General features: G+C 50.0%; 51 protein-coding genes and 5 pseudogenes (2 of these 56 cut by a window edge). 30 read left to right on the plus strand and 26 right to left on the minus strand.

The genetic code is table 11. From position 1 onward, the window contains the following. The 3 genes in view from FCN45_RS23220 to FCN45_RS23230 are tightly spaced (each overlapping or abutting the next) and all read left to right on the plus strand, a layout consistent with a single transcriptional unit that may run on beyond the window. Positions 1-381, plus strand: the 3' portion of a protein-coding gene (locus FCN45_RS23220) for a hypothetical protein (RefSeq protein ID WP_137387493.1). It extends 195 nt beyond the left edge of the window; only the last 381 of its 576 coding nucleotides appear in the window; its start codon lies beyond the left edge, outside the window; its stop codon occupies positions 379-381. Further along, entirely contained in the window at positions 363-833 is a 471-nt protein-coding gene (locus tag FCN45_RS23225) for a hypothetical protein (RefSeq protein WP_137387494.1), read from the plus strand. Before FCN45_RS23220 ends, FCN45_RS23225 begins: the two co-directional genes overlap by 19 nt. Beyond that, on the plus strand, positions 833-1,219 hold the full coding sequence (locus tag FCN45_RS23230; RefSeq protein WP_137387495.1) for a thioesterase family protein: 387 nt from the start codon (positions 833-835) through the stop codon (positions 1,217-1,219). The genes FCN45_RS23225 and FCN45_RS23230 overlap by 1 nt, the downstream gene beginning before the upstream one ends. Positions 1,220-1,250: 31 nt before the next feature. On the opposite strand, the gene FCN45_RS23235 is transcribed toward FCN45_RS23230, so the two are convergent. The 14 genes from FCN45_RS23235 to FCN45_RS23915 all read right to left on the minus strand — a co-directional run bounded on the left by FCN45_RS23235 (position 1,251) and on the right by FCN45_RS23915 (position 14,045). Further along, the gene (locus FCN45_RS23235) at positions 1,251-2,915 is read right to left on the minus strand and encodes a TraI domain-containing protein (protein WP_137387496.1); all 1,665 of its coding nucleotides are present in this window, start codon (positions 2,913-2,915) and stop codon (positions 1,251-1,253) included. Next, positions 2,905-4,422: a UvrD-helicase domain-containing protein gene (locus tag FCN45_RS23240; RefSeq protein ID WP_137387497.1), complete on the minus strand. Its 1,518-nt coding sequence runs from the start codon at positions 4,420-4,422 to the stop codon at positions 2,905-2,907. The genes FCN45_RS23235 and FCN45_RS23240 overlap by 11 nt, the downstream gene beginning before the upstream one ends. Positions 4,423-4,550: 128 nt before the next feature. Then, positions 4,551-5,219 carry an N-6 DNA methylase gene (locus FCN45_RS23245; RefSeq protein WP_137387498.1) on the minus strand — a complete coding sequence of 223 codons (669 nt, stop codon included), beginning with the start codon at positions 5,217-5,219 and terminating at the stop codon, positions 4,551-4,553. A gap of 88 nt (positions 5,220-5,307) precedes the next feature. Further along, positions 5,308-5,619 (minus strand): DUF5983 family protein, encoded by a 312-nt coding sequence (locus FCN45_RS23250; protein ID WP_137387499.1) that lies wholly within the window; start codon positions 5,617-5,619, stop codon positions 5,308-5,310. After that, positions 5,616-6,554, minus strand: coding sequence for a DUF1281 domain-containing protein (locus FCN45_RS23255; RefSeq protein ID WP_137387500.1), 939 nt, complete (start codon positions 6,552-6,554; stop codon positions 5,616-5,618). The genes FCN45_RS23250 and FCN45_RS23255 overlap by 4 nt, the downstream gene beginning before the upstream one ends. Before the next feature lie 103 nt (positions 6,555-6,657). Next, positions 6,658-7,644, minus strand: a complete 987-nt coding sequence (locus FCN45_RS23260; RefSeq protein WP_137387501.1) for an ArdC family protein — start codon at positions 7,642-7,644, stop codon at positions 6,658-6,660. Positions 7,645-7,718: 74 nt separating this feature from the next. After that, a complete protein-coding gene (locus FCN45_RS23265; RefSeq protein WP_137387502.1) occupies positions 7,719-8,315 on the minus strand; it encodes a hypothetical protein in 597 nt (198 codons plus the stop codon). A gap of 71 nt (positions 8,316-8,386) precedes the next feature. After that, positions 8,387-8,998 (minus strand): hypothetical protein, encoded by a 612-nt coding sequence (locus FCN45_RS23270; protein ID WP_137387503.1) that lies wholly within the window; start codon positions 8,996-8,998, stop codon positions 8,387-8,389. Between the two features lie 72 nt (positions 8,999-9,070). Continuing rightward, on the minus strand, positions 9,071-9,679 hold the full coding sequence (locus FCN45_RS23275) for a hypothetical protein (protein ID WP_137387504.1): 609 nt from the start codon (positions 9,677-9,679) through the stop codon (positions 9,071-9,073). Positions 9,680-9,810: 131 nt separating this feature from the next. Next, a complete protein-coding gene (locus FCN45_RS23280; RefSeq protein ID WP_137387505.1) occupies positions 9,811-10,152 on the minus strand; it encodes a hypothetical protein in 342 nt (113 codons plus the stop codon). A 98-nt stretch (positions 10,153-10,250) separates the two neighbouring features. After that, positions 10,251-10,598: a hypothetical protein gene (locus FCN45_RS23285; protein ID WP_137387506.1), complete on the minus strand. Its 348-nt coding sequence runs from the start codon at positions 10,596-10,598 to the stop codon at positions 10,251-10,253. A gap of 308 nt (positions 10,599-10,906) precedes the next feature. Further along, the gene (locus FCN45_RS23290) at positions 10,907-11,800 is read right to left on the minus strand and encodes an integrase domain-containing protein (protein ID WP_137387507.1); all 894 of its coding nucleotides are present in this window, start codon (positions 11,798-11,800) and stop codon (positions 10,907-10,909) included. A gap of 1,063 nt (positions 11,801-12,863) precedes the next feature. Then, positions 12,864-13,286 carry a hypothetical protein gene (locus FCN45_RS23295; protein WP_137387508.1) on the minus strand — a complete coding sequence of 141 codons (423 nt, stop codon included), beginning with the start codon at positions 13,284-13,286 and terminating at the stop codon, positions 12,864-12,866. A gap of 603 nt (positions 13,287-13,889) precedes the next feature. After that, the gene (locus tag FCN45_RS23915) at positions 13,890-14,045 is read right to left on the minus strand and encodes a conjugation system SOS inhibitor PsiB family protein (RefSeq protein ID WP_371419619.1); all 156 of its coding nucleotides are present in this window, start codon (positions 14,043-14,045) and stop codon (positions 13,890-13,892) included. A 727-nt stretch (positions 14,046-14,772) separates the two neighbouring features. On the opposite strand from FCN45_RS23915, the gene umuD (FCN45_RS23300) reads away from it, so the two are divergent. The 7 genes and pseudogenes from umuD (FCN45_RS23300) (at position 14,773) to arsC (ending at position 20,981) form a co-directional block, all read left to right on the plus strand. Further along, positions 14,773-15,195, plus strand: a complete 423-nt coding sequence (gene umuD, locus FCN45_RS23300) for a translesion error-prone DNA polymerase V autoproteolytic subunit (RefSeq protein WP_246862595.1) — start codon at positions 14,773-14,775, stop codon at positions 15,193-15,195. Positions 15,196-15,203: 8 nt separating this feature from the next. Beyond that, a pseudogene (locus tag FCN45_RS23305) lies at positions 15,204-15,431 on the plus strand (DNA polymerase V subunit UmuC); the annotation flags it as partial. A 73-nt stretch (positions 15,432-15,504) separates the two neighbouring features. Continuing rightward, positions 15,505-16,488, plus strand: a complete 984-nt coding sequence (locus FCN45_RS23310) for a tyrosine-type recombinase/integrase (protein ID WP_137387510.1) — start codon at positions 15,505-15,507, stop codon at positions 16,486-16,488. Position 16,489: 1 nt separating this feature from the next. Next, positions 16,490-18,613, plus strand: coding sequence for a tyrosine-type recombinase/integrase (locus FCN45_RS23315; RefSeq protein WP_137387511.1), 2,124 nt, complete (start codon positions 16,490-16,492; stop codon positions 18,611-18,613). 183 nt (positions 18,614-18,796) lie between these two features. Then, a complete protein-coding gene (locus FCN45_RS23320; RefSeq protein ID WP_137387512.1) occupies positions 18,797-19,150 on the plus strand; it encodes a metalloregulator ArsR/SmtB family transcription factor in 354 nt (117 codons plus the stop codon). A 71-nt stretch (positions 19,151-19,221) separates the two neighbouring features. Next, positions 19,222-20,505, plus strand: coding sequence for an arsenic transporter (locus FCN45_RS23325; protein ID WP_137387513.1), 1,284 nt, complete (start codon positions 19,222-19,224; stop codon positions 20,503-20,505). A 47-nt stretch (positions 20,506-20,552) separates the two neighbouring features. Continuing rightward, positions 20,553-20,981 (plus strand): glutaredoxin-dependent arsenate reductase, encoded by a 429-nt coding sequence (gene arsC, locus FCN45_RS23330; RefSeq protein ID WP_137387514.1) that lies wholly within the window; start codon positions 20,553-20,555, stop codon positions 20,979-20,981. 42 nt (positions 20,982-21,023) lie between these two features. Here the strand turns inward: arsC and arsH are convergent, their stop codons facing one another. Continuing rightward, positions 21,024-21,746, minus strand: coding sequence for an arsenical resistance protein ArsH (gene arsH, locus FCN45_RS23335; protein WP_137387515.1), 723 nt, complete (start codon positions 21,744-21,746; stop codon positions 21,024-21,026). Then, the gene (locus FCN45_RS23340; RefSeq protein ID WP_137387516.1) at positions 21,743-22,078 is read right to left on the minus strand and encodes a helix-turn-helix transcriptional regulator; all 336 of its coding nucleotides are present in this window, start codon (positions 22,076-22,078) and stop codon (positions 21,743-21,745) included. The genes arsH and FCN45_RS23340 overlap by 4 nt, the downstream gene beginning before the upstream one ends. Positions 22,079-23,461: 1,383 nt before the next feature. Between FCN45_RS23340 and umuD (FCN45_RS23345) the strand changes: the two genes are divergently transcribed. From umuD (FCN45_RS23345) to umuC (FCN45_RS23355), 3 genes and pseudogenes are all read left to right on the plus strand, one after another. Next, a complete protein-coding gene (gene umuD, locus FCN45_RS23345; RefSeq protein WP_137387517.1) occupies positions 23,462-23,911 on the plus strand; it encodes a translesion error-prone DNA polymerase V autoproteolytic subunit in 450 nt (149 codons plus the stop codon). An 8-nt stretch (positions 23,912-23,919) separates the two neighbouring features. After that, positions 23,920-25,194 (plus strand): translesion error-prone DNA polymerase V subunit UmuC, encoded by a 1,275-nt coding sequence (umuC, locus tag FCN45_RS23350; protein WP_137387561.1) that lies wholly within the window; start codon positions 23,920-23,922, stop codon positions 25,192-25,194. Between the two features lie 59 nt (positions 25,195-25,253). Then, positions 25,254-26,297 (plus strand): annotated as a pseudogene (umuC, locus tag FCN45_RS23355) (translesion error-prone DNA polymerase V subunit UmuC); the annotation flags it as partial. Positions 26,298-27,297: 1,000 nt separating this feature from the next. Here umuC (FCN45_RS23355) and FCN45_RS23360 read toward each other — a convergent pair. Together FCN45_RS23360 and sopA are read right to left on the minus strand one after the other, a co-directional pair. Next, positions 27,298-28,254 (minus strand): ParB/RepB/Spo0J family plasmid partition protein, encoded by a 957-nt coding sequence (locus FCN45_RS23360; RefSeq protein ID WP_137387519.1) that lies wholly within the window; start codon positions 28,252-28,254, stop codon positions 27,298-27,300. Beyond that, the gene (gene sopA, locus FCN45_RS23365; protein WP_137387520.1) at positions 28,254-29,420 is read right to left on the minus strand and encodes a plasmid-partitioning protein SopA; all 1,167 of its coding nucleotides are present in this window, start codon (positions 29,418-29,420) and stop codon (positions 28,254-28,256) included. Before sopA ends, FCN45_RS23360 begins: the two co-directional genes overlap by 1 nt. Positions 29,421-30,535: 1,115 nt before the next feature. On the opposite strand from sopA, the gene FCN45_RS23370 reads away from it, so the two are divergent. Continuing rightward, positions 30,536-31,261 (plus strand): hypothetical protein, encoded by a 726-nt coding sequence (locus FCN45_RS23370; RefSeq protein ID WP_137387521.1) that lies wholly within the window; start codon positions 30,536-30,538, stop codon positions 31,259-31,261. A gap of 62 nt (positions 31,262-31,323) precedes the next feature. Then, the gene (locus FCN45_RS23375) at positions 31,324-32,190 is read left to right on the plus strand and encodes a hypothetical protein (protein WP_137387522.1); all 867 of its coding nucleotides are present in this window, start codon (positions 31,324-31,326) and stop codon (positions 32,188-32,190) included. Positions 32,191-32,424: 234 nt separating this feature from the next. Here the strand turns inward: FCN45_RS23375 and FCN45_RS23380 are convergent, their stop codons facing one another. Further along, positions 32,425-35,730: a hypothetical protein gene (locus FCN45_RS23380; RefSeq protein ID WP_137387523.1), complete on the minus strand. Its 3,306-nt coding sequence runs from the start codon at positions 35,728-35,730 to the stop codon at positions 32,425-32,427. 3 nt (positions 35,731-35,733) lie between these two features. Then, entirely contained in the window at positions 35,734-36,057 is a 324-nt protein-coding gene (locus FCN45_RS23385) for a hypothetical protein (protein ID WP_137387524.1), read from the minus strand. A 575-nt stretch (positions 36,058-36,632) separates the two neighbouring features. Here FCN45_RS23385 and FCN45_RS23390 point away from each other — a divergent pair. Further along, positions 36,633-37,370: a tyrosine-type recombinase/integrase gene (locus FCN45_RS23390; RefSeq protein ID WP_137387525.1), complete on the plus strand. Its 738-nt coding sequence runs from the start codon at positions 36,633-36,635 to the stop codon at positions 37,368-37,370. 29 nt (positions 37,371-37,399) lie between these two features. Further along, complete coding sequence (locus FCN45_RS23395; protein ID WP_137387526.1) at positions 37,400-38,077, plus strand: hypothetical protein; 678 nt, start codon at positions 37,400-37,402, stop codon at positions 38,075-38,077. Between the two features lie 724 nt (positions 38,078-38,801). Here FCN45_RS23395 and FCN45_RS23400 read toward each other — a convergent pair. Beyond that, positions 38,802-39,686, minus strand: a complete 885-nt coding sequence (locus FCN45_RS23400) for a RepB family plasmid replication initiator protein (RefSeq protein WP_137387527.1) — start codon at positions 39,684-39,686, stop codon at positions 38,802-38,804. A 543-nt stretch (positions 39,687-40,229) separates the two neighbouring features. Here FCN45_RS23400 and FCN45_RS23410 point away from each other — a divergent pair. The 10 genes and pseudogenes from FCN45_RS23410 to FCN45_RS23455 all read left to right on the plus strand — a co-directional run bounded on the left by FCN45_RS23410 (position 40,230) and on the right by FCN45_RS23455 (position 50,941). Beyond that, positions 40,230-41,227: pseudogene (locus FCN45_RS23410) on the plus strand (integrase core domain-containing protein). Between the two features lie 142 nt (positions 41,228-41,369). Further along, entirely contained in the window at positions 41,370-42,257 is an 888-nt protein-coding gene (locus FCN45_RS23415; RefSeq protein ID WP_137387528.1) for an SMP-30/gluconolactonase/LRE family protein, read from the plus strand. 48 nt (positions 42,258-42,305) lie between these two features. Continuing rightward, complete coding sequence (locus tag FCN45_RS23420) at positions 42,306-43,472, plus strand: mandelate racemase/muconate lactonizing enzyme family protein (RefSeq protein ID WP_137387529.1); 1,167 nt, start codon at positions 42,306-42,308, stop codon at positions 43,470-43,472. An 11-nt stretch (positions 43,473-43,483) separates the two neighbouring features. Next, entirely contained in the window at positions 43,484-44,260 is a 777-nt protein-coding gene (locus FCN45_RS23425; RefSeq protein ID WP_137387530.1) for an SDR family NAD(P)-dependent oxidoreductase, read from the plus strand. A 46-nt stretch (positions 44,261-44,306) separates the two neighbouring features. Beyond that, positions 44,307-45,311 (plus strand): ABC transporter substrate-binding protein, encoded by a 1,005-nt coding sequence (locus tag FCN45_RS23430; RefSeq protein WP_137387531.1) that lies wholly within the window; start codon positions 44,307-44,309, stop codon positions 45,309-45,311. A gap of 68 nt (positions 45,312-45,379) precedes the next feature. Continuing rightward, complete coding sequence (locus FCN45_RS23435; RefSeq protein ID WP_137387532.1) at positions 45,380-46,897, plus strand: sugar ABC transporter ATP-binding protein; 1,518 nt, start codon at positions 45,380-45,382, stop codon at positions 46,895-46,897. Further along, positions 46,894-47,874, plus strand: a complete 981-nt coding sequence (locus tag FCN45_RS23440; RefSeq protein WP_137387533.1) for an ABC transporter permease — start codon at positions 46,894-46,896, stop codon at positions 47,872-47,874. The genes FCN45_RS23435 and FCN45_RS23440 overlap by 4 nt, the downstream gene beginning before the upstream one ends. Before the next feature lie 9 nt (positions 47,875-47,883). Next, positions 47,884-48,888: an ABC transporter permease gene (locus tag FCN45_RS23445; RefSeq protein ID WP_168197492.1), complete on the plus strand. Its 1,005-nt coding sequence runs from the start codon at positions 47,884-47,886 to the stop codon at positions 48,886-48,888. Positions 48,889-48,997: 109 nt separating this feature from the next. Next, positions 48,998-49,684 carry a GntR family transcriptional regulator gene (locus FCN45_RS23450; RefSeq protein WP_168197493.1) on the plus strand — a complete coding sequence of 229 codons (687 nt, stop codon included), beginning with the start codon at positions 48,998-49,000 and terminating at the stop codon, positions 49,682-49,684. A 123-nt stretch (positions 49,685-49,807) separates the two neighbouring features. Beyond that, the gene (locus FCN45_RS23455) at positions 49,808-50,941 is read left to right on the plus strand and encodes an SMP-30/gluconolactonase/LRE family protein (protein WP_137387536.1); all 1,134 of its coding nucleotides are present in this window, start codon (positions 49,808-49,810) and stop codon (positions 50,939-50,941) included. A gap of 183 nt (positions 50,942-51,124) precedes the next feature. Here the strand turns inward: FCN45_RS23455 and FCN45_RS23460 are convergent, their stop codons facing one another. Further along, entirely contained in the window at positions 51,125-51,811 is a 687-nt protein-coding gene (locus tag FCN45_RS23460; protein ID WP_168197494.1) for a FadR/GntR family transcriptional regulator, read from the minus strand. A gap of 138 nt (positions 51,812-51,949) precedes the next feature. On the opposite strand from FCN45_RS23460, the gene FCN45_RS23920 reads away from it, so the two are divergent. The 3 genes and pseudogenes from FCN45_RS23920 (at position 51,950) to FCN45_RS23470 (ending at position 54,356) form a co-directional block, all read left to right on the plus strand. Next, entirely contained in the window at positions 51,950-52,360 is a 411-nt protein-coding gene (locus tag FCN45_RS23920; protein ID WP_371419620.1) for a hypothetical protein, read from the plus strand. A gap of 96 nt (positions 52,361-52,456) precedes the next feature. Further along, positions 52,457-53,083, plus strand: a pseudogene (locus FCN45_RS23925) (mandelate racemase/muconate lactonizing enzyme family protein); the annotation flags it as partial. 2 nt (positions 53,084-53,085) lie between these two features. Then, positions 53,086-54,356 (plus strand): annotated as a pseudogene (locus FCN45_RS23470) (MFS transporter). Positions 54,357-54,439: 83 nt separating this feature from the next. On the opposite strand, the gene FCN45_RS23475 reads toward FCN45_RS23470, so the two are convergent. The 4 genes from FCN45_RS23475 to FCN45_RS23490 all read right to left on the minus strand — a co-directional run. After that, positions 54,440-55,075 carry a GntR family transcriptional regulator gene (locus FCN45_RS23475; protein ID WP_137387538.1) on the minus strand — a complete coding sequence of 212 codons (636 nt, stop codon included), beginning with the start codon at positions 55,073-55,075 and terminating at the stop codon, positions 54,440-54,442. Between the two features lie 124 nt (positions 55,076-55,199). Continuing rightward, entirely contained in the window at positions 55,200-56,132 is a 933-nt protein-coding gene (locus FCN45_RS23480; protein WP_137387539.1) for a sugar kinase, read from the minus strand. Between the two features lie 57 nt (positions 56,133-56,189). Beyond that, a complete protein-coding gene (locus tag FCN45_RS23485) occupies positions 56,190-56,846 on the minus strand; it encodes an RraA family protein (protein WP_137387540.1) in 657 nt (218 codons plus the stop codon). A gap of 24 nt (positions 56,847-56,870) precedes the next feature. Beyond that, on the minus strand, positions 56,871-57,671 hold the 3' portion of the coding sequence (locus FCN45_RS23490) for a C-terminal binding protein (RefSeq protein WP_137387541.1). Its footprint extends 159 nt past the window's final position; 801 of the gene's 960 nt are visible here — the last part of the coding sequence; its start codon lies beyond the right edge, outside the window; its stop codon occupies positions 56,871-56,873.

Genomic DNA, 57,671 nt, shown 5'->3' on the forward strand with positions numbered 1-57,671 from the left:
AGCGGCCTTAAAGTTGAAGGCAACTGGATAATGACAGGCGAAGGATTTCCGCCACAGTTCACTGAATACACAAAGCTGGATGAAGATACCCTCTTTATACTGGCCAGTCGCCAGTTGCCCGACGTGGAACTTATCCAGGTAGGTGGGACCTATGGTGAACCTTATATCAGTTTCGGAGAATTCTGTATTGTATCGAACGAGCGAACTCTGGACCCTAATAATAACAAGCTATGCCATGTAAGGCATAAGAATGGCTTGATTATAGGGGTGGTCAAAATAGTCGACGAGGACAGCGTCACTATTGAAGGTGTAAAAAGCACGGCCATTAAGAAAGAAGATATTCTCGAGTGCCGGAGAGTGAAGTGGATCCAAAAGAGGTAAAACTCAATTTTCATCGCTGTAGTACGGAAGTTATAAACTTTCTGAACAAGATGGAGAAGACAACCTACATCTCTACCCTTCTTGTTCAAAATAATGCCATCGCAGCTCATCAGAGCAATGGTTATGCTGAGTGGGACAATAAATTTTATTATGAAGGAAAGTACAAGGACAGCCTTCTGATAAAAATAGGTATTGAACTCACCAAGATAAAAAAGGGTGACGTCAGTACAGTCGTCTGGGATGACGCACTCAGAAACGAAAAAATTAATGTTATCGATGAGCAGCGTCGGGCTCATAACATTTACCATGGCATTAGTTTTATCTATGGAGTGGAGAACGATATGAGCATGGCGCTTAATATCTGCACCGGGGTCAACACCTCGCAAAAGGAATTTGAAAACCTGATACTGCCAATGCGGTTTGCACTGCTGAATTACTTTAAGGATTTATGATGTTTACCAAAACCTATTCCGTAAACGAAAAACACGTTGATTTTCAGGGCGTTGTGGATGGTCTTTATTATCCCTTCTATATGGAATGGACGCGTCACGCGTTTATGAAAGAAGAATTGGGGCTGGATCTGGAGCAGGAGTTCGCTGAAGGTCGCCTGCATATGATCCTGGAATATACGCTGCGCTTTAAGAAGAGCCTGAAGAAAGGTGATGAAATGCAGGTAACATGCGTCCTGCAGGCCAATGAAAAACGCAGTCGCGTCAATTTCGTTCAGCAGATACTGGTAAACGATACCCTTTATGCAGAAGCCGTATTCACCGCAACCTGCATCGCTAACGGCAGACCGACTGTTCCGGATGCAGTGAAAAATGCCATCCCAGCCTGAATTTAATCAGGGACCTTTAAAGGTCCCTTCATTAATTTTCAATCATAATATAACGACTGTTATGAAGTTTAATTTTTCCTGAGCAGCCAAGTAAAGAAAGACGAATTAAATATCCACTTCGCTTCTGATACTTACCTTCAAGACCTTCACTTTCATATATTTTTACTCTAAAAAAACGCTTGTCGTTACGCATATGTAATATGCCCATCTTTTCGAAAGATGACTGTACAGCCTTTCGGTCTTTTTCCACACCCTTAGCATCTATGAATTTAAATACCGTCCCCGGTAGAGATATAAACATAAATCCACTTACCGCATGCAGCAGGCTATCCTGTTGGTTCACGCTGAGCGTTTGATTATTTACAGACTCCTTAATCCACTCTAAAAACTGCTCCCCCGGATTGCTTACTTCATTCATAGCTGAAGCCGTGGACATATCTCCGTTTTCATCTTTATCACTTTCAGTGTCAACGACCGTATCCAGCATGGACTCAATGGCAGGGAAGTCATCATCTGGCTCAGCGTCGGGTATGAGTTTCACACATTCAGCGGGAACCGCGATTATATGTTCGTCAGAGGGCTGAACCGGAATAACATCATCTGAAATGACTGGGGCCTGTTGTTCCGCATCATCATTCACATCAGTGGTCGCCGGTTCAGCTGCATTGAACATGCTGAGTAGCAGGGAGGTGTCATCATCAACTGATGTTTTTTCAGTCTCAGGTTGTTCATTCGTTGAACCGCAGTTTTCTGAAAGTGCCGATGACAAAGCAATTGGACCCTCTGATGCCGTTAACGGATGTTCTGCCTGGCCGGTCGCATTATCTGACGGCAGTTTTGCTGCACTTTCGGTTCCGTCATCAGCAAGCGCTGAGGCGGCGCTGATGCCCCCGTCTGATAAAACGATTGCCGACTGCGACTTTTCGGTGACTGCAGATGACACTACTGAAGTCACTGAATGCAGGACTACAGATGCTTCGCGTACGGGCGAACCGCTGATATTGCGCGCTTTATCGAGAATATCTTTAATCAGCGGCATGGCCGATGCCTCTCTGACTGCCAGCGTCGCCATCACCTGCATAGCCTGGCGATCCCCGCTGAGCCAGGTGACACCGTCGTCCGGTAATAGCCTGGTGGCCATCAACGTTGCCACGCTGGCGTGATCTGCATGATTAACCCGAAACCGAAACGGCGCTGCCGGTGGCACCATGCCAGGCATCCAGCCGTGACCGTCCAGTAGTTCGCCCTCAATACGGCTCAGCAACGGCAGATGCGCGGTAAGCGCTGACCAGAAAACGACCGCATTCCAGAGCGTATTCTTAGCGGCCTGCTCTTCTGGAGCGGCACCCGGTGGAAACATATGCCCTTTTGCCAGCCTGACGCTACAGGCGGTAAATTTGAGGGTGAGGTCGATAAATCCGCCTTCTTTACTCCATTCACCTTCCCCGTCGGCTGGCACAACCTGCACGCACTCAGCGAGTTTTATCAGCGGTGCCAGATACAGCCGGCTATAAACGTCCTCCGGCAAAGAGGTGTTATCCCAGATTTGCCTCATCAGTAGCTTACGATGCGGTAATGAAAGGAGCTGTGCAGCAGACTGCGGCGCAAAATATCCCGATGGGATCCTGCTGCCAGCTGGCGGTGACTTAGCGGCGGTTTTCCCCCCGCACAAGCTGGCAATGAGTTTACTGAACATTTTTACTTCCTGATAATGCCGGTTTATTGTCACAGTTCGATGCCAATTCTGCGCGGGTCGGATTCGTCTCGACCGGTGTTTCAGAGGCTTCATTCAGCTCCTGCAGGCAGCCGGTTACGATACGGACCAGCTCATTTGGCACGAGGACTTTGCGCGCGCGGGTCACCGATACGTACAGAAGATTCAGCTCATCTTCCTTTTCGCGCGGGCTCAGAAGCGGGTCGGTAATATCAACAAAATCATCGCTGAGACTGACCGCGTTCCACTCAAGCCCTTTACTGCGGTGCGCGGTCACTACCGTCACGTCAGCATCGCTCTCATGCGTTACCGCCTGTTTTTTCAGTACCGCCAGTAACGTCGGAAGGGGAAAGTACATGTCCAGCAGTCGGACACCCTGCCCCATCTCCGGATCTTTCGTCGCTTTGGCAATGGACCGGTACTCTTCAAAGTCACGGTAATCGCGCGACAGCTGGGGCGATATAATGCGGTCAGGCATATCGACCGAAAACCAGTAAAGATCTTCCAGTTCAACAATGCGGTAACCTTCTATCCCCCCTACCCAGTACACCCTTTTACCCGCCAGGCTTGCCGTAAGGGCCGAACCAATCACGCCCGCCACCGTCCGGCTGATAACACAGTGATGTGCTGTTCCGGCTGGAAGCTCAGGGACAACCTGATCCTCACCGCCGAGCCCACATATGCCGCGCGATTCTCCTGCTTGCGCCAGTAAAGTATTCGCAACGTCTGCAACCGCCGGACCAAACCGGAAGCTGTTTGTCAGCCAGAGCCGATCTGCGGTCTCCAGCTGTGGAGAAACCAGCGCGTTTTCAGCTCCCCTGAAGCGATAGATTTGCTGGTAACGATCGCCAACAAGGATGATGCGGCAGGGCTGGCTGAGAACAAACTGACGGGTAACCGGATTGGCGTCCTGCGCTTCATCAAACAGGATAACGTCCCACCTCTTCCCGAGATCCGGTACAGACAACTGATACAGTTTGAGGTAGATGTCATGCGTCACCGGAAAATGTGAATCCATTCGGGTCATCTCATGCCATACAACCTGTGCCGCGCCGAGTATCTTTCCCGCATCCAGTCCCCCCTTGTCACTTTCATCTGGCAGGTGCAGAGGTGATATTTCGCTGTCGGCGCTGTAGAGAAAAGTGTTAAGTGTGCTCAGCGCAGATCGTGCCAGCAGCCAGTGGCGCGTATTGAGCAGACGTGCAATATCCGTGACGCGAAGGGATGTGGCGAGTCGCGCCTGAAGGTGCCGGCCAAACCCCGGCCACGCCAGCTGATGAAACGTTTTACACTCCACGTTATAGGGAAATCGCCGCTCGGATTCCTCACGTATAGCGCGGTTATAGGCAAGATAAAGCATGCGTTCACCGGGATTTGCCAGCGCGTAAGCTTCAAGCGTTGACGTTTTACCCGTGCCGGCGAACGCCGTCACGACAAGTTGTCTGCCTTTCCAGGCAATTACCTGTGCCTGCTCCTGCGTGGGTTGCATGTAAGATGTTCCTCCGTCAGCGTCATGTCATGCACCATGCCCTGCCGGTAGTGGGGTATCCATCGCAAACTCTATATCGATTTGCAAAAAAAAACGCCTCCGGAGAGGCGTTATGGTCAGGCTGCGCGTTACGTTGCGCGGCCGAGTTTTGCTGCCCACCTGCCGGTGTAATGCAGCGGAGTGTAAAGTGTCCTGCGCCGTTCAAGCGTCAGCGCGTTGCCGGTCACAACCTCAGCCGCGATACCGCAGAGCGAGAGCTGTATGTAGGACATATTGGCGGCCAGCGGATCAACGTCCGTTACCGACACCCACAGCTGCTCTGACAGCGTATAACCGCGCTGTGCGAACTCTTCAGCAAAGGCGATGACCATGCAGCCCGCGCCGCTGGCCGGTTCCTGCAGAGTAATGAAATCCTGAGCCTGCATCAGCGCATCGATGCCGGACAACTGCACCGATGCCATCATCCGCGAGACGTCCCACGGCGTGAAAAACTGGCCGCGATACTTATCACCCAGCTCAAGCTCCATAAAAACGCTGCCAAGGAAATCACAAGGGTCCTGATCGAGCGCCATGACGACGTGACCTAGTAACGCAGCCATCTGAGTGACGTCTTCCTTTTCGTAGCCGGCAATTATGCTCAGATACTGCTTTTCCAGCCCGGCATCGTGAACAACGCCGTTGTGCAGCGCAATCGCCGCGCAGCTGACGAAGTCTTCAAACACCTTGTGCCGGTGATGATAACGGGCCGTGGCGTTGAAAAGCGCGAAGAATGCTTTGCGATGGTTGACAGAAGTCATGCGTGTTCTCCATAAAAAAGGGGAACACGCCCCTGAGGAAGTGTTCCCCTCAGGGTGTGTGGCAAGCCTTACGGCTCACCTTTTTTGGTTACCAGCTGTACGTGGTGAATCCCTCAGTTTCCGGAGCCCCTGATTCGAAAATCAGGACTTCCACGGCGTCCGAACGCATCACGGAAGCGATCAGGCGGCGGGCCTCTTTCGATAACCCTGCCTCTTTAAGCCGCAGAACCGGCGCAGAACGCGCGGTTAACCGCAGCAGATAGCCCCCACCGACATAGTGGATCCACTCACCGTATTCGACTTCACGGGTCGTGATTTCATCCAGCAGCGCATTGTCGTCTGCGCTGAGATGAGCCGTAGAAATGACGCGGCAGCGCAAATACTCGCCGTTGCCACTCAAGCCTGTGCCGTCCGCTGTACGGGCATTCCAGCCTGTAATTCATCGGATTCAGCTGCCGGCACAAGATGAAGCCCGGGCCTGCCGTCGTCCAGCTCATCAACAGTCGCCTCAGCGCTGCAGACGTGCTCGCCACGATCGTAACAGTCATAGCCATCCAGTTCGTGAACAGGCTCGCTGTACCAGTGGCGAATCTCACAGTCAAACGTGGACGAAAGCGCCGCAATCACCTCGCCTGCCGGCGGAAACCAGGCGGAATCAAACGACAGTTTTATGCTGCTCAGTCCTTCACGCTGCCAGCTGACGTTATGACCTGCGGGCCACTTCATGCCGTACTGACGACAGTAAAAACTGCCGGCCGTAGACATCCCGGTAAGCAAACCTCCGCTGCCGTTCAGCTCAGCGGCAAGACGACCGGGGATAATCTGCAGCATATCGCAGGGCTGGGCCCGCTCAGGCAGCTGGCTCAGCCGCTCCCAGCACTGCCCCGGTTCAATTTCCCGGGACAGGGTGGCAACACCAAACCAGTCCGCATAGCGCTCCTCAATGAGTCGCGCGATGTGCCTGCGCGATACTTCCGGAATGTTGTCCCAGCGAATCACATCGATACCGGACTGATGGTAAATTCGCTCGATTTTACGCAGGTTCTCACCGTCAAGCGGTACATCCCTGCGCAGCAGATCGAGCCACTGATCAAACGCCAGATTTGCCGGCGTGCCCTGTCCCGTCCCGCTCTGCATCAGCGCGGGAAACGGCGGAAATGACTCCGTTTTGACCGGGCGTAGCAGTCCGCCGCATCCCGCCAGAAACAACTTTATGCTGCGCATGACGGCGTGGCGATACAGCGGTACGGCTTCGCCGGTGATCCACTCTGCCATAATGCCGATGAGCGCGGATTTTCCGGTGATTTCTAAACGGTTATGGCACCAGTCTGACATGGTTAATTCCTCTTTTTACGAAAAAAAAGAGGGCACTGTCCCGTAAGGGTCAGTGCCCTCACGGGACGGCAGCGCGATAATTCAATGCTGCCGGGTTGGTGTGTTACGCGGCCTCAGCCGCGCTGTCTTTTAACTGCAGTAAAAACTCAGAGGCTTCCCTTGCCTGCCGGCAGGCACGGAAAAGCGCTTTTTTGTCGGACTTCAGGACTTCCAGCCACGATTTTATGTAGCTGTCGTGCTGAACATCGCCGAAAACGCCGAGCTGAGCACACAGAAACGCGCTGCCCATTTCGGCTATCAGTTCTTCAAACGCATAAACCGGATCGCCGAACTTCTTCGCCGATTTGGTTATGCCTTCACGGTTCAGTCGTGACTCATGGCCGGTGGCATGTACCACTTCGTGCAGCAGCGTGCTGAAGTAGTCGGCATGGCTGAAAAACTGCTCCGCCGTTGGCATCAGTATTGAATCAGTGTGTCTGGCGTAATAAGCGCGGTTCTGTAATTTGAACTGCACCTTAACGCCCGCCATATGCACAATCTCACATATCCGTTTTTCCGTCGGCCAGTCGATCGTGCCGGGGTATTCGGTTACGGGTGATTCATGCGGTACGGCGGCGACACCTTCCGGTAATCCATCACACTGCTCGACGTTAAACAGAAAGTTAGGCTTTATCATGGCCCTTGATTCCATCAGTGGCTTGCCTTCAGCATCAAACAGCTTGTTTCCGCTGAGATCTTCAGCCTGCTTTTCAAACGGCCTGAAGATAATGGCCTCAGATGATGCTTCACCTTTGCGGACCTGTCCGCCCAGCTCCTGCGCCTGACGATACGTAACCCAGCGATCGGTGCTGTACCCTTTTTCCTCAGCGGCCAGCCACAGCAGCAGCACGTTTACGCCGCTGTATGGCTTGCCCGTTAAGGCATTAACCGGTATCGGACCTGAAGCGGCGCAGGTACCGACAGTGCGCCACGGTTTTGTCCAGGGCGCGACGCCATTTTCCAGTGCCTCTACGATGCGGTCAGTGACCTTCTGGTACAGATCGACACTTTCAGTTTTCTTCGTGCGGCGGGTTTTGGTTGATTTAGTCATGGGATGCTCCTTAGATGAAAAAAGGGCGCATCCCTTCCCTGACGGGCGAGAAAAGCGCCCGTCAGGGAAGGTTGTTAACGCACCGGAGAAATAATTTTTCCGTCGGCGGTTATGCTGTTCAGCCGCAACCGGAGTTGCTGCCTTGAAAAATAAAAGTTGTGGCGGTCAAACCGCTTACTGTCTGTAAATATTGCTTCTTCAAGCATGGATGCTGCCGAACCGAACCACCCGGCCCGCTCTTCGTCGCTGCGGCATTCAAGAAAATCCGAAGTCCGCATGACGTCCATCCTTTGCCTGAGCAGCGCAAGCTTACGCTCACTCAGCCAGCTGATGGTTTTGCGTTTCAGCTGGTACGCGGAGCGGACAGACAGAACAACAACTTTGTCATTGGCCGTCATCGCGCTGAAAAAGGCAGGATCATCAACTTTGAGCCCGTATTCTTCAGCGATGTGACCAAATTTAAGTTCGACCTGCACGCCCGGATCGCAACTGCCACCGCTGTATTCAAGCGCATGTATCCGCGCCTTACGGTAGAAGAGCTGACCGGGTAAACCGTTCTGAAATTCCAGGAACAAACCTTCCTGCGAACTGATAACCAGCCTGACCGACATGGTCTGATGGTATGTATCGTGAAACAGCTGCGCGAGCGCGTTACTGTCGAAAGTAAACATAGGATCACCTGCTGAAACAGCGGGACCTGCCTCCTTCCGGAGAGCAAATCCCGGAAGGGTTGGTAAATGTGTCAGTCGTTGTGCTGTTGGGCAAGCCAGAGTTCAATACCTGAAATCGCTTCCCACTCTTCAGTGGTGACCTGCTTGCCGGGTCCGGACGTTTTAACCAGCAGCAGGTGTTCAACTGCGCCAGGTATCACGAACGATGCCGGAATGTCTTCGGGTGCTTTGGTAAACATATCCATGTTCCACGCCAGCCATCGCTGTGCGAAACGCCAGCTCTGCGGGCAGGAACTGGTTATGTGATAGCAGCCGGGGCATATGTTATGCAGAAGAACCAGCACGATGCGCACGAATAAATCCTGCCTGCATCGCTGACTCTCAACTTTGCGGTACGGTTGAAAATCATCCGAAAGCGTCTGCCTGAGGTAGAACGGATTGCAGCAGTAGCCTGCACTGTCCTTATGGTTGAACGTAACCGAACCTTCATCATCAAACAGTTCGGAAGCACGGTTCATCTCAAAACCCAGCGGCTTATATGGCCGGAGCTGAGCGGGAAGAAGCCAGAAGGCTTCTTTCAACACCTCGGTAAATCGGGACCACTGCTCCGCCTTTATGGACGCCCCCTGGACCAGCTGGTAAACGCCCGGAATGACCAGTGAATCGATTGAGGTCTGTGTCATGGTAAATCTCCAGTTCAAAGGGGATTTACCGCCCGCAGGGACGTAAATCCCCGATGGGTTAAAGTTGAGGTGTTAGCGTTTGTCGGTTTTCAGTGCCTCAAGTGTGAACTCAAGCTCTGAAACCAGCCCCCAGTCTGCCGTTGTGAAAAGTCGTTCACCGCCAGACACGCTTCTAATAAGCAACTCATCAGCCGCGCCGGTGATAAACCCATGCGTGCTGAAGGGCTGAGGCGCAGCATGATCTGAAATCAGCTCATGCCGTATTGCCCATCGAACAGGCAGAGACCAGCTGACGCCGCCGGCTGATGACGATATTTCGTAACAGCTCTCACAATGTTGATACAGCAGGATAAGCGCTATCCGCGTGAAGAAATCGACGGGTTGCCCCTCTGTTTCAATACGAAAATCGGCACTCAAATCCTGAGTAAACATCACGCCTCTGGATACGTAAGTCCCTTCGTCTTTTCCGGCGAAAGCAAATATCTCCGGAGAAGGAAACATCATGGACGCGCGTTGCATACGCATACCATTCGTGGGCGAGCATGGACGAAGATGTACCGGCAGCAGCCAGAATGCTTCTGTTACTGCCAGGGTAAAACTGTGCCACTGGCTCGGGGATATCCATCCGGTCTGCTTCACGTTATAGGTGACCTGCTGAGGCGGTACGGAGATGGGAGTCATGATAAATCCTCAAAATTCAGTGGGATTTATCCCCCTGATGGGAAATAAATCCCCACAGGGTTGGTTAACGTGAAATTGCTTCAGATCGGGCTATTGCTGAGACGGCTTTGCCGTCCAGATAACCCAACTCCTTACTGATAAGCGAAACGTAACGTAGCGAGCTGATTCGCCAGCTTCAGTGCGAAGCGGCGAGCCTGGCGATACGAGCGAAACTCCTGAGCAGGATGTTTTAGCGAACTAAAGCGATGATTGCCGTAAAAGGTGCCGGAACGCGTAAGTATGCCGGACGTCCATTTTCCAGAGGATAACTGATGGACCTGCACCTTAAAGCTCAGTGAGCCGGCGCGGTTCGTTACCCATTCATCTTTACTGTTGCCGTCAGCAACACGATCCCACAGGGATACAGCCGCAGCGGAAGCCACAGAAAAAATGCTTTTTATGGAAAAGAAAGATGGTAAAGAAAGGGTTTGCATGGTGTTTCTCCTGTTAGTAGGGAAACACCTGCCCTGTCGGGAAGATGTTTCCCGATGGGCATTCGTAAAACGAATGTATAGCTGAGGCGACTGTGCCGTTACTTCTGAGCAGTAAATACCCGGAAGGTCGCAGCGTCAGACGCGGCAAGCTGAGCGGATTTCGCAGCAGCATTGTGAGTAAAGTGCTTACCGTGCCGGCTGAAAATGAACTCATCGCCCGGCTGACCGTTAATCACCGTTCTTGCCATAACAATGGCGTGATAACGCTGATCGTCGAACCAGACACGGGGACAGAACTCATAATGACCGGAAGGTGAAGACAGCCACGATGTTCTCCTGAGTGCAGCCGTGATATGAGGGTATTCAGACGCAACGCGGGTTGCAGCTGAAAGAACAATATCGAAAGGCATACGCAGCTCAGTAAGGAACGAGCGGGTTACAGACATAGTTTCTCCTGAAAAACAGAGAAACATTTGCCCTGTCGGGAATGTTTCCCCGAAGAGCGAAGGCAGAAGCCGGATAGTTGAATGAACCTTCATCGCCAGGCAGTAGGAGCCGTGTTTGACGATATCTGCTTCCAAAGGCGAGCAGATGTGCCACACTGATGTGTTCTCCCTTTCAGGCTACAGGAGTGTTATTGAAGCTACCCGAAGGCGGTCATCTCAAGCCACTGACCATTGGTGGTTGTCCGAAGACAACATAAGAAGCGTTTTAATAATAGCGCCTGTTTGAGGAAAATTACAAGACCCCGTTATTAACCTATTTCGTCAACGCGGTTATAAATACGCGCAACATAATCTCCGCGCCCGTCACCGTGTCCAAGATCCATCGACACTAAAGCCTCAGCTTCTTTTCGGCTCATGCCATTTTCAAGGTGATGATTTACGGCGTCCTGAGAATAAGCGTACCTGATACTGTGCGGCGCATGTATTCCCGTCATTCCACTTTCACGTAATACATTATGATAGCGGTCAAGCGCCTGGTGAAGCGTTGGCTTGTCGATTAACTTACCGTTATTATCATCCACATAACGAATAGCCTCATTTAATAAAGCGACAACCCTGTCTCTTTCGAATATCGTTGCATCACGCGGACGCCCTCCTTTAGAGCCGAATACAACGCGAACATTATTTTCACCGGCGAGCAAACTTTTTCGCCACGTCTTGAGTGACTTTGCTGACTGAACAGTTTCTTCAGCCCTGAGACCAATATATCTTGCCAGTTGAATACCTAAAGCGATCCCACGATCTTTTTCTGATACGGTCGATATAATTTCCTTAAGGCGTTCATCAGAAATGGCGACCTTAGTCCCTTCCCTGCTGGCACCAGAAATATTCAGCGCCTGATTGCTCAGCTTTTCATGCGCAGGATTAGCCAGAACGTTACGTCCCCCCTGTGAAAGGATTGAACGTAATGCGGCCATTTCATTTTGCAACGTTCTGGACGATATATTTTCAACCTGACGACTTCGGATATAGTTTTCGATATGTTTGATCTTAATATGGCTTACGTCCCGAATCTGAATATTAAGGGTTGCCAGTCGCTCCGAAAAGCGGCTGGCAATCTTTGAGCGATCAGAAACTGTTTTAAAACTTCCTCCGCCCTGACGTGCGAGCGTCACGAGCTGCTTACTTAATTTTCCAGCCACTGTATACCTCCTTTCAGAATCTACAGCTGTTAGCCCACAAACCCACAGCTGTATGACTCTGACTCTGTACATCTCTTCCCCGATGACACGGTTGCTTTTGCGCTTCCTGCGTCTCGACTGGTATCTGTGCATCGGGGCGGCGAAATGTTGAGTTCTTACGAGGCTCCCCAGGTCTCTGACCTGTTTGCGGCTTACGCCGTGCTGACGTTAGTCAGTCTGCCTCCGTACACCAGTTCCCTGATGTCGCCATCGATACCGAGTCGATCATTCTCCTTCTAATAAAACGCCCTTAACGGGTTGTTCGTTAACGTCGCGTCATGGTTGATAAATAGCCAGTTGAGCACCTGAAAACACGTAATACGTGCACGTCAGATTGTACCGGCCTGCTGAAAAACGCACTGTGCGTGGGTTTGGTCGTTATGCGCTGCGCGCGTCACTTTGTTCTCGTTTCACTCGAACGAAAGTGACGCCGCGCAGCTTCATGCTTCTAATGCATTTTCCGCAAGCGCCCAAATGTACAAAATGGGCTTATGCGTCATTGCAAAAGTCGTATGCAGCTCAGGGCTTATCCCTGAAAAATTCATAACGAAAGTGAAAAAACATCGTTGTGGACGCTTTATCTGAGAGCAAGAGGCATAAAAAACAGCCCTGCGTTGGTATGTTTAAGAAACCCCCATCGTCGCGTCGTAGGTGCGCATTGTTGACGATATCTGCTTCCAGGAGCGAGCAGATGTACCACACTGATATGTTCTCCCTTTCAGGCTACAGGAGTGTTTTTAGCAGCTACCCGAAGGCGGTCCTCTCAAGCTATTGGACCATTGGTGGGTCGCCAGTTGGCGACGTAGTGCATGTGAACGATATCAATACTACAGCACCGATGTCAAAACAGATCTAATATTTACGTTTAAATCCGAATTCATATTAATAATTTAAAGGAAAAAAATGGACAACATTAGCAATGCGACCTTGCTGACTTTAACTGTCACCATATTTATAGCAGCAGTTAACTTTTTCTTTGGGTTCATGGAAGGCTGAAAAAATTCTCGAATGAAAGAATATCTGTCTACAAGGAAATATCCTCACTTGAGGATAGCAATGGACAATTGTCAGATGCTAAAGAAGTTGCAAAGCAGAAGCTCAAGTCACAAGTGCTTTTTGAATTGACAAAATTGAGAGATACCAAACTTGCTTCTTTAATGCTACATATCCTGAAGAAGAACTCTGGCATAGACATTAAAAAAGAAACGTCTGTCAGAACAGTAATTGACTGTTTAGATAAAGAAGTGACAGTTATAAACTCTTCAATTACAAACACTACCCTATCTCTTAGTCGACCTCGATTCCGTAAAAAAAGAAACAAAGGTGCCTTACTAGTTTTCTTATATATAACCCTATCAATTATATTTTCGCAAGCAGCATTTTCATTCTCTGAATCAAGAGAGCAATTACCAATGGCATTAGCAACAGGATTAATATCCTTGTTCATGATCTTTCTGTATGCACTATGTCTAATAAAATACCCTATACTGGGTAGCTTCAATCATTATAACAACATCATAAGCAATCTAGAAAATTAAATATCCCTCAGTGGAGTGGGTACTAAAACTCACTCCATTCTTAATGATTACCGTTCAAAAATCATCCTTGAACCCTATAACAATAATTTAATCCAACAACCTCTGGATAATATCTGAAAACATTTTAGAGGTGGAGTTAATCCAATTTATAAAAAATTATGAGCTTAACCGCTAAACTGGAGTTTTATGAATATGAACGTGATACTGAGATAACCTGTTCCCTATTGATCTCACAGAATGCTGTTAGCATTCTGTACGCTGCTTTTAAACAGCTGCAGTTTGTAACCAGTGCTGTTTCTGCTTCGCAGATATGACTTTCCTGCGCCTCCGCCCAGTGTAGCATCGCCTTCATGAAAAAATCCGGCGCTGCGGTTCCAAACTGCAAAACAATGTCTGGCAGAGTCAGTAATGCTGTAGCCGGTACGCAAGCGCTGTCATATTTCATTTCAAGCCAGCTGCATCAATTGGATGTGCAGAACTTTGCGCCATTGAAGTCTTCAACGATGTTGTGTTCATGATCGCCCTCCCCTTTTGCACATTACAGCCACAATTTCCGCAGGTTTGATGCGCGCAAATACCATTTTTTCTGTCTGCGTGAGCAGATGGCCAATGGTCTTCGGCTTGAAACGTTCGGTATTCAGAATATACAGGCCGGTGTGATCTAACACCTCAGGGATAAGCCATTGACAGAAAAGTAAATTTTACACCTGGACTGAGAATATCGATCGTGACGCGGCGATTTTTCAAGTGCGTCGGCGTAGATGAACCTGAAACACCTCACCCCCTCTGCACTCGCGGTCAGTTATCGATTGCAAATAAATCTTTTAGCCTGAATCTTTTGCCTTAATTTTCTGCGTCAGCATTAGCTACCCGATGGCCTGAAAGGCTTGGGACAGGACGACGTTAGGCTTGGTGCGAAGCATGGCTGCCGCCAGAGGCCAGCATCATGTAGTGAAAGAGTATGCATTTTGTGGCGCCCCAATATTGAGGAGCCACACGGGATCGCAGGCGATGTTAATTCTGCGCCTCATCCGCAGCAGGGGTTGTCCACAATTTGTGGTGTACAGCTATCCGCAAACCCTGTGGGCAGTTTATCGCACGACAGAGGGAGCAAGGTGGCAGGAGCAACTGCTCACTTAGCAACCAATCCCTGGCGCTATGCGTTTTATCCAGCTGAATTCTGAAAATAACTCATTATTCTTCAGGGGCATTATCGGTAGTGGGACGATTCATCATGGATACAGACTTGTCATTGAATCACGCCTAAATGATACTGTACATATAAACAGTGTCATTGGAAGGAGGATTTATGGGTTGTGTCATGTCGTTTTCAACCGCAGAAGCTGTGGCTTTCAGAGAGTTACTGTTGTGAAACCCGCAGCTTACAGCACTGGCCTGACACTGCTCTGGCCGCCTATATTTACGCCTCGCGTTCGCGTGCCGCTGTTTGCGGACACCTGCGCGGCGGGCTTCCCCTCCCCTGCTCAGGATTACGTTGAGTCAGAGCTTGATCTGAACGAGTTATGCATACGTCGGCGAGCCTCAACATTCTTCGTTCGTGCCAGCGGCAGCAGCATGCAGGAGCTGGGCCTTTATGACGGTGACGTCATGGTCGTGGATCGTGCTGAGGAAGCTTCACATGGGGATATCGTCATTGCTGAGGTTAACGGCGAATTCACGGTTAAACGTCTGCAGCTGCATCCTCGGCTCGCCCTTCTGCCCATGAACCCTGCCTACTCAACTATTTATCCAGAAGAGCTGCAGCTGCTTGGCGTCGTAACCTGGTTCTTCAACAGCACGCGTGCCCGCCGGAGATAACTATGCCCATGTTTGGCCTTGCAGACGTTAATTCCTTCTACGCCAGTTGCGAATCGCTGTTTCGACCCGATTTGCGCGGCAAGCCGGTGGTGGTACTCAGTAACAATGATGGCTGCGTTATTGCACGCTCCGCAGGTGCTAAAGCGCTGGGAATAAAAATGGGAGCGCCCTGGTTTCAGATAAAAAATGAAGGATACCCCGTCAAAATTCATGTCTTTAGTTCGAATTACGCCCTATAGTAAGTTAAGTGGAATGCAACATTGGTTGAGTAAACTTTGAGCAGCAGAACTGCTGTCAGAGGTAAACACAATGCTGATTTCACCGAATGAACACAGCCTGGCGCTGGCTGAGCGCTGGCTTAAACTGTTATCCGATCTGGGCAGGGCGCAGGCCACGCTCACCGCCTACCGCAATGCCCTCAGCCATTATTTTGCGTTCTGCAGCCAGAACAGCATTGAACCTGAAAAGGCCCGGTTTGAAGATCTGGCCGCCTACATCAGCCCTCAGTTACCCGGCATGCCCTTTCCCGTGGCCAGCGCCACGCTCCAGCTGCGCCTGTCGGCGATCCGCCTATGGTATGACTTTCTGATGTACCAGGATCTCTGTCTGGTGAATCCGCTGCCCCGTTCCGGCACGCCTGGCATGCTGAGTTCCGGTAGAGGGCTGGTTCCCCGCGTCGTAAAGCTGCCACGGATCCCTGACGATGCGCAGTGGCAGGCTTTTCTTTTTCATGCTGCCTCATCCCCGCTTCGTGACCGCCTGATGCTGGCATTAACCTATTACGGCGCGCTGCGGCGATCTGAAATTACCTCCTTGCGTGTTGACGACCTCGACTTTGCGCACCGGCTTATCCGTATCCGGGCTGAAACTACCAAGAGCCGGCGTGAACGCATCGTCTGCTACAGCCCGGCCGTGGCACCCGTGCTGGCGGCGCATCTATTGCAGATGAAACGGGAAGGGATCGCCAGAGGTGCCCTGTTCCGTTCTGCGTCCGACCGCAATCAGGGCGCGCCGCTTTCCTTCTGGACCTGGAGCAAAACGGTACGGAACTGGGCACTGATGTCAGGGCTGCCGGACATATCAACGCATACCTTCCGCCACCTCCGCCTCACACATCTCGCCCGTGCGGGCTGGAAGCTGCACGAGCTGGCTACCTATGCGGGACACCGCGATCCGGGGACTACCCAGATTTACATCCACCTTTCCGGACGGGATCTCGCCGCCAGGATGGCAGGCGCGGTAGAAACGGCAGATATCAGAATGGCGAACCTCATTTTCAGCCAGGAGAATTAACATGAGCACAAGCACACCGACCGGAATCAGCTGGCGAGCCTTCAGCATTGATGAATACCGGCTGGAAACGTCACTGACTTCCGATGAGCGGACGGCGCTGGCCAGCTCTCACAGCCGGTCCGGTATGTTAAGGATGAAACCTGCGCCTGACCTTATCAGGCCGCTGACGGATATTGCCGCCGCAAGCGGATGCAGCAGCAAAATCGCCGGGCTGGTTATAGCAAGACTGCTGCGCGACATGAATGCATCAGGTGCGCCCTGCTGGTGCTGGCCTCAGGAACGCTGGCAGACGCTCTGCCGGGAAGTCAGGGAGGGTCGTCCTCTGATGGCCGCTTTTGCCTGGCACCTGGGAGGTCTGCATGACACGCTCAGCCTCCCTGATATCCGAAAACCCGCCCTCTATGCCTGCGCCATCTTCGGTCAGAGTTTTTATTATCAGGAGCTGCACCGGCTGACCGATACGCTGACGTCACTGGGTTATGCCGCGGGAAGCCAGAAACAGCACACATCCGGCGTGCTGGCAATGCTGATGATAATGAACAGGGATCCCCGGCTTGAGACGTTTACGACCGAACTGCTCTGGCAGGCACAGAACAGCATCGATAACGCGACATCCCGTTACGTCGGCCGGGTCTCACACGGGCTTGCTGCGCTGGGCATCATCAGCGCCCCGGTGAGGATGCGCAACTATACGAAGTGGTATGAAAAACCGGTCGAAGGAATCGATCCCGCCTGGGTGCACTGGTGCCGGCGCTGGCGGGAAACGTCAGTGCTGCGACCGCGTACCCGGGAAAGCCAGTACAGTTTTATTCTGCGCTGCGGCCTCTGGCTGGCAAGGGAGCATCCGCAGGTGCGGGAACCGGCAGACTGGACGCTGGAAATCTGCGCCAGTTTTATTGCGGCGGTGGGCCGGATGAACGTGGATGAGCTTCAGCTGGGCACGGAGAGAGGCACCCGTAAATCGATACGATCCGGCGAACCCATGATGCCCCACTCCCGCGCGGGTGTAATCTATGCGCTTCGCCGTTTCATGATCGATTATGAAAACTGGGGTTGGGGGCGCCTGCGCTTCAGCCCTGCCCGTCATCTTTCCACACCGGACACGCCCCTGTTCCGTCGCGGCGTCAATCCACGGGTTATCGACGATCCGGTCTGGCTGAAGCTCATCTGGGCCAGCCTGAATCTGCGCCAGGAAGACCTGCTCACTGAAATCCATTATCCGCTGGCCATGCTGCAGGCGATGGCCGTTATCTGGACCCATGCAGGGTTGCGGAAAAACGAGCTGCTCCGCCTGACCACAGGGTGTATCGCGCCGCAGGCAGATGAAATAGTGAAAGAGGACGGCAGCGTCATTCCTGCCGGGACCCTGTGCTACCTGCATATTCCCGCCGGAAAGACCTCAAAAGCCTATGTTAAACCCGTGGCGGCCGTGGTGAAAAAATATGTCGATACCTGGCTGGCCGAACGCCCGACAGAACAGGCCATGCTGGCTGATGAACGGACCGGTGAGAAAGTCCGGCTTCTGTTTCAGTTCCGGGGGAAGCCCGCAGGCAGCGCTATCATGAACCGCACGCTGATACCGATGCTGTGTGCAAGAGCCGGCGTCCCCGTAGAGGACAGCGGTGGCACAATAACCAGTCACCGGGGTCGGGCATCGGCAGTGACCGCGCTGGCGAGCGTTCCGCAGGAGATGTCTCTGTACGAACTGATGCAGTGGACCGGGCACTCAACGCCCCAGTCCACCATGCATTATCTCCGCATCCGCCCGACTCAGCTGGCAGCCTCGTTTGTCAAAGCAGACAGGGTCGCCCACATGATAAGCGTACTGATTGACCACGATCCGGAAGCCGCCAGCCTGACCGGCCCCGCGACGTACTATGATTTGGGCGATTCCTACTGCACAAATCCGTTCTGGAGCAGCTGTCAGCACCGGATGGCCTGCATCGGCTGTGATTTTAACCTGCTCAAAGACAGCGCGCGCGGGCTGATACTGGAAAGTAAAGCCTCAGTAAAACGCTACCTTGAAGAAGTCCCTCTCACCGCCGATGAAAAAGCGATTGTAGAGAATGATGCCGAAAAAATAGATCAGGCCCTTAAAAGACTGGCCGTTAAGCCTGGAGGATGAAACGGGCTGCAACAGGCCAGGCGCGGTGATGGCTGACTTGCCTGTGCCTGAATCGAGGCGGAGCAGGCCAGATTTCCCGTTCAGTAAAAATAGCTCCAGAGTGAATCATATGCCTTTTATCGAATATGTTTTTAGACTATGCTCTTTCAACTACCCTTGGATCATCCTGGATCGGGAATCAACATGTTATCTCTGACGCCACTGCAACTGTTCAAAAACCTTTCGGATGAAACCCGCCTGACGCTGGTGCTACTGCTGAAAGAGAAGGGAGAGCTTTGCGTGTGTGAACTCACCGGCACACTGAATCTTCCACAGCCGAAAATTTCCCGTCACCTCGCAATGTTGCGTTCCAGTGGATTACTCAGCGATCGACGCGACGGCAAGTGGATCCACTATCGCCTCTCCCCACACATGCCAGCCTGGGCGGCCTCTGTCATTGAACAGGCGTGGCTGAGTCAGCGTGACGAAATCCGCGACCTGGCGGGTCATTCACAGCTCGATCATGCAACCACTAACGGCAGAGCTGTCTGTCTGTAAAAAAAAAATTTAACCAAACAAATTCGTTTATCCGAATGTGTTTGGCGTTGATTAATTAAAAAGGAGGCAGCATGCTGCTGGCAGGCGCAATTTTTATTCTCACCCTGGTGTTCGTCATCTGGCAGCCGCTCGGGCTCAGTATTGGATGGAGCGCGGTGGCCGGAGCCGCGCTGGCGTTGATTACGGGCGTGGTACACCCAGGGGATATTCCCGTGGTCTGGCAGATAGTCTGGAACGCCACGGCCACGTTCATTGCGGTGATTATCATCAGCCTGCTGCTGGATGAGTCAGGATTTTTTGAGTGGGCAGCGCTGCACGTAGCACGCTGGGGTGGCGGCAACGGAAAGCTGCTATTCACGTATATCGTGCTGCTGGGCGCGGCGGTGGCAGCGTTGTTCGCTAACGATGGGGCGGCGCTGATACTGACGCCGATCGTGATTGCCATGTTGCTGGCGCTCGGATTCAGCCGTGGTGCGACGCTGGCGTTCGTGATGGCTGCGGGTTTTATTGCCGATACGTCAAGCCTGCCGCTTATCGTGTCTAACCTGGTCAACATCGTTTCGGCGGACTTTTTCCATCTGGGATTCAGTGATTACGCGTCGGTTATGGTGCCGGTCAATATTGCCTCAGTGCTGGCGACACTCGTTATGCTGCACCTGTTTTTCCGGAAGGAAATCCCGGCAAAGTATGACGAGGCGAAGCTCAAAGCACCACGTGACGCCATACGTGATATCAGCACGTTTCGCACCGGATGGGTGGTGCTTATTTTGCTGCTGGCTGGCTTCTTTGCGCTGGAACCGCTCGGCGTGCCGGTGAGCCTGGTCGCGGCTGTCGGCGCACTGATCCTCTGGCTGATCGCGCGGCGCGGGCACGTGATTGATACCCGCAAGGTGCTGCGCAATGCGCCCTGGCAGATCGTGGTGTTTTCACTGGGCATGTACCTGGTGGTCTATGGATTACGTAATGCAGGTCTGACGGAGTATCTGACCACGCTGCTCAATGATTTCTCCGCTTCGGGTGTCTGGGGGGCGGCGATGGGTACCGGGTATCTCACTGCCCTCCTCTCATCAGTCATGAACAATATGCCCACGGTGCTGATTGGCGCGCTTTCCATTGATGCCAGTTCGGCACAGGGTATCGTGCGTGAGGCCATGATTTACGCCAACATTATCGGCTGCGATCTTGGGCCAAAAATCACGCCAATTGGCAGCCTGGCAACACTCCTGTGGCTGCACGTGCTGTCACAGAAAAACATCCGTATCAGCTGGGGTTACTACTTCCGGGTCGGCATCGTTATGACGCTGCCGGTGCTGACCGTTACGCTTGCCGCGCTCGCGCTGCGTCTGTCGATCTGACGATAATCCGGGGCGGCGCATGCGGCCCCCATACACGAGGTTTTACCATGTCTGACATCACCATTTATCACAATCCCGCCTGCGGCACTTCGCGCAATACGCTGGCGCTGATCCGCAACAGCGGCGCAGAACCCGTAGTGATCCATTACCTTGAAACCCCGCCGACGCGTGAAACGCTTGAAGCGCTGATTGAAGCGATGGGTACCGGTGTACGGGCGCTGCTGCGTAAAAATACTGACCCGTATGAACAGCTGGGCCTCGCCAGCGACAGCTTCTCAGATGAACAGCTACTGGATGCCATGCTTGCTCACCCGATCCTGATTAATCGCCCGATAGTGGTAACGCCGCTGGGAACAAAGCTTTGCCGCCCTTCAGAAGTCGTGCTGGACATTCTGCCTGACCCGCAACAGGGCCCGTTTACTAAAGAAGATGGCGAAGTGGTGATTGGTGCGGACGGTAAACGCGTCAGCCAGTAATCAGAAAGGATGAAAAGAAAAACCGGCGTTTCGCCGGTTTTATCAGATGCTGCGCTGGTTAACCCTGGCTGAGAGCTGCTCCGCGCTCTCCTTTCTCTCGCTGTAGCGGTCGATCAGGTAGTCGCTTCGTCCACGCGTCAACACGGTGAACTTCATCAGTTCTTCCATCACGTCCACGATGCGCTCGTAATAGGCCGACGGCTTCATCCGACCCGCTTCATCGAATTCCGCCCAGGCTTTGGCCACGGAAGACTGATTAGGGATGGTGATCATGCGCATCCAGCGCCCCAGAATACGCATCTGATTCACCGCGTTAAACGACTGAGAGCCGCCGCTGACCTGCATCACCGCCAGCGTTTTACCCTGAGACGGGCGCACCGCGCCGGTTGCCAGCGGTATCCAGTCAATCTGCGCTTTCATCACGCCGGTCATCGCGCCGTGACGCTCCGGTGAACACCACACCATGCCTTCTGACCACAGCACCAGCTCGCGCAGCTCGGCAACCTTAGGGTGCGTTTCAGGCGCGTCATCGGGAAGAGGCAAGCCGGATGGATTAAAAATTCTGATATCGGCTCCCATCGCCGTCAGCAGTCGAGCCGCTTCTTCCGTGGCAAAACGACTAAACGAACGTTCACGTATAGAACCGTACAGCATCAGTATGCGCGGCGCATGAGTGAGCTCTGTCGCCGCCAGCTTTGCGGTCGTCACCGGTGCATCAAACAGGTCAGCATCGATATTGGGTAGCGTCATGTCCGTCAGGTTCATTGTGTTTTCTCCGTTAACTGTGTGGGCAGGCTGAAGCCGCATCCCCCTTCTCCGCTGCAGCACTCTTCGACGAGAAAGGCCAGCAGCTGCTCCAGCCGCTCATACTGTGGCAGGCAAAACAGCGTACGCCCCTGACGATCCTGGCGGATAAGCCCGACAGACATCAGCGCGGAAAGATGATGGCTCAGCGTGGATGCAGGGATATCCAGATGCTTCTGTATATCGCCGACCGGCAACCCACCATGTCCGGCCTTAACCAGCGTTTTGTAAACGGCCAGCCGCGTAGGATGGCCGAGTTCCTTTAAGGCGCTGGCTGCAGTGTTCAGGTCCATAGCAATCCCCATTTATCTATATTTCCAGAATAGTAGAAATAAAATTCCAGTCAACAAGTGTGATTGAGTTGTTATGTCCTCAATAAGGAAAATGTCCGCTGATCGCTTACTACAGCTTTTTCGCCCATGCATTGGCAGTTTCGTGCCAGGAGCGGACGTTTTCAACATCTGTATGCATTAATCTTTGGAGAAGAGTTTTCACTGCATAGCTATGCAAATGCGCCGAAATCATCAAGGGCATTTTTCGGGATTTGAGCCGGGGAAAGGTGCCGGAAGGGGTGTTATGGTAAATCCGGACACCTGATGGGCCCTACTTGCTAGCAATAGCAACCGCGTGCATAGCAACTGCATCCAGAGCCAGAACAACAGCCCATAGTTGCGGTTTTCTGTGGGTCTTCGTAGATAGCAAACACTGACACCGCTTTGCCGCGAACGTGCACGCGCACAGCGGCTATCTCATCTGCTGGGCCTATCACTGGCATTGCTCCATATTGGGACAAGTTGATTCGGAGTTTGTTATCTTCGATCTTTGTCTCGAAGTTCGCTTGCTTCAACTCAGCGCCCTCATCATCTCCACATGCACACTGTCCATTTTCATCTTCCAGATGGAGGTAAATGGGAGGTGCGGATTCGTTTTTTTTCGGGGAGAGGGTATCGGTACTCATAGGATTTCTCCAATCAGTTTATTGGTTGAGTTATGGCTCGCAACACCGTCCTATGGCAGTGTGAGTTAGAGGGAAATACAATTCTTCACCTTTTCGTCATAGCGATAATAAGCAAAGCACATGCCCATTCGGGCATCAAGGTGGGGGCCGCTTGGAAAAGGAAAAATATCCTATGCCAAGGCTTTTTTTTACCAGTATGGTATAGATAACCACCTGAACTACCGCTGCTCCGCCCTCTGTTATTCGAAAGATAGTTCCGTACATCCCTTACAGTCATGGGTTTCTGCTCAATGGAACGAAATCACCTCTTAAGCCCAAATGCTTAACGTAAGATGATTTCTCTTTCCCATGCTGCCCCCTATATAAGCCATCGACGCGAAATCTACGACTGAAGCCCGCAAAACGGGCTTTTTCATGCCAGTTGGACAATAGATGTTATGTCTAATGCGGCATAACATTCCTATCCCATAGTTTTGACGTCAGCTCCTCGCTCAAAGCTGCCCATAGGTACACGAGAATCCTTTTGTAAAATTGTCTTCTAAGGGATTGATCGTACTGAGCAGCACCCTTTTTATTCGAATAAGTCACATCTCCCCACTTGTCAGCGCTTCGAAGCTCATTAATACTGTATACATGAACAGTATTAGTTTGGGGGTTTTCATGCGCATTTCATCTTTTTTACTAAATCAATCATTGCCAGGTGCCCGGGATTTAAAAAATGAAGGCCGTTAGTTACACGCAGGGCCTGACGCTACTCTGGCCTCCCGTATTTACGCCGCCGCTAAGAGTGCCGCTTTACGCAGATCCATGCGCTGCTGGATTCCCCTCCCCTGCCCAGGATTATGTGGAGAAAGAGTTAGATCTGAACGAGCTCTGCATAAAACGCCGCGCTTCTACGTTCTTTGTTCGCGCAAGCGGAAGCAGCATGCAGGAGCTGGGTCTTTGTGACGGTGATGTCATGGTGGTTGACCGCGCCGAAGAAGCCTCGCACGGCGATATTGTCATTGCTGAAGTCAACGGTGAGTTCACCGTTAAGCGTTTGCAGCTGCAACCGCGACTTGCATTGCTGCCCATGAATCCCGCCTACTCCGTGATATACCCGGAAGAGCTTCAGTTGCTTGGTGTTGTCACCTGGTTCTTTAACAGCACGCGTGCGCGCAGGAAGTAGCTATGCCTATGTTTGGACTTGCGGACGTCAACTCATTTTATGCCAGCTGCGAAGCGCTGTTCAGGCCGGATATACGTGGCAAACCCGTTGTCGTGCTCAGCAATAATGACGGCTGTGTCATTGCCCGCAGTGCCGGCGCGAAAGCGCTGGGCATAAAAATGGGAGCACCCTGGTTTCAGATAAAAACGGAAGGTTTTCCAGAAAAGGTCTTTATTTTCAGCTCGAACTACGGGCTTTACCATAACCTCAGCCAGCGAGTCATGACTGCTCTGGAAGAGATGACACCTCGCGTAGAGCAGTACAGCATTGACGAAATGTTCCTGGACCTGACGGGCATAGACGGCTGTGAAGACTTTGAACATTTTGGTCGGCGCCTCAGAACCCACGTGCTCAGCACTACGGGTCTTACCGTAGGTGTGGGCATGGGGCCAACCAAGACGCTGGCAAAATCTGCGCAGTGGGCAAGCAAGGAGTGGAAGCAATTTCGTGGCGTGCTGGCGCTGACAAAAGGCAATCCGAGGAGAACGGCAACTCTTCTTGAAAACCAGCCAGTTGAGGAAATCTGGGGCGTGGGGCGACGCATCGGTAAGCGCCTGAACCAGATGGGCATCACTACCGCACTTCAGCTCTCACAGGCCAGTCCGAAGTTCATCCGGGATAACTTTTCCGTTGTACTGGAACGGACGGTACGTGAGCTTAATGGCGAATCATGCATACCACTTGAAGAGCTTCCTCCGGCCAAACAGCAGATTGTCTGTTCACGTTCTTTTGGGGAACGCATTACCTCTAAGGAAAGCATGCAGCAGGCACTGTGCCAGTACGCAACGCGCGCAGCTGAAAAATTAAGGGGAGAGCGTCAGTTTTGCCGTCACGTCGGGATTTTTATCCGGACGTCACCACACGCCGTTAATGAAGTGTTCTACGGGAACAATGCTGGCGAAAAACTTGCCCTTCCCACTCAGGATACACGCGACATTATCGAAGTCGCTATGCGTTCACTTGATCGTATCTGGCTGGACAACCGGCGCTATATGAAAGCGGGTATTGCTCTGGATGATTTTACGCCGAACGGTATTACACAACTCAGTCTCTTCGAAGAGAACAAACCAAGGGCAAACAGTGCGCAACTGATGAAGGTACTTGATGGCATTAATCAGTCAGGGCTGGGGAACATCTGGTTTGCCGGACAGGGGATAAATACTGAATGGAAAATGAAACGGGAAATGCTCAGTCCTGCGTGGACAACACGCTGGTCTGACATTCCCGTTGCGCGGGTACGTTAATTAAAATGAGATGGCAAAAATGGACCTTGCCGGACGTTGTTTTTGTATTCCACATAAACCATTCCATGTCCCAGAGGGTCATGACGGCACTGGAGGAGATGACGCCGAAGGTAGAGCAGTACTCCATTGACGAAATGTTCTTGGATTTAACCGGTATCGATGGGTGTGAGGACTTCGAACACTTCGGGCAGCGCCTGCGAGCGCACGTGCTGGCCACAACCGGTCTGACTGTCGGCGTAGGCATGGGGCACACCAAAACACTGGCCAAAAGTGCTCAGTGGGCCAGTAAAGAGTGGAAGCAGTTTCGGGGAGTACTGGCTTTGACACCCGGGAACCCCAGACGAACCGCCACTCTCCTGCAAAACCAACCGGTCGAAGAAATCTGGGGCGTTGGACGGCGCATTGCTAAGAAGCTGAACATTATGGGCATCGAAAACGCCCTGCAGCTGTCGCGTGCGCACCCTACCCTCATTCGCAAAAACTTCAGCGTGGTGCTGGAACGGACCGTACGCGAACTCAACGGCGAATCCTGCATTCCGCTGGAAGAATTTACCCCTGCGAAACAGCAGATTGTATGTTCGCGATCGTTCGGCGAGCGCATTACGTCAAAAGTGGCTATGCAGCAGGCGCTCTGCCAGTACGCGACGCGCGCATCCGAGAAGCTAAGAGGCGAACGGCAGTTCTGCCGCCGCGTGGGGATATTTATCCGCACTTCTTCTCACGCACAAGGTGAGGTGTTTTATGGTAACAGCGCCAGTGAAAATCTCAGTTTTCCCACTCAGGATACCCGCGATGTGATAGCTGTGGCTATGCGCTCGCTGGACCGCATCTGGCTGGAAGGCCGCCGGTACATGAAAGCAGGGATTATGCTTGATGACTTCACCCCCAATGGTGTCAGCCAGCTGAGCCTGTTTGATGAGGACGCCCCCCACCCTTACAGTGCAAAGTTAATGAAGGTGCTGGACGGCATTAATCAGTCCGGTCTGGGAAATCTCTGGTTTGCGGGTCAGGGCGTTAATACTGAATGGAAGATGAAGCGCGAAATGCTCAGCCCTGCGTGGACAACTCGCTGGGCTGATATTCCAGTTGCGCTCGTGTTATAGGCAAAGTGGTACCGGCGATTTCTCCCCTTAGAGGTTTTCCACTTCACCTGAATACCATTGTTAACACATATGAAATGTATTGAGTTAATGCCCCGGCAGGAAATGCAATTTCAGTATGAAGAGTGTTTGTCGTTGCCTGGCCTTCTGGCATGCCATGCTCTTAAAAGCCTGTAGAAGGATACCCGCTGGTGTTAAACGTAGCATCGACCTGAAGTGGGCTCGGACGAGTACTAACAAAACTGCGACCCATAGACGTGCAAACTTGCTCAGCAAGGGGTGACCAAATAGTAAGTGTGCAGACCGAATTGTTACAGTTAGCATGACTAAGTTTGAAAGGGATAAATACCTAGCGAAGGCCAAGCGCAATGCTAAATATATCCGCCTTAAAGACGCGCAGACTGGGACCACGTTCCCAATAGATATGGCATTTTAGATTGGTGCTGGAACCATGGTCCCAGCAGATATCAAATTAATCCGGATGTTACGCTATCCTTGCTGTGGCGTAGGTAATGGCGAAGAAACTCACGAACTCGGTTCGCACCTGAATGATTTAGGTTGGGACCTCGGTCCCAACAAGTCTAAGTTGAGTAAATACAAGCTAAGACAGCAAGTTCAGGAAATTATGAACACGCAGCACCTAAAGGTACTTAGGCTGGGACCATGGTCCCAGCTGTCATAGTGATGTGCGGTTAGATTAAATATAGCGGAGTCTGGCCTCATGTCTGCCTGATTGAGGGTGAGTGATGAGCAACGCGAACCAACCTCGTGTTGGGACCATGGTCCCAACACGCATTGTGTTAGTTGCAGCTTACGGGATATGAGTCTGGCAGAGTCAAGGATAAACACAGGATAGGGTATATGACAGTTGGGACCACCGCCCCAACTGTCATGTTTTCAAATTTTTATATTACTTAAAAGTAATTCTTTATTAGTTCTATGTCTTCACAGAGTAATGCAGGAGCAGGGCCGGCGTTCTGGGACCACGGTCCCAGGACAATGATTAACGATTCAGACGAGTGAGTAATTCTTCAAACTGTGCAATAAGAGTCTCGGGGATTTTGGTTCTGTCCAGACTGAACAACACCTTATTTCCCTTGTACTGCGCAGTCGCCCCCGGAGCAAAGTCTTTCTTGACCGCAGGTTCCCGTACCGAATGAGTGCCTTTAGTCAGCGCCGAATTCAGTTCCTGAATGACCTCTTCTGACTCATAAAGGAGACCGTTTTTTCGTCCTGCGATAAGAGACGCGGTTTGTTCAGCCAGCAATGATTCTTTGCCTTCAAACGCCTTAAATAACTGTTCACCGGCCCTTGCCGAAAGTTCACCTGGATGAGAGAAAAGAGATATTACCTCGCTAGGTAGTCTGGCCGTGTTGAGGCAGCGCGTAATAATTTTACGAGAAATTCCTTCAGCATCGGCCAGAGCTGAAATGTTATTCGCAAACTCATTTTCTAGTCTCTGCGCGTAGCGTTTTCCCCGTTCGAAGGCACTGGTAGGCCGGTAGTCATTTCCGAGTTTACACAATGAGTCCATCTGTTCATCGTCCAGCTCGCCAACCAGCACGCGATATTCAGAAGAAGTCAGGATAGCCGTCATGCGCCTGCGGCTGCCATCAGCAACCTCGATCCCGCCGTCAATCCGGCGACCAAAAGCAGGGTTTTGCTGGCCGCTAAGCAGGAAAGAAGGAATGAGATCGTCGAGAGCATCTTCCGTCAGAAACGCTTGTACACGCTCATTCCCACCCCAGACGTGAGTGTTTTTTTCTACCTGACCTGCTGGGACTGTTTCCAGCGTGAATTTTACGTCTCGTCCGCATACGGGTAAAACGATAGAATTTCCTTTGGCCATGCCGCCGACACGAGCGATCAGGGAATCAACCATCGGCGCAGCGGGCGCAGAAGACTGAGCACCCGCAGAAGAAGAGGGAGAAGATTTAGGAATAATAGGTGCACGTTTCATCAGCGGATCTCCCAGCGCGGCTTGATAAGACGGTCAAATATTTCGTTGCAGACGGGTTCCCATATGGCCAGCGCGTTACGCCAGGCACCGGTAGAAGAGCGCTGATCGATGGCTTGTTCGAATACAGTACGCATCCTGATCTGGCCTTTACCAACCTCATCAGTTTCGCGAACAACATTTTTCAGAACCATGCTGCCCCAGGCGTCCCGGATCTGCTCTTCCATCCACGGCGACTGCGAACCGTTATTGTTACTGTACTTGGTCAGCAGGATACGGACATCTGGCTCAAACCCCTGGAGGTCTACGTTCTTCAACAAATCGCGAAGCATGTCGAAGAACTGCAGGGCAGAGGTGTAGTCAAACAACTCAGCCGGAGTAGGTACGATTAGTACGTCCGCTGCACAGACCACGTTAATGGTACCAATACCCAAATTTGGTGCACTATCGATGACAACTACGTCGTAATCTTGAGCAACAGATTCAATAGCCAGTCTGAGCATCATGTGAGGCTCAGTTGGCAGTTTACCTTCGTCATAGCGTCCCATGAGCTCGGTTTCAATACGGTGTAATGCCAGGCAGGAAGGAATGATGTCAAGGCCGGGCCAGCAGGTCGGCCTGATCGCATAAAAGGCATCATCACGTTCGCCGAGATAGAAGGGTAGCAACGTATTGTCGGCGTGAATATGCAGGTCCGGCACCCATCCGTGATACATAGATGCGGTACCCTGAGGATCGTTACCTTCAACCAGAAGCACACGAAGACCTTTAAGCGCAAGATCCTGGGCAAGATGCACCGACACGGAAGTTTTGTACACGCCGCCTTTATGAGCCGCGACACCAATCACGGGAGGGATACTTTCATCGGGCCTACGCAGGCGGGTCCCGAAAACATCCCTCATGTGATTAATCTGCTCAATGGTGTAGCCTACACGTTGTTCCACGCGGCCGCGCATCTCCAGATCGGGGTAGGGCAGTCGCCCGGCTTTTTCCGCATCACGAATGGCCTGAGGTGAGACGCCAATAAGATCCGCCGCTTCGCCTACGCGCCATCTGCGGGTTATTTTACGCGCCTCCGGGCTGTCATCATTAAACTGAGCCACCGCTATAGCTTTGGTCATCTCGTGACCTGCGGCGATACACTGATCCAGCGTATTCATCAATCCCACGAACACTCTCCATTATTAACTTTGCACCCTTTCATTAAATCTTGATAATTAATGCAAAGCAACATCAAATTTGCAAATAACGCCATTCAGTGCAAAGTTTAAGATATTTGCTCCATTTGCCGGGAAGTGCCGTTACTGCGCCTCCCGACGGCATCGCCCGCTAGGGCGTATTGCACAGCAACTGCCGAGCTGGTGTCCCTGTTGAACCACATCGGCTGACCGGCGGCCACGTCCAGCACAAACACCTTCGACTCGGTGGTCTAAGAATTCTGGTGACCAAACAGCGCCTTGAGTATGCCGGGGTGAACGTGTTTTTAGAGCATGTGCATGGAAAAGCTGTGGGAAAATAGCGGTGCCAGCACCTCGTAAGTGCGCACGCCTGTGTTCCAAGCTTGATAATGAACGCATGTTACGTCCAGTCGAGGATGTGGTGGAGCAGGGCGTCTATCTCAGTGACCAGCAGGTATAGGGGGCTAATCGACGTAGTGTACAGCGCCAGCGCACGCCAGAAGTGCGACGGCGCGCGGTCAGCGGGGCGGGGTGGCCAGGCAGAGGGAGCTCGGCGTAGGAAGCGTCCTATGACTCCGACTTGTCAGGCGGCGCTGCGTGAAATCTGCAGGGGCAGAGCACCGAAAATTATCCAGAATTCACACAGCAGCGTTTCGTCTTAATCGGGGTATTTTCGCCGGTTCCAGCGCAAAAGGCCACGTACCCCCAGATGCCGGACTCCTTTGTTCCGATTTAAGTAAATAAAACATGAGACGGAAACAGATAGTTACCGAACGGGCAGGAAAAGGATCCGCGCGCGTTCATGTTCAGTCTGGATACGGTACGCCTGGCATATGTTGTGGATTCAGCACGCTCGGTGAGATCCATTTTGAAATAGCAGAAAACGGAAAGCATGGAGAAGAAAAACAAGGGTGATCTGATGCCATTCGGTCCTTTTTTGGGGAAAGGGGAATATGGTCTGGGGGAAGTTCAAATCAGCAGCACGCAGCCTGTCATTTAGGAATAAACGCAACGAAATAATACGATCCTGTTCAAATATAAAAGCGAAACGCTGTAATACGATAACTTATCCTTTCTAGTTAATAATGAACGGCTGAGAAAACAAGATGAGAGCAATATTGTCTGTTATCTGCCTTGCGTCTGTATCCTGCACTTCTCCCTATCCCAACGCGGTTCCAGAAGCAGGCGATATAACGTCTTTTATTCCCGCGAATACGGAAGCTGAAAAGAATGGTTATCTTTCAGCTGCAAATGACGTGAAAAAGTTTGAGCGAAAGCTGGCAGAGAAACAGAACCGCCTGGCGACGCAGAAATACGCGTTCAGCGACGTGAGCGCGGTGGGCGCAGTGACATCCGTTATAGCCGCAGCCAGTGGCGCGCTAACAACAGCGCTCTATGCCGGTGGCGCAACAGTTGCGGGAGGGGTGGCCGGGCAGCGGTACAGCTATGACGCTCAAATACTCAATTATCGCACAACGCGTCAGAAACTGAACTGCATTTACAGGGCCATGACAGACATCAGCTCGGAGCAACTGATTGTTGCTATGGATGATACAAGGACACCTTCCGTGATTCAGATTTTAAAACCTTATATCAGAAGTGTTATTTCTGATTTGGCTTTTGAGCTTGAATCTGAACAGTCCGCAGTAAATCTGATAGCTCCTGATATAAATGCAATTTCCAAAATAATAAATGAAAAAAATGCCGCAATAATGGTTCAAAGAAATTTACCAAGAAATAAAGCTACGGAACCCAATGCAGTAACCGCAATAGCGGAAGTAATAAGAATTAGCATAAAAGCATGCAAAATATCACCAACAACAACATCATGAGCAGTGGAAATCACCTGATAATGAAAACACCCCATCCATTTAAATAATAAAATCGGTGCTATATGATGACTAATAATACCTCTTATCGTAAAGATATCAATAATGATTTATTATTCTCAATCCGTACGATTTTGATAGCATTAATATTAACAGCTTCGCCTACAGCACAGTCAGAAGAGTTGAAAGAAGGAGGCGCTCACATACTGGCGCCCGTCTTTCAAGACAGCTTTGACATCCCCCCGCCAATCACGCCTGCCAGAAATATACGGATCTGGTCTACTTATTATTACACGGTAAGGCCTGTGGTGAGACAAAACGGCGTGCCTTTTAGGGATAAGGATGGCAAAGCGATTTCCGACAATGTGAGCTTGAGTGACTGGTGTATAGGTGCCCAAGAGGGTTCAATAAAAACAACCTACAAGGGAAAGGAGGTGAGGTTAACACATGGAGGAGAGTTTAAGAAAAAGCCGCCTTACGCTGTAGACTGTGATATTCCTTTCCCCGGCTTGGGAATATCAGGGTATGGCTTTAACTATCATAAATCCACTGATACGCCTTATGGGAACGGAACGAACGGATGGCTTCTGGTCCCTTACCGAACGATGGCGGCACAGACAGGAAATAAAGAAACCGGATTACATCCCGGAGATGTGATCTATGTTGATAAAGTAAGAGGCAAAATAATAGAAGACCCAGTAACAGGAAAAAAAATCAAACACGATGGTTATTTTTTTATCGGAGATAAAGGTTCGCCCTCCAGAATAAAGGGATATCATGTGGATACCTTCTGTGGATTTGTAAAGCGCTGCCTGCCTTCATTTACCCTTGGCAGTGACAAAATTCCGATCTGGTCTGAAGCACAGATTATCAATGATCCAATAGTGATAAAAAAGCTAACCCGAATGCACCTGAGAACGAGCTATGAATAGGTTATAAGCAAGCAGGGCTACAGAGTTGGAGTATCATGCACGAAATCTGGGGTCAGTAGCACCGGATACATTAACTAAGCATCAACAATGATGAATCAGGTGGGAATATCACCCCACCTGAACACTATCATTCAATGAGTTGCAGCGTGGTAAAGCGTATTTGTACAAGGACTTTTCGGTCATCCTTTGTGATAAAATCCCGTATAACTTCCGCTGGCTTAAGTGCTGAAAAGATTAGATTAAGGATTTAACTTGATTGGCATTCAGAAAATGCCCACGCAGAAACTGAGAGACCAGATGAGAAAGTAATGTTACAAGGTTTCTGTCGAGCAAACCTGAACGACTAAAAGCAGTAATAAAACTGGCCATTTTCGCCTCTCTTTCCATATTACTTTCTACTAGACAAATAGCCTTACAGCAGGCATTGAATACGCGATCAACGCGTCGACCTAATGGCATCGTGTGGGTTAAAAGAAAATTCAAATTAGTTGTGGGTACGAGTTCAAACTTAAAGTAATAACTCAAAAACAGCATAGACATAAATTTGTCCAAAAATATATTTTTATTATAATTACCTGAATATTTATTTATCAGCGCAGAAAGATGTGTTCCATGCGCATCTGTAAGAGAAGCTGACAAACCTATAAAATCATCAAGTGTTACAGGGTAGGGGAGAGAGCCATGTATATGTAACAACAATCCTTCTTCTTTATCACCATACGCCATATCATTTTGGATATTATGTAACAAGTTATTAGTATTTACTACCTGTACAGAAACAAGACTTTTATATAATAAACAAGTTTGAGTATCAATAGAGAAGAACGGAAAACCACTATTCTTAATGGCATACATTGTTTTTGCGAAGTTGGGTCCGCATGGTTCATTGAGCGCTTGAGCCTCCTGACTGTAATTATCAGGGACAATATTTAACGGGCACAGTAGTGAAATCATACTCTTAATATTGGAAAGAAGAACTCCAAAAACACTCTTAATTGTTTCTGATGTATTGATAAAAAGACCGCCAGAATCCGTCTCAGCCACTGTCATAAACTTATCACTTTCAATTTCATCAATCCATTTCAAGATTGAATCAATATCTTCTTGGATAAGGAACAACTTAATGTCATTCTTAACAAAGTATCCAGAGAATGATATAAGGCAAAGATAAATCACCGTGATAATATCCGTGCATATAGAATCAGAAACTTCACTTCCAACATCAACAAAACCCCTATATTTTACATTCTTATTCATTAATAATGAAAATGCAGCCTTGACTGGATCATGTTTATTAACAAAATTCATTCTGAAGGCTAAAGGTGCAACATCCTGCTTCATAAGATCATTCATATTACTACTATGAACTCTAGTCCCAGATAATATCTTCTTTAACTGTTCTTTTAGTTCTTCAGGATTGTCTGAAACACTAAACGACTGAAAGGGATCTGAGCCATCATTAGATTCATCACGTATAGACAGACAAATTCGATGAATAGCAACGTAAGGAGGCATGATGTCTTCGACCTCTACATTTTTCATTCCTGCAGAAAGTTGGTCTCCCTTGTTGGCATCTAATAATGCATGGCCAAGAAGACTATCACGCGTTAAAAGATAAGAACTACTGGCACCATCAACATCAGAGATGATTTTAGTAATATGCTTATTTCCGTCTTTATACTGAACACCTCGAATGAGTCCATTCACATTATACTTTGGTGTAAATTCCGCTCGCTCTTGGTTTAAAACCATATTTAGACATGCAGAAGAGATATATTTGTAATTTTTCTCAGGAGAGTCAATAAACCAATCTATAATTATTTTTTCGAAAGCACCCATCTCATTTAAATCTACTAACAATGACATGATGTGATTCATCAAAGGTGTAGGTGGTGTGAACATACTAAAATCAAAGGAAGACACTTCGTTAATAATTTCATCTGGTTTTTCTAGTTTTTTATAAGTAAGTAATTTCAACCTGACAAAATCTAGATTATTACTGTGCGCATATTGCTTTATAGAGGTGTAAGCTTTTTCCGGAAGACCATGAAAAAGATGAATAAATATAGTCAAATTTGCGATTGTGACTGATTTATCCTGATTGTTAACTTTGCTCTCCAGTTCCAAAAAATCTTTATATCTTGCGCAATGATACAGGAGCAAAAGAGTCGCTTCGACAAAAGGAGAGCACCAGATATCATTACAGCCGCGAAAAAATTTAAGTAGTAAATCGCATGCCTCGTAACTTAACTTTTTCTCTTTAAGGAGGTCAATTATATTGCGGATATATTCTAGATTTACTGACTCAAAATCAGCATCCGAAACCTGAAGAATTATACTTAGGCATGATTTAATCGAAGCTATATCATTGTTCGCAAGATGCAAAAAGAGATTATTAAGTTCATATGATAGAGTCGTCGTTCCGCCAGTAATCTTAACACCATTTTTTATCCAACGATCCATCTCCTGCGGTGTCATCAGATTTCTTGCGAGCCATAAATCACCGAGTTCGATTTCTTTTTTTTCAAGTAACTCATCAACCAGTTTACGCTTATAAGAAACATCTTCAATTGATCTTCGTACATCATTGACAGGATGATTATCTGATAACCCTTCTTTCTGATGCTTCAAAACTAAGTCATCAGCAAAATCACTATCGAACTCCCTGAGCATATCTATGTTTTCGAGGCAAATTAGTTCTAACTGTTCATTATCTCTTTTCACATACATCAAACAAGGAATCAGAATATTGAAAAGTCGTGCATCTTTAGCCTCACTGGCTTGGTATATAGATATTGCATCAAAAATTAAATTCTTAACATTATTTTTTACTTCTTGTGTTAAGCTCCAGTAATCTTTATGCAAGAGGCTCTCATTCATGCTTAGTGCATTCGCAAAAAGCAAAACAACCTTAGAATTATAGTTATTGTAAACTCTATTTAAATACTCAGAAGCTTCTAAGGATTCCTTAAGACACCTTTTATTGAAAAGTCCTCTAATCAACCCAAGTAATTCTTCTTCGGTTAAGTCGTAAATTTTTGTAGTTACTATTTTTATAAGGTTTTCTTTCGAGGTGAAAAGTTCAAAAGCTACAGCTCTACTAAATGGTCCGCTGACAGTTATATTATCGTATCTTTTAACGGCAACTTCTTTCCCGAAAAGGCTAGCTTCAGATTTCAACACCAGTGATATCGCCAAGTCTTTTATCATGGCGTTTCCTGAGGATGAAATTATAGTCTGCAAACTTCCAATAGCAATTGATGACTTTTCATCTTCACAAATTGAACATTTTATGTTTAGAAGAGACAGAAGATCTTTTACATCGTGGCTTTGATTTCCCAACCCAGAAATTAAATCAATGCTTTCTCTTGCTTTCGTAAACTCTCTATTCGTTATTTTATCCAAAATATCCGTTACTGGTTTACGCAAGTCTTCAGGTACAGTCGACGTAACAAAGGTGATATAGGTTTCAAATGATATATTTTTATCACGGGCAACGTTATCACCACTTCCCTGATGTGACAAAGTGATTTCTGACATAGTTTATTCCTTTACTATTTTATCGCGAGCAACGTTATCACCGGTTCCAAAATGATATTGATTAACATTAACGTTGTTTTCCTTCGCTATAGACTTAAGGATATCCAAAAGTTCAGGATCTGAATTGATTTTTTTCTCAATTGCCTTTTGACTCATATCTTCATTAAGATTTAATTCTTCAATCTTCTCTGCAGCCTCGTCGGCTTTCTTTTCATCAACAATGAATTCTCTTAATTTTTCTTTCAATGTGTCTTTAGTATAAGAGAGACTGCTTTGTAATAAATCATAAATCCCTCTTGCTAGTATAGCTGTGGTAATCGGATCCATTTTTTTCACCTTAGAATTGAAAAGAGAGTTGTCTAAATCACTACGTCACATCAACAAAATAAGACTTTTCCCATTCGAGATCAATTGTCAATTTTAAATATGTAGAGTTAGCTATCGTAATAATACTGCTACTGAGGTAAACAACTCTTTGAGCCTCTTTTACGACTATGGCAGTAAAGCAAACTTGAAGTCCTCCTCACTTGGCCACCAGGTGTTCCAAACATCTAACCCTTCAACTTTTAAAGTTCAAGCCACCTTCACCATGGCGAGGCTCGAGCCCGTTCCATATATGCAAGAGATAGTGCCATCGAACATATATCTCTTCTACTCCCCCATCTTTTGGATTACTCGATTTATACCAAAGAGTCGGATCTGGCCCTCAGACCTTGCGGCGTGCGGGGTGGGGCGGTTTTCCCGGGGAAAAGGATCCTTTACCGCCTTTGGATAAGGCGCTAATCTGCGGGTAAAACCAAATCCCGGATCCTTTTTCCGCGATTTATTCCGCTTTCCCCGCGTGGGCGGGGCGGCGAAAATAGCCCTCACAGACCCCGACGTCGCTACGTGAAAATTAACGGATGAACAGCCTGATACCCCAGCAGAATTTAACAGGACGCGTGACGGCGCTGTCGTTCGCGCCGGGCGCCGACTTTGCCACAGCGGTGGCGCTCCGGCGCATGGCCACCGCGAACGGCGTGACGCCGTTTTACCTGCTCGCCCCCGAGGTCGCCGCGCTGCTTCATTATATGCCCGACCGGCGCCACCACTTTTTCTTTAACACGCTGTGGAACACCGGCGCGCGCATCGGCGAGGGCTGCACGCTCACGCCAGAGTCATTCGTCATCGACGGGCCGCGGCCGTTCGTGCGCATCCTCTCCGAAAAGGTTCGGAGCCGGCGCGGGCGCCCGCCTAAGGGCGCGGTGCGACTGGTGCCGCTTACCGATCCGGCCTATGTGCGCCAGGTGGAGGTGTGGATGGCGAGCGAGCGCCCGAAGCGGCGCGAGCCGCTGTGGTCCGTGACGGATGAAACCATGCGCAACTGGCTGAAGGCGGCGGTGAAGCGCGCGGCGGACGACGGCGTGCACCTCTCGGTGCCGGTGACCCCGCACACGTTTCGCCACTCGTACATCATGCACCTGCTCTACCACCGCCAGCCGCTCAAGGTCATTCAGGCGCTGGCGGGGCACAAGGATTCGCGCTCGATAGAGGTGTACACACGGGTGTTTGCCCTCGACGTGGCCGCCACGCTTGAGGTGTCGTTCAGCGGGCAGGGCGCGGAAGCGGCGGCAGTGCTGAGAAGCCTGCCGCCGGCCTGATTAAAAATAATGAACAGGGAGTGGTATAGATGCCTTCTGGAATGATTGAGGCCGTGGAGGTGATTCTGAAATTCGGCTCTCAGGTATGGCTGGTACTGGCCGGAGTAATGATGGCGACGCTTGTTTACACGTGGCTGGTAAAAGCGGATCCATCCGGGTTGATACGTCACCTCCTTAACCGTAAAAAGCAGCGTCTGGTACAGATCCGCACGCTGGATTACCTGAGTGATGAGGCGAAAGAGCTCGCAGAACGTGAACTCAAGCAGCTCGTACTCCATCCGCTGACAGGGATATTTAATTACAGGCTGCAGCCTCTGGCAGTTGAGTTCTGTCACCGGTTTGATCAGCGGCCGCGTTATCTGGCGGCATGGCGCAGCTGGCTCAGCGAACATAACGGTAAGATAAGCTTCGATAAAAAATGGTACCGGCGCGCATGGCGGGGATTTGCATACGTGAACCTTCCTCTGTCGTTCGGTCTGGTTCTGGCGATTTCCGGTCTGGTAGGGTGGAAGGCCGGAATTGAGTACATTGCGCCGGCAATATTACTGAACATGGTCACCTGGTGTTTTCCGTGGCTGATGTTTTCATCGGTGCCGACTCCGGCAATGACCCGGGTACTGGAGACTGATTTAGAAGCATTTAATAATAGGGCGCCGGGATCAAAAGACGGATGCACATCAGAGAGTTCGCCGCCGGTACAAAAGTGACAGTGTCGCCACAAGGGAAAGGGTATTTACTTTCATGATATGCAAAATCGGGAAGCTCTGACTGAACTAATCCCATGCCCTGCATGAAAGTGAATACCTTCTCACGATACCCTTTTTCTTCATCTGACATGAGGCCGAACGGAGGTCAGGTTCAGTCCGTCCGGATGCAGCCCAGAGTTAACGAGTCCCGTTATCCGTGACTTTCATGCTTAGCAAGCACTCACTCACTTAAGTACGGGAAGGGAGCGGAATAGATGGAAGGTATCTACTTTCATGAGATAGGTCTCTACTTGCATGAAGCACGGACTCGCCGGGACTCACGAGTCTGAAAGAGTATCTACTTTCATGCAGGAGTCGGTGAATACTGCCCGAAAGGTATCTGCTTTCATGCAGAGACAGCGATCGGCCCTGAGAAAGGTATCCACTTTCATGCACAGCTGCGGAGCCGATACGCGTTTTCCATGAAAGTAGATACCTTCGACGCGGGGGATCATGAAAGCAGATACTGCAACCGGCCTCTTCATGAAAGCACACACCGCATAACGTCCAGTAGTGTCAGGAAAAGGTGAGCTTACGGCGGGATGCATGAAAGTAGATACCTTTCATTGTGACAAGGGGGATGATTTCCCGCCGGTCAGTCATGAAAGTAAATACCCTGCCTCTTCACATCGTGGAAGCAAACACATCTGTGGCGTCTGCATGAAAGTGAATACCTTTGAAGAAATCAGTGACCGGGTAACGCCTGAAGCTTGGGAGAGCGGCTGCTGATGACGAACTGGATCTCACGGCCTTTTTTGAGCTCGGTATAATCGATGTAGCCTATCTTCGCAAGGTCAGCCATCGCGCGCCTGATAATAGAATTCTGCAGCTTGACGGGTGAGCCCATCGCCAGACGCTCTCTGAGGCGCTTCATGGAGATGTAGAGCGTTCCGCCGGGCATACTCTCGAAATAGATATAGAGAGACTGCGCGGCTTCCTTACGGGACAGCTCAGACAGCGCCTTAAGGCCCAGCAGCACTTTGTGATCGTAGCGGTAGAGCTCCCACAGGTTGCTGTCTGCCGTTATCTCCACCGTATCCGTGTTCATGTTCAGCACCGCGCGTTGCACCAGGTGAGAGAACATGGATTTCTTGCCATCCTTACTGCTGAAGGCGAGCGTTACACTGGAAATGCTGAAGAGTGAGTCGTGCAGGCGTTTGCGCGAACGTGCGTTGAGATCCGCGGATTTAATGCCGCACATCTTGGCGAACTCAGTAAAGGGCAGACGAATGGTTTCACTGCTGTAGCCATAGGTGGAGAAAGCCATAATGATACCGAGCCACGTTTTAAAATCTGTGGACATGCTGAGCTTAGCGCCCTGGATCTTGATATCCGTATAGCCTTCACGCTTTGCCACCTCAAGGCTTGAGAGTTCGTCGGACGCGTCAATCAGAAAGTCACGCTTTCCTTTTTCCTTAGGGGCCACGGGCGTGAAGACGCTCAGACGCAGCAGTGCCACCGGCTGAACGGTTTTGTTGCTGTTTGGCTCCAGTAGATAAACTGTTTCTGAATCCTTTTTAACAATCGCAAAAGGATTATTTATGTCTATGACTTTGTTGTCGTTTCCCACTTATCCACACCCACAGGTCAGAAAGATCGCATTGTCATGAAAGTGGATACCTTTATAGCATGAAAGTAAATACCTTTTCCATGAAAGTAGAGACCTTTTTCATGAAAGTGAATACCTGTTACATGAAAGTAGATACCTTTCTCATGAAAGTAAATACCCTAAGTGGTGTTTTTCTTACTTAGATCATTGGGATAGAGCGTTTGTGATCTCTTTTGATCTTCTAATGATCTCAATATGATCTTCTTATGATCTTAAAAGAATTGATCTATCCAGTGGATATGTTGATAAAACAAAAGCCTGCCGCGCCTGACGGCTTGTCCAACGCTTCACGGCCATACAGTTTACTGTATGACCACTCACCGTTCCCGCAACTGATCCTTATCGCAAACAATTGTGGCTTAAAGTTTCACAACAAACAGGTGGTCAACCATTCATCTGGTGAATCCTAAGATTCTGAGGAAGATCCTGCTTTCCGTTGATGAAGACATCGCTATGTTAGCAATGTCTTCATCAGTCACTTGAGGACGTTCCCATGAAGAAGCAATTTCCGATGAACATATCATCAGTATTCTCCGCGAGGCTGAAACCGGGGTTTCGGCCCGGGAACTCTAACGCCAACATGCTATTTCAGACGCTACCTTCAATTTCTGCCGGTATTGAAGTTCCCAAAGTCAAGCGGCTTAAGTCACATGAAGAGAGAAACGCTGCCTCAAGAAGCTGCTCGCTGACCCCATGCTGGATAAGGAAGCGCCTCAGGTGAATCTGGACCGATAGTTCTGATGACAGACCAGAGGCGGGAAGCTATGGAGGCCATGTATCAGGCAACGGGTCAGTTGCACAATTATCTCTACGCATCACAGATCTGTAACTTGAACGCCGCCGACTTTGGTTAGCGGCGTATCTGGCAGCTTCTGCGCCGTGATGGTCTTTGCGTTTATCACAAGCGGGTTTACCGCAACATTAACCTTATGGCCTTAGCGTAAAACGCTAAGGGCTGGCGACTGAGCGACTTCCACTGCTGCGCCCGTATTTCCCGAACCTGACCTGGTCAACGTATTTTGTCTTTGATGCACTTGGCAGCGGCCGCCGAATCAAGTGCCATACCTGTGTGGGTGATTTCACAATGGAGTGCCTGACAATCACCACTACATTCGGGATTACAGGCGTTCAGGTTGCGCCTATTCTGGACATCATCGCGCTGTTTCGTGAATATCCTGCGACGATAATACCGATCATCGCCCGGAATTTACCTGCCGCGCGCTGGATCAATGGGCTTTTGAACATGGTGTTGAGTAGCGCTTAATTCAGTCGGGCAAGCCAACTCAGAACGGATTTTTTGAGATTTCCAACGCGCCCTTTCGGGATGAATGCCTGAATGAGCGTTGGTTCAGGGATGCGATTGGAAAATCATTAATGACTGACGTAAGGACTATAGCGAGTTCAGACCTCAATCATCGATCAATTATCAGAAGCCGGCTCAATGTGCAGCAGGCTGGCGTAACGGGAAACATGAAGAAAAATCAACCGACATTGCTAACTAACGGTTTTATCAAATACTGGGGCAGGTCAAAGAACCGGAATAAAGATCACATTTATAGCAAGCTGTTCACTTTTCAGCTTGCCTGATATATCAGATTTGATACTTACTACATCTAACCTTTTACCTGGTTGGATACCTTAGCGATGCAACTCACCGATTTACCTCAAGTCCTGCTCAACTGCCAAAACGTCCTGGGGGAAAGCATTCTATGGGATGACCGTACTGAACAGCTTTGGTGGACAAATATTCATGCCAGAGAGTTATGGTGCTGGTCTCCAGATGACGCAAGCTCTCCGCGTATTTATCACACTGAGCATCGGGTTGGCGCGATCGGCTTGTGTGAAGGAACTGGTCTAGCGTTAGCGCTTGAAAAAGGATTTGGGCTGCTTGATCCGGAGTCCGGCGAGGTTGAGTGGTGTGCAGATGTCGAGTCTGATATCCCGCACACCCGGCTGAATGATGGAAGAGTCGACCCGGCCGGACGGTTTCTCAGTGGTGGTATGCATGAGGGCTCACCGCAGTTACCGAAATCAGCTCTCTGGCGTTGGGAAGGAAGCAATCTGGTGAGTATGTGTATACCGCATATCTCATGTGCAAATTCACTTTGCTGGAGCCCTGATGGCCACACGATGTACTTCGCGGACATGCCGGAAGGCACCATTAAAGCTTATCCCTACAACCTGACAACAGGTGAAGTCGGCGAAGCTCGCCTGTTTGCCGACCTTAGTGAACAACCGGGTTTGGCTGATGGGTCTGTGGTGGATGAAGAAGGCTATCTGTGGAATGCCCAATGGGGCGGGGCCCGTATTGTACGTTACTCACCTGATGGTGCTATCGACCGCATCGTGTCCCTACCTGTCGATAACCCAACCTGCCTGACGTTCGGAGGCAAAAATCATGATGTGCTGTTTGTCACCACCGCCTGGTGGGGATTAACAGATGAACAACGCCATCATCAGCCATTAGCCGGCAACCTTTTTGCTTTTAAACCGGGTGTGCGGGGCCAGCGAGAGCATCGTTTCAATCGCTAAACTGCATCGTCCACTGTCCTGCCTCTTTCCTTTATGAGTGACTTATAAATGAAAATAAAATCCGTGACGTCTCATCTATTACGTGTGCCGCTTGGGCATAAAACGTTCTATTCATCGCAGGCTGCGTTTCCGGAAAGAAACAGCTATCTGGTTCGGATTGAGACGGATAACGGGCTGGTTGGCTGGGGGGAGGGGGGGCAGTATGGTCCCGCTCAGCCTGTAGCTGCTGTCGTTGACCACGTTTTTGCTCCTCGGATCCTCGGGCGCGACCCGACAGAGCCAGTGCGTATCTGGGAGGAGCTGTACGCTTACTCCAGGGATTTTGGTCAGCGGGGTACTTATATAGAGGCGCTCTCAGCTATTGATATCGCACTCTGGGATATTGCCGGGCAAGCCGCCGGGATTCCTGTCTGGAAGCTACTGGGCGGGCGTTTTCGCGACAAAATTACCGCCTATGCAACAGGCTGCTACTATCCGGAAAGTTTTCAAGATTTGCCCTCTATTCTGACGTCACTGCAAACTGAGGCTTCCAGCTATGCCAATGCCGGATTTGGTTTACTGAAGGTCAAGATTGGGCTGCTCTCGCTGGAAGATGACATCGCCCGCTTACGCACCATCCGCGAAGCCGTTGGCCCAGATATTGGCTTGCTGGTGGATGCTAACCATGCGTACAACGCGGCCACCGCAGTGCGTATGGGGCGCATGATGCAGGAGTTAGGGGTGCTGTTTTTTGAAGAACCCGTAGTACCAGAAGATCGCGAAGGTTATCGCAAAGTGCGCGCGGAAAACCCTGTCGCTGTTGCGGGGGGAGAGTGCGAATTCACCCGTTATGGATTCCGTGATTTTATCTCGGGCGGTTGTGTCGACATTGTGCAGCCCGATCTGGCCGTTTGCGGAGGTTTCACAGCCTTCACGCACATTCTGGCCTTGGCCAACAGCTGGGGGGTGGCAACCGTACCCCACGTATGGGGATCCGGTATCGCCGTGGCTGCTGCGCTCCAGGCCGTCGCTATCATTCCTCCCTTCCCGTTTACCGCGAATGGGCTTCCCCTGCTAAACCAGCCAGTAATTGAGTTCGATCGTAAGCATAACCCGCTGCGTGATGACTTGCTGCATCAACACTTCGAACTGATTGATGGCAGTCTTGCCGTTCCGGATTCACCGGGTCTGGGTGTAACGGTGCGAGACGACATACTTAACCAATATTCGTATTGAGGAGAACTGACATGAGATTTCAGGGAAAAAACGTACTTATCACCGGTGCTGCTGCCGGTCTGGGTCAGACTATTGCCACTGCATATGCTCGTGAGGGCGCTTCCGTCGCCATTATCGACTTTGCCGATGCCAGTGACACGGTGGCGAAAGTGCAGGCGATCGGCCAACAGGCAGTCGCGTTTAAGGCGGATGTGCGCGATCAGGACGCCGTGCAAATGGCGGTGAAGCAAGCGGCAGCCTTCTTTAGTGGCCGTATTGATGTGCTGATTAACAATGCCGGTTTTAACGGACACTACAATCTGGTGGAAAATATGCCGCTCGCACAATGGCGTGAAACCCTGGATATCAATCTTACCGGCACCATGCTGGTCACGCAGGCGGTTATTCCCTTCATGAAAGCCAGTGGCGGCGGAGCTATTGGTATTACTGCCTCGAATGTCGCACGGCGCGGACTGCCCTATCGCGCAGATTACGTCTGTTCAAAGTGGGCCCTGTTAGGTCTCAATCAAACGCTGGCGCTGGAGCTCGTCGATCATCACATCCGTGTTAATGCCGTATGCCCGGGCCCCATTGAAGGGGACAGAATTGAAGATGTGATGGTGCGTCAGGCGGAGGCTGAAGGAAAGAGCTTGAAGGATATGCGTAAAACCTGGGAAGAGGCGGCACCAATGAAACGCTTTGTCACTGCCGATGAGGTAACGGCCGCACTGATGTTTTTGACCAGCGACGCGGCCAGTGCCATGACTGGCCAGGCGCTCAACGTCACCGGTGGATTCTTAATGACCTGACAGCAATACCCACTACAAACCTCACCCTACAATCGAGGAAGTCAAAATGAAAACTACAAAAAAATATGCCCTCACTGGCGCAATGACGCTCGCTCTGCTTACCGCTTCCACGGCAAGTTGGGCAAAAGAACTGGTGGCCTTTTCACAGGCAGGTATGGAAAACGAGTGGCGCGTGATGGATACCAAAGACATGGAAAAAACCTTCAAAGACGCCGGTTATGACTTTGTCTGGACCAATGCCAACTCTGACCCAGCCAAACAAATCTCCGACATTGAGGATTTGCTGGCACGTCAGCCCGCACTTCTGATCGTGGCTCCTATCGAATATGAACCACTGGCGCCTGTGCCGGATATGGCCACCAAAGCAAATGTACCGCTGATCGTTGTGGATCGCGCCTTGCCTGGTGAACCTGGAAAAGGAAAATGGCTTGCCTTACTGACTACCAACTTTGTCGATACCGGTGAGTTGGTGGCTAAAGATGTTGTGAAAGGATTAACCGAAAAGAATGGTGCGCCAAAAGGAAACTTGCTGCATATCACCGGTAATAAAGGTGCGTCTCCGGTTGTGGATGAGCAAAAAGGACTCGATAACGTGCTGAGCAATTATCCTGATATCAAATTTGTCGCCAGCTGCGACGGTCTTTATTCGCGTGAACCAGGCCGTAAATGTGTGGAAGATCTGTTTCAGGCATTCCCTAAAGGCAAGATTGACGGCATCGTTTTTGACAGTGATGACATGATGATTGGTGGCATTCAGGCCATCAAAGCTGCAGGCAGAAATGAGTTGCTGGGTTACCTGTGGGGTAAGGACGGTACGGTTGATGGCCTGCAGGCCATGATCAAGGGTGACGCGCGCTTTAGCGTGCAAACGCCGCCGTTCTTTGGCGAAAAAGCATTGGAAGTCTTCAAACTGTTCAAAGCGGGCAAACCTATTGACCCCAAAATCCAGTATGTGCCGAAAGAGATTTTCCAGCGAGATACCGACAAGAATCGGGCTCGTTTACCGCTGCGTATTCAGGAGTTGAAAGCGATGGGTGTCGGCTGCTGCTGACCCGGCAATGTCAGGTTGCAGGAATTGCGGCCTGCTTTTCTCATTGGCACAACACCAGGAAACAGAATATGCAACCCCACACCCAGCAACTGGCCCGACTCGAGGGCATTAAGAAGACTTATCCGGGCGTGAAAGCCCTAAGCGGTATCGATTTTGATGTCGTAGCCGGCGAGATCCACTGTCTGGTCGGTGAAAATGGTGCCGGGAAGTCCACCCTGATGCGCGTTTTGACAGGTGCAACTCAGCCGGACAGCGGCACCATTTATATTGACGGCAAACCTACGGTACTGGATGCCAAAACCCGCCTCGATCATGGCATCGGCATTGTCTGGCAGGAGCTTGATCTGATACCGGCGATGAGCGTGGCTGAAAACATATTCATTGGCCATGAGCCAATGAAAAGTCTGGGGCGCATTGACCATAACGCATTGCGCGAGAATACCCAAAAGCTGTTAAGCAATTTTGACCTGGATGTATCGCCTGATACCCGGGTTGATCGTCTTGCCCCTGCTCAGCAACAGCTGGTGCAGATTGCCAAAGCGCTGAGTCATAATAATCGTCTACTGATTCTGGATGAACCTACAGCTTCACTGACCGACAATGAGGTAGCGAACCTGTTTGTTTTGCTGCGCAAACTGCGACAGCAGGGATTAGGTATTGTGTATATCTCCCACCGCCTGGAAGAACTGACAGCCATAGGTGACCGCCTCACTGTATTGCGTGACGGGTACTATATTCTGACGGCTGATGTCGCATTGCTCAGTCACAGTGACATCATCAAAGCGATGGTTGGACGACCGCTTGCTGAACAATTTCCTCGCGGCTCACGAAAAACGCCTGACATTGGGTTAAAGGTCGAAGGATTAGGGCGTCATGGAGAATTCGAAGAAATAAACTTCAGTGTCAATAAAGGGGAGGTGCTGGCGATAGCGGGCATCATTGGTGCCGGCCGCAGTGAGCTCCTTGAAACCCTATTTGGTTTGCGCAAAGCAGATAAAGGCAGCATTAGCATCGATGGCACCCGGGTAACGATACGTCATCCCCGAGACGCCGTGCGACTCGGTTTGGGGCTGGTTCCGGAAGAGCGTCGCGAAAGCGGGCTCATACTTAACCGCACCATTAACGACAACCTTATTTACCCCATCATTAATCGGCTGGGCAACATTTTGCATTTTAGTCGCAGTGAGATGCGGGCAGTCAGCGAACGCTTCATCAAAGAGTTAGGCATAAAAGCGCCCTCAGGACAGGCTCTGGCAGGCAGTTTGTCAGGTGGAAACCAGCAGAAAATCGTGATCGGCAAATGGCTGGCCGCGGGTGTGAAAGTGTTGCTGTTGGATGAACCTACGCGAGGGGTAGATGTTAATGCCAAAGCAGAAATCTACCGATTGATTGACGAGCTAGCTCAGACGGGCGTCACCGTGGTGGTGGTGTCGTCTGAACTCCCTGAGGTATTGGGCATCTCCGATCGCGTATTAGTTATTGCACAAGGCCGTCAGACAGCGTTGCTCAACACCGCTGAAACCAGCCAGGAAGAGATTATGTCTTTTGCGGTTGCCGCACACACCCCGCAACAGGAGGCAGTATGAACTCGATGACATTTAACAAGAAGGAGACGTTAACTCTCCATCGTCCCCTTGTCCAAACTCTGCTCAGTAAGATGTTTTCTGCCTGGGCGTTGGTCATCATTTGGGTTGGCATGGCGGTGGTGGCTTCGATCATATCGCCGGTTTTCCTGACCAGCATCAATCTCAGCAACATTCTTAATCAGGCTTCTATCCTCGGCATCCTTGCCTGCGCACAGTTTCTGGTGGTGTTGGTAGGCGGTTTCGATCTTTCTGTTGCAGCCATTCTGGCGCTTTCGTCAGTGATATTTGCCAGTGCTGTTCCCATGTCAACCGGACTTGGCATGGCGCTGGGGTGCGTGGCAGGTACTGCCTTGGGTTTATTGAGTGGGATTGCTGTCACGTGGGGGAGAGTACCACCGATGATCGCCACACTCAGCGTCATGGGCATCGCAAGAGGATTAGCGTTTGTAGTGTCGGAAAAAAGCGTGGCGGTACCAATGGCAAAACTGGCCGCATTTAAATTCAGTTTTTCAATTTTATCACTGCCTGTTTTGACATGGCTGATAGCAGGTTGCCTTCTTTACTGGATGCTGAAATCCCTCCGGTTTGGCAGGAATTTATATGCGATTGGTGGCAATGAGCGTGCCGCCACTCTGGCCGGGATCGGCGTGAGAACGCACAAAATCGTTGTTTACACCCTGGCTGGTGGGCTATCGGCATTGGCTGGATTGATGCTGGTGGTGCGAACCTCATCGGGCGTTCCTCATGTCGGGCAGGGATGGGAACTGGATTCTATTGCTGCGATCGTTATCGGAGGCACACGGCTGTTTGGTGGAGAAGGCAACATCCTGAAGGCGATGATGGGGGTGTTGATTTATCAAACGATTGCCAACGTGATGAACCTGGCGGGGCTCGATCCTTTCTATCAGGACATTGTTAAAGCGCTGGTGATTATTACGGTTGTCGGTGCAACGGCCATGCGCGCAGAAAAAGTGTAGGAGATGACGATGACAACGCAAACAGCTAAATCGGGGTTGAACCTTCGTAATCCAGCATTCTGGCAAGAAAATGGAACGGTCGTAGTATTACTCGCCTTTATTCTTCTGGCGACAGCCGTTTCGGGCGGTGTGTTCATTCGGCCAGATAACCTGATCACCATTGCTTATCAGGCATCAATTGTAGGGGTGCTGGTTTTAGGGCAATCAGTGGTGGTGATATCTGGAGGATTAGATCTTTCCATGGTCGGCATTCTCATCCTTTCAGCTGTCATCATGGGAGGAGCAGGTTCGGAACAACAATCAATGATGCTCCTGGGAGGTCTGCCCTATATCGGATTGTGGCCTGCTATTGCGGCCGGATTTCTGACGGCCTTACTTTTTGGCTTACTGAATGGGTTGATGGTCACGCGCCTGCACATCCCGGCATTCATCGCAACGCTGGCGAGTACACTCCTGTTGGGAGGGATCATTCTACTCACCACCGGAGGTTCCCCCATTTACTACCCCGATCCTTTTTTCACTCATTTCGGTAATAGTATCTGGCTGGGGCTGCCTGCACCGATCTACCTCTTTATTGCTATGGCAGCCATCACTTGGTGGATGCTAAATCGCACCCGTTTCGGCAAAAAGCTTTACGCTATTGGTTCGAATGCGCGTGCAAGCCATTACTCTGGTGTGGCGGTCAATAATGTACGGCTGTGCGTATACATGTTGAGTGGACTGGCAGCGGGAGTGGCCGGTTTCATGTTTCTGAGCCGAACTGGATATGTTGCTGCGGCTTCAGGCGGGGATATGCTGATGACAACCATTGCTTCGCTGGTGGTGGGTGGGATTAGTTTGTCTGGTGGTTTCGGTGGGGTTAAGCATGCGATATCGGGGGTTCTTTTATTGGCCGCACTCAGCAACCTGATGAACATTCTACTGATTTCACCCTATGTACAAAATGCAATCAACGGTTTTGTCATTCTGATCGCGGTCTCTATGTATAGCCATATCCACCACGATAAGGCGTAAGCAAAATGGGTGGACTTGTTTCACCCCAACTCGCTACGTAGACTGATATATAAGATCTAAAGCCTGAACTATTTTAGCTGCATAACGAGCGATGTACTGGATGACAATAATGACTAAAATTCAAACTGATGCGCTACCCGCGATATCTCTGGAGACGCTTGGCAATCAAATCGTTGATGCGCTGAGCCAGGAGATCATTTCAGGTAGATTGACGCCAGGTCAGCGTGTTGATCTTAGCTACTACGCCACACAATGGAACATCAGCATCACGCCTGTGCGCGATGCAGCACGCAAATTAGAAGCACTGGGGTTGATGGAGATTTTTCCTCGCCGCGGAGTCTTTGTCGCAACGTTGAACGATCGAGATGTAAAAGAGTTATTTGATGTGCGTATCGCCTTGGAGAGTGCAACGATTCGATTGGCCACGCCCAATATCCCTCGTGAAGAAGCAGAAAAAACGCGCCAACTTTACCTACAAGCGGGAGAAAAATTACATCAACACAGCGTTGACCAATCACTCCCGGCAGTAGATTTACTTATCCATAAACTGGCACTGCAGTATTGCGATAACGTCAGATTAACCAAAATGATGCAGGAGATGTGGAGTCAGATTGAGTGGTGTCAAAACACCATTGCTTCACAATTGCAGGAGCCTTTTTTAACGACTTTGCCTGAGCATGTGGCGATTTGTGACGCGGTGATTGCGGGAGATGCAGATGCAGCTTCATTAGCCATGTATCGACATCTGACATTTACTTCCGAAAGAATTCAAAAATTACTGATAAATATGGGATGAAGGTCCAGCAGCTCTTTGATTTCTTGTACGAATATCCAGCTATAGCTTTTCACCAAGACGTTAAGTATCAAAGAGGATTAGCAATTAGGATATCCCCTCAGCTCAGCGATAAAGGATCGTAAATTGCCGTACTCTCGTCGCGCTTTAATTAAAGGTCTTGCAGTGCTCAGTATCATGCGGATCCCGGTAAGCCGTGCTTCATTGCCTACTCTGGCACTGAATGTTGCTGTAGAGTCCCCATGGATGGCAAATCAGGTGGCAATTACGCGTAATAACCGGCTATTTCTCGGGTTGCCGCGCTATTCTGCTGAGTATTCAACCCCTTCACTGGCACGACTAGCTGAAGACGGCAGCATGCAACCTTTTCCTGGCAATAGCTGGAACGACTGGAAGCCGGGGGATGACGGGAGTGAAGCTTTTATCTATCTCAACTCAGTGCATGTGTTTGACGATGATACGGTATGGTGTGTCGATCAGGGTTCATTGAGTGCCGGTATATTTGGGGAGAAATACAGTAAACCTGCCCCAGGAGCGCAAAAAATTGTGCAACTGGACGCCAACAGTGGAAAGATTCTCAGAATCTTGCGATTTGATGATCAGATACTGCCACCGGGTTCGCAACTAAACGACCTGCGCTTCCATGGGTCGCTGATGTATCTCTCGGATTCTGGGATAGGTGGGATCATCATTCATGATTTGGAAACCGGAAAAACAACCCGACGCTTATCTGGACTTCCCGTGGTTAAAGCCAGTAATAAGGCTCCACCAGCGATGTTGGCGCATGTGAAAGGTGGAAAAACCTTCCATCCACCTAATAGCGATATGATTGAGATCACAGCCGATGGTAAATGGCTGTACTGGGCCGCACCAACGGGGCCTCTTTATCGTGTTGAAACACAGCTGCTGCGCGATAACACCCTGTCTGATGTCGAATTGGCCGCTCATGTTGAAGCAGTGTATGACAATAATTTCTCCGGTGGCTGTGCGATGGACTCAGAGGGGAATGTTTATTTTTCCGAAACTGTGACGCACAACATCACTGTGTGGTCACCGAAGGGGAAAACAGCTGTATTGATTAGTGACCCGCGGCTGATTCGCCCGGATGGCTCGTTCATTTCATCGGACCGTGGGCTTTACATCCCCGTTAAACAGCCCGTTAAAAGCACAACGTCTGAACAGGTTTTTTATATCTATCGTGTTGACCTGCCACACAGTATTGCTGGAATCCATTTAGGACATGCCGTCACGGGAGCCTGAGGTTCTTGGGGAAACAATAACCGCCTTGTAGTCGCCAGTAACAAAATAGAATATGCGGTGCTCCCACATTATCGAACCAATAGAATGTCGCAAGTATAACTATTAAGCATACGACTGCAGCTTATACCGTTCTTGACCAGGCGGTATAAGCCCATTTTTATCCTGTAATCAGCGTTAATTCGGTTAAGAATTTGCCCCGACTCGCTGCCGTCTTCTTTCCGTATCATCTAAATGTTCATGCATTGCCGCCGATGCTTGAGAAGCATTTCCGCTTAAAATTGCATCAAGTAATGCTTTATGTAACGGAAGAGAAACCTCATGGTTCTCGCTGGGATCAGGGTTTGTTAATCGCAATGACATCAACATAGTAGTGCGTATAGCGTGAGCAATCGGCAACAAGAACTGGTTTTGAGAGGCCTGTAAAATAGCGGTGTGAAACTCCAAATCGGCACGAATAAATTGCTCAACATTACCTTTAGCTGCAAACATCCTTTCATACGCTGCCTGTATTCCTGATTTCTCTTCGTCGCTGGCGCGTGTAGCAGCAAGTGCGGCAGCCGGTGGTTCAACAATACGTCGAACTTCCATTAATTGTGCCAAAGTCTCAGCTCCTCCAGCCATAGTGTGGTGCCAATCGAGGAACTGAGGATCAAGCTGCTGCCAGCTGATTTTGGGTCTGACCGTAGTCCCTTTTCGCTGACGTGAATCCAACATCCCTTTTGAAATCAAAATCTGCAGGGCTTCACGTAGAACCGTTCGGCTCACACCATAGTTTTCCAAAAGTTGCGTTTCATTTGGCAAAAGCTCGCCCGGCTGGAGCCTGCCGTCAATGATCTGACGACCCAAATCTTCTACTAACTGATCGGCCATAGTGCGCTTCAATGAGGCGGAAAAAATCATATTTTATGAACTCCGTCAAAAAAATCATATTTATCATATTTTATGAGTTTACCATTACTGTTAATTATATCAGTAACACATCAACACCAGGCAGCAAGGGAGTCAAATTTGAAAATTAAAGATGTCAGAACACACATTTTATCGGCAAAGCTGAGTACGCCGTTCGCCTATTCACGAGCATGGTATGACACAAGAACTGCCATGATCGTTGAGATTGAAACTGATAATGGCTTGATTGGTTGGGGAGAATGCTATGGCCCCGCAGTAATGACTGAAGCCGTAGTAAGGGGGATTAAACCTTGGTTAGTAGGCGCTAACCCATTGAAATCAGATTTGTTATGGGAAGACATCTACTCCAGACTGCGCGATCACGGGCAGAAAGGGCTGGTCGTTGAAGGTCTAAGTGGCGTGGATATCGCTCTTTGGGATATCCGCGGTAAATATTTCTCCTGTCCATCGTACCAGTTGTTGGGCGGTGCGATGCGTGATGATGTGCAGGCTTATGCTACCGGCCTATAGCGTCGCAACGAGGGCGATCCGTTTAAATATCTCCCTGAAGAGGCTGCTGGATATGTCAAAGAAGGATTTAAGGCCCTCAAACTTAAAGTCGGTTTTGGCGTAAAAGAAGATGCAGCAATTACTGCTGCTGTACGTGAAGCGATTGGCCCTGATATTGAATTAATGGTGGATGCTAATCACGCATATGATGCGGTCTCTGCGATTCAGTTAGGAAGGCTAATCGAGGAGCATGACATTAGTTGGTTTGAAGAGCCGGTACCACCAGAAGATTTGGCCGGTTATAAGGCCGTCAAATCGGCTCTGACCATCCCTGTAGCTGGTGGCGAGTGTGAGTACACGCGACTGGGATTCAGGGACATTTTGATCCATAACGCGATGGATATTATTCAACCCGATATCTGTGCCGCAGGAGGCTTATCAGAGTGCAAAAAAATTGCAGATATGGCCTGGAGCTTTGGGGTGCGAACGAATCCCCATGTCTGGGGGAGTGGGATTGGAATCGCTGCATCGCTGCAATTCATAGCGATGGTGCCCACACACACTCCTTTGTCCCTGTATCCCAAGCAGCCCATTTTTGAATTTGACCAGACTGAACATCCTGTTCGCATGGCCATACTCAATAATCCAATTACACACCAGCAGGGGCGCATTACCATTCCTCAGGGGCCAGGGCTCGGCATTGAGATAAACCGTGAAGCGCTACATGCGTATAAGGTAAATTAATCATGCAAGCTGAAAATATAAGTACCTCGGAAAGCCCTTGGTTGAAAGTCGGGGGTCGTTATTGCTAGGGATGTTTGTTTCTTATCTGGATAGAACCAACTTGTCAGTAGCTTTGCCTGAGCTGTCAAAAGATCTGGGTTTCTCAGGTGCAAATTTCGCAGAAGTTTCAAGCTGGGCCCTGACTACTTTCCTTATTGGGTATACCATTTCCAACGTGTTGGGGGGATTATTTACACGTAAATCTGACCCAAAACGTGTTGCAATCTGGTGCGTTACAATCTGGTCTGTTGCTACAGTCATTGTTGGATTTACTCATTCTATTTGGGTATTGCTGGCTTGCCGTATTCTTCTCGGTATTACGGAAGGGATATATTGGCCACAACAATCTCGTTTCGCACGCGCCTGGTTCTCGCCCCATCAGCGAACGCGAGCCAATAGTGTGGTTCAATTTTATGGACAATACTTAGCATTGGCTTTAGGCTTTATTATTCTTACCCCGCTGTATGATGCCTTCGGCTGGCGTGTACTCTTTTTCATTACCGGTGGATTAGGCTTAGTATTAATCGTACCGCTGTATTTGAGAAACCTTCGACCGGAAACAGAAGCACCATACAGAGATGAGAGTGCTGTAAAAGGTATCACGGAAAAATTAACACTGGATTCTTTTGGTGGACCATCGTTCTTTTTCCTGATTTTTACCTACATTGCGCAAAGTATGCTGTTCTGGGGGATAACATTATGGATACCGTTAGTAGTTCGTTCGCTCGGATTCACTGGATTTTCGCAGGCTATCGCGAGTGCTGTGCCATATCTGGCTGCCGTGCTCTTAGCAATTCCTATCGCCAAAATCAGTGATAAAACCAACAAGCGTGTTTTGATAGCGTCATTGGGGTTATTGATCCCAGGCTGTTTAATTATTTCATTACCACTAATTGATAATGCCGTTCTAAAAATCGCATTAATAACCATTGCTATGGGCTATTACGCCAGTAGTTTCTCACCAAATATCTGGTCATTGATTCAGGGGAGTGTAACACCTAATGCTACTGGCCCTGCTGCCGGAATTATTAATGGCATAGGTTCAGGCGGCGGAGGAACAATCGCAGGGTTTTTAGTGGGTATGATGTATATGAAAACTGGATCGTATATGGCAGGTTTCGTTGTAATTGGTTTTATTGTTATTTGCGGCTCAGTTTCACTGATAATCTGGGGGCGAATGCAGAAGAGAAGAGCTGTAGAAATGAAAGACGCATTAAACTTTTACAGCGAATAAATTGTAGCTTTCAAAATATAGGAGAGTGTATAAATAAAACCCGGTAAAATCGGGTTTTAGTCTTTAAATAATTTCCCCTAACATTAAAGCAAGCCCCAGTAAGCGCCGTACTCCGGCAGGATGTGCCCCTGTAAGGCCTCGAGAGCCGTATTGTAATCATTCTCCCGCATGGCCTTCACAATGGTGACATGCTGCTGATAAGAACGACTCATGTGCTCATCATTACTGCCCATATAGTGACGAATGGTGGCCATGCGAGATGAGATAAGCGAATAGGCCTGAGTGAGATAAGGGTTCTGGCACCAGTTGAACAGGGCTTCATGGAACAGGTTATCCAGTCGAATGTATTCAACGGTGGAGCCATTACTGATGCAGTAATCCATATTGTCGAGAATGGCGGAAATCTCTTGCACCAACTGCTTAGGATTCTTTTTCAGTGAAAGTGACATCGCTTTCGCTTCAACGTAGAAACGAAACTCAAGCAGGTCTTTAAACTCCACGTCGCTAAGGCTAAAAACGAAGGTGCCACTTTTGGGTTTGATTTGCACCAGACCTTCACTTTGCAGGCGTCGCAATGCATCGCGCACCGGCGCTTTGGTGGCTGCAAGACGGGTGGCCAGTGCAGATTCCGACAGTTTACCTCCCATCGGCAACGAACCGTTGATAATCATGTCCTTGATTCGCTTATACACTACGTCTTTCAGAAGGTCCTGCGCCATGCTTTGTGACTTCTCCATTACCTGCGATTGCCTAAACGGCAGAAGCTGTCTTTATACCAGATAACCTCTTGGTCGGACACGCATTGAAAGGAGATCGCGCATCCTGTTGAATGCGCGCGAGCCATTAAGACAGAGAAGCAATAAAGGTTTCTACACGATTGCGGCCAGGGATGGGGGCTACCGCACCATAGCCTGTGGTGGTGAGTGCCGCTGCAGCATTGGCATAGTTTAATGCATCAGCAGGTGTGCTTCCGGCAAGAAACTGTGTCAGAAATGCACCGGAGAAGCAGTCGCCTGCACCCGTGGCATCTACAGTGTCAACACTGTGTCCTGCCACGCGTAAACGCTGGTCCGAGCTGGCATACATCGCTCCGTCACTGCCCATTTTCAACACCAGATGTTTTACGCCGAGTGCAAGGTAGAAATCGGCGATGGCATCGGCATCTTCCAGACCGGTAAGCAAACGCGCCTCATCCAGGCTGGGCAGGCAGATATCCACTAAACGCGCGACTTCATGGATCACCGCACGCGCACGCGCAAGTGGCCACAGTTTAAGACGCAGATTGGTGTCAAATGAGACCAGCGTGTCATGTTGGCGCGCCGTATCAATGGCGGCAAATACGCTATCACTGGCAGAATCGCTGATGGCCAGTGTAATGGCCGAGGTATGTAACAGGCGTGCTTGTTGGATTGCAGCCTGCGGTAAATCAGTGGGGCGAAGGAGTGACGCTGCCGATCCCTTGCGATAAAAGGTAAAGTGGTGCCCTGTGTCATCATGAGTAATAAAGTAAATCCCGGTGGGCGCATCAGGATGGCGTAACACGAAGTCGGTATTCACCGCTTCCTGCTGCCATAGGGCGATAAATTTATCGCCAAACACATCATTTCCCAGTTGCGTCAGCATGGCGACTTTTGCGCCTTGTCGTGCAGCGCTGACGGCAAAATTTGACGTGTCACCGCCGAAGCCGCTGAGATAGCGCGTTGGGGTTTCGCCCTGCGGTAACTCGCTGAACTCATACAGCGGCTCGCCAAAAGAAAGAATATCGAAAGTTTTCATAAAAGAGATCCTGTGGAGAACGCCCTGAACAGCCTCAGGGCGTTGAAATGCAAGGGATCAGATACGGCCGTACTTCGCCAGACCTTCGCGCAGTGAACCTGACGCGATGATCAGTTTTGCCTGTTCCAGCTCACGGTTATCGATTGAAATGGACAGTTCAAGCACTGCTTCGACATGTGCCTGTGGCACGCAAACCACGCCGTCTACATCACCCACAATCAGGTCACCGGGGTGAACCGTGACGTCACCCATTTGCAGCGGCTTGTTGGAGGCGAGAGTTTTAAAACGGCCCAGCGTGGTACCCGGCGTCACGGTTTTTGCAAAGACCGGGAAGTCGTAATCGCGGCGAATTTCAATTAAATCACGCACGCCACCCATTAATACTGCGCCTTCATGTTTATTGGCCACGGCACCGGCGGTCATCAGGCCACCCCACACGGCGACCGTTTCCAGCGCCGTGCAGCCGCCGATCACAATGACTGAACCGGCTTCGGATTCATCAATGGCATCAAGCGCATGTTGTGGCGGTACTTTTTCCTCTGTGACGTCTTCAAGAATGGTTACTGCTGGCCCAACGATCTTTTTATCGTTGATGCGGTTCTTTACCTCGAAAGGTAAAAACATGGTTTTACCAACAATCTGGTCGCAGGCATCGGCAATAGAGGCTGTGGAGAAGATCGCGCGATAACCTTCAATAATGTCTTTGCTGTACATGGTGTGCTCCTTGGAAACGGAAATTTATGGGTTAACCCAGTTCAGGGGTTTGTTGCCTTCGAGAATGCGCAAGACTTCCTGCGCGGCTTTTCGCTGCAGTTCAATAACGGATTCCTCCGTGAACCAGGCGGTGTGATCGGTACAAATCACATTAGGTAAGGTGAGTAGAGGGTGGTCCTGACGAACCGGTTCCTGCTCGAAGACGTCCAGCCCGGCGGCAAACAGTCGTTTTTCAACCAGAGCCTGATAAAGCGCCGTCTCGTCGATCAGGCCACCGCGCGAGGTATTGACCAATATTGTGGTGGCTTTCATGAGTGCCAGTTGTTCAGCACCGATCAGATGGCGCGTTTTATCAGACAGGGGCACATGCAGTGAGATAAGGTCGGCCTGCTGACACAGCGCCTCAAGCGATACTTTCTCAACACCCGCCGTGAAGGCATCGGCTTCGCTGAGCAGCGGATCGCACACCAGCATGCGGCTGAAGCCTATGCCGCTGGCTTTGGTTGCCAGGCAACGGGCAATACGGCCAAAGCCGACGATGCCCAAGACTTTGCCGCTCAGGCGATACATCGGTTCTGCCTGTCCAATGTTCCACTGACCTTCATGAACCTGTTTGTTGCGTGAGGTGATGCGACGTGTTGCTGCCAACAGCAGGGCCAGCGCGTGCTCAGCGACATCCTCCGAACCGTAATCGGGCACGTTCGCGACATAAATGCCTTTCTCTTTCGCTGCGGCAAGATCAACGTTATCGACACCCACCCCATAGCGCACAATCGCCTGACATTTATCCAGTAATGCGATGTATTCCTGCGGGAGTGGCGCTTC

It is taken from the genome of Pantoea sp. SO10, assembly GCF_005281435.1.
GTDB lineage: Bacteria > Pseudomonadota > Gammaproteobacteria > Enterobacterales > Enterobacteriaceae > Pantoea > Pantoea leporis.

What these genes read in the sequence shown, in the direction of transcription:
- FCN45_RS23230 (WP_137387495.1), top strand. Translation starts at nt 833, where the DNA reads ATGTTTACCAAAACCTATTCCGTAAACGAAAAACACGTTGATTTTCAG.
- FCN45_RS23235 (WP_137387496.1), bottom strand. Translation starts at nt 2,915, where the DNA reads ATGTTCAGTAAACTCATTGCCAGCTTGTGCGGGGGGAAAACCGCCGCT.
- FCN45_RS23240 (WP_137387497.1), bottom strand. Translation starts at nt 4,422, where the DNA reads ATGCAACCCACGCAGGAGCAGGCACAGGTAATTGCCTGGAAAGGCAGA.
- FCN45_RS23245 (WP_137387498.1), bottom strand. Translation starts at nt 5,219, where the DNA reads ATGACTTCTGTCAACCATCGCAAAGCATTCTTCGCGCTTTTCAACGCC.
- FCN45_RS23255 (WP_137387500.1), bottom strand. Translation starts at nt 6,554, where the DNA reads ATGTCAGACTGGTGCCATAACCGTTTAGAAATCACCGGAAAATCCGCG.
- FCN45_RS23260 (WP_137387501.1), bottom strand. Translation starts at nt 7,644, where the DNA reads ATGACTAAATCAACCAAAACCCGCCGCACGAAGAAAACTGAAAGTGTC.
- FCN45_RS23265 (WP_137387502.1), bottom strand. Translation starts at nt 8,315, where the DNA reads ATGTTTACTTTCGACAGTAACGCGCTCGCGCAGCTGTTTCACGATACA.
- FCN45_RS23270 (WP_137387503.1), bottom strand. Translation starts at nt 8,998, where the DNA reads ATGACACAGACCTCAATCGATTCACTGGTCATTCCGGGCGTTTACCAG.
- FCN45_RS23275 (WP_137387504.1), bottom strand. Translation starts at nt 9,679, where the DNA reads ATGACTCCCATCTCCGTACCGCCTCAGCAGGTCACCTATAACGTGAAG.
- FCN45_RS23280 (WP_137387505.1), bottom strand. Translation starts at nt 10,152, where the DNA reads ATGCAAACCCTTTCTTTACCATCTTTCTTTTCCATAAAAAGCATTTTT.
- FCN45_RS23285 (WP_137387506.1), bottom strand. Translation starts at nt 10,598, where the DNA reads ATGTCTGTAACCCGCTCGTTCCTTACTGAGCTGCGTATGCCTTTCGAT.
- FCN45_RS23295 (WP_137387508.1), bottom strand. Translation starts at nt 13,286, where the DNA reads ATGAACAAGGATATTAATCCTGTTGCTAATGCCATTGGTAATTGCTCT.
- FCN45_RS23310 (WP_137387510.1), top strand. Translation starts at nt 15,505, where the DNA reads ATGCTGATTTCACCGAATGAACACAGCCTGGCGCTGGCTGAGCGCTGG.
- FCN45_RS23315 (WP_137387511.1), top strand. Translation starts at nt 16,490, where the DNA reads ATGAGCACAAGCACACCGACCGGAATCAGCTGGCGAGCCTTCAGCATT.
- FCN45_RS23320 (WP_137387512.1), top strand. Translation starts at nt 18,797, where the DNA reads ATGTTATCTCTGACGCCACTGCAACTGTTCAAAAACCTTTCGGATGAA.
- FCN45_RS23325 (WP_137387513.1), top strand. Translation starts at nt 19,222, where the DNA reads ATGCTGCTGGCAGGCGCAATTTTTATTCTCACCCTGGTGTTCGTCATC.
- arsC (WP_137387514.1), top strand. Translation starts at nt 20,553, where the DNA reads ATGTCTGACATCACCATTTATCACAATCCCGCCTGCGGCACTTCGCGC.
- arsH (WP_137387515.1), bottom strand. Translation starts at nt 21,746, where the DNA reads ATGAACCTGACGGACATGACGCTACCCAATATCGATGCTGACCTGTTT.
- FCN45_RS23340 (WP_137387516.1), bottom strand. Translation starts at nt 22,078, where the DNA reads ATGGACCTGAACACTGCAGCCAGCGCCTTAAAGGAACTCGGCCATCCT.
- umuD (WP_137387517.1), top strand. Translation starts at nt 23,462, where the DNA reads ATGAAGGCCGTTAGTTACACGCAGGGCCTGACGCTACTCTGGCCTCCC.
- umuC (WP_137387561.1), top strand. Translation starts at nt 23,920, where the DNA reads ATGTTTGGACTTGCGGACGTCAACTCATTTTATGCCAGCTGCGAAGCG.
- FCN45_RS23360 (WP_137387519.1), bottom strand. Translation starts at nt 28,254, where the DNA reads ATGAAACGTGCACCTATTATTCCTAAATCTTCTCCCTCTTCTTCTGCG.
- FCN45_RS23370 (WP_137387521.1), top strand. Translation starts at nt 30,536, where the DNA reads ATGAGAGCAATATTGTCTGTTATCTGCCTTGCGTCTGTATCCTGCACT.
- FCN45_RS23375 (WP_137387522.1), top strand. Translation starts at nt 31,324, where the DNA reads ATGATGACTAATAATACCTCTTATCGTAAAGATATCAATAATGATTTA.
- FCN45_RS23380 (WP_137387523.1), bottom strand. Translation starts at nt 35,730, where the DNA reads ATGTCAGAAATCACTTTGTCACATCAGGGAAGTGGTGATAACGTTGCC.
- FCN45_RS23385 (WP_137387524.1), bottom strand. Translation starts at nt 36,057, where the DNA reads ATGGATCCGATTACCACAGCTATACTAGCAAGAGGGATTTATGATTTA.
- FCN45_RS23390 (WP_137387525.1), top strand. Translation starts at nt 36,633, where the DNA reads ATGAACAGCCTGATACCCCAGCAGAATTTAACAGGACGCGTGACGGCG.
- FCN45_RS23395 (WP_137387526.1), top strand. Translation starts at nt 37,400, where the DNA reads ATGCCTTCTGGAATGATTGAGGCCGTGGAGGTGATTCTGAAATTCGGC.
- FCN45_RS23415 (WP_137387528.1), top strand. Translation starts at nt 41,370, where the DNA reads ATGCAACTCACCGATTTACCTCAAGTCCTGCTCAACTGCCAAAACGTC.
- FCN45_RS23420 (WP_137387529.1), top strand. Translation starts at nt 42,306, where the DNA reads ATGAAAATAAAATCCGTGACGTCTCATCTATTACGTGTGCCGCTTGGG.
- FCN45_RS23425 (WP_137387530.1), top strand. Translation starts at nt 43,484, where the DNA reads ATGAGATTTCAGGGAAAAAACGTACTTATCACCGGTGCTGCTGCCGGT.
- FCN45_RS23430 (WP_137387531.1), top strand. Translation starts at nt 44,307, where the DNA reads ATGAAAACTACAAAAAAATATGCCCTCACTGGCGCAATGACGCTCGCT.
- FCN45_RS23435 (WP_137387532.1), top strand. Translation starts at nt 45,380, where the DNA reads ATGCAACCCCACACCCAGCAACTGGCCCGACTCGAGGGCATTAAGAAG.
- FCN45_RS23440 (WP_137387533.1), top strand. Translation starts at nt 46,894, where the DNA reads ATGAACTCGATGACATTTAACAAGAAGGAGACGTTAACTCTCCATCGT.
- FCN45_RS23445 (WP_168197492.1), top strand. Translation starts at nt 47,884, where the DNA reads ATGACAACGCAAACAGCTAAATCGGGGTTGAACCTTCGTAATCCAGCA.
- FCN45_RS23450 (WP_168197493.1), top strand. Translation starts at nt 48,998, where the DNA reads ATGACTAAAATTCAAACTGATGCGCTACCCGCGATATCTCTGGAGACG.
- FCN45_RS23460 (WP_168197494.1), bottom strand. Translation starts at nt 51,811, where the DNA reads ATGGCCGATCAGTTAGTAGAAGATTTGGGTCGTCAGATCATTGACGGC.
- FCN45_RS23475 (WP_137387538.1), bottom strand. Translation starts at nt 55,075, where the DNA reads ATGGCGCAGGACCTTCTGAAAGACGTAGTGTATAAGCGAATCAAGGAC.
- FCN45_RS23480 (WP_137387539.1), bottom strand. Translation starts at nt 56,132, where the DNA reads ATGAAAACTTTCGATATTCTTTCTTTTGGCGAGCCGCTGTATGAGTTC.
- FCN45_RS23485 (WP_137387540.1), bottom strand. Translation starts at nt 56,846, where the DNA reads ATGTACAGCAAAGACATTATTGAAGGTTATCGCGCGATCTTCTCCACA.